The 57,671-nt window shown below is 46.1% G+C and carries 52 protein-coding genes and 1 tRNA gene (1 of these 53 running past the window's edge); 23 read left to right on the forward strand and 30 right to left on the reverse strand.

Annotated elements, in window-relative coordinates:
- Positions 1-114: 114 nt before the first annotated feature.
- Together GO755_RS31520 and GO755_RS31525 are read right to left on the reverse strand one after the other, a co-directional pair.
- Positions 115-198, reverse strand: a tRNA-Leu gene (locus GO755_RS31520).
- Between the two features lie 130 nt (positions 199-328).
- On the reverse strand, positions 329-1,567 hold the full coding sequence (locus tag GO755_RS31525) for an ABC transporter permease (RefSeq protein ID WP_157589423.1): 1,239 nt from the start codon (positions 1,565-1,567) through the stop codon (positions 329-331).
- 157 nt (positions 1,568-1,724) lie between these two features.
- On the opposite strand from GO755_RS31525, the gene GO755_RS31530 reads away from it, so the two are divergent.
- The 3 genes from GO755_RS31530 (at position 1,725) to GO755_RS31540 (ending at position 4,299) form a co-directional block, all read left to right on the forward strand.
- On the forward strand, positions 1,725-2,987 hold the full coding sequence (locus GO755_RS31530) for an asparagine synthetase B (protein ID WP_157589424.1): 1,263 nt from the start codon (positions 1,725-1,727) through the stop codon (positions 2,985-2,987).
- Between the two features lie 2 nt (positions 2,988-2,989).
- Positions 2,990-3,448 (forward strand): hypothetical protein, encoded by a 459-nt coding sequence (locus GO755_RS31535; protein WP_157589425.1) that lies wholly within the window; start codon positions 2,990-2,992, stop codon positions 3,446-3,448.
- A 71-nt stretch (positions 3,449-3,519) separates the two neighbouring features.
- On the forward strand, positions 3,520-4,299 hold the full coding sequence (locus GO755_RS31540; RefSeq protein WP_157589426.1) for a prohibitin family protein: 780 nt from the start codon (positions 3,520-3,522) through the stop codon (positions 4,297-4,299).
- A gap of 95 nt (positions 4,300-4,394) precedes the next feature.
- Here the strand turns inward: GO755_RS31540 and GO755_RS31545 are convergent, their stop codons facing one another.
- The gene (locus GO755_RS31545; protein WP_157589427.1) at positions 4,395-5,453 is read right to left on the reverse strand and encodes a DNA/RNA non-specific endonuclease; all 1,059 of its coding nucleotides are present in this window, start codon (positions 5,451-5,453) and stop codon (positions 4,395-4,397) included.
- Positions 5,454-5,601: 148 nt separating this feature from the next.
- Between GO755_RS31545 and GO755_RS31550 the strand changes: the two genes are divergently transcribed.
- Positions 5,602-6,828, forward strand: coding sequence for a BaiN/RdsA family NAD(P)/FAD-dependent oxidoreductase (locus GO755_RS31550; protein WP_157589428.1), 1,227 nt, complete (start codon positions 5,602-5,604; stop codon positions 6,826-6,828).
- Positions 6,829-6,858: 30 nt separating this feature from the next.
- Here GO755_RS31550 and GO755_RS31555 read toward each other — a convergent pair whose 3' ends face one another.
- The 9 genes from GO755_RS31555 to GO755_RS31595 all read right to left on the reverse strand — a co-directional run bounded on the left by GO755_RS31555 (position 6,859) and on the right by GO755_RS31595 (position 15,198).
- Positions 6,859-8,172 (reverse strand): hypothetical protein, encoded by a 1,314-nt coding sequence (locus GO755_RS31555; protein ID WP_227687160.1) that lies wholly within the window; start codon positions 8,170-8,172, stop codon positions 6,859-6,861.
- Positions 8,173-8,384: 212 nt separating this feature from the next.
- A complete protein-coding gene (locus GO755_RS31560) occupies positions 8,385-9,323 on the reverse strand; it encodes a bifunctional riboflavin kinase/FAD synthetase (protein WP_157589429.1) in 939 nt (312 codons plus the stop codon).
- Between the two features lie 78 nt (positions 9,324-9,401).
- Positions 9,402-10,100: a tRNA pseudouridine(55) synthase TruB gene (gene truB / locus GO755_RS31565; RefSeq protein ID WP_317165996.1), complete on the reverse strand. Its 699-nt coding sequence runs from the start codon at positions 10,098-10,100 to the stop codon at positions 9,402-9,404.
- 99 nt (positions 10,101-10,199) lie between these two features.
- Entirely contained in the window at positions 10,200-11,045 is an 846-nt protein-coding gene (locus GO755_RS31570) for an undecaprenyl-diphosphate phosphatase (protein ID WP_157589430.1), read from the reverse strand.
- 107 nt (positions 11,046-11,152) lie between these two features.
- Positions 11,153-11,485, reverse strand: coding sequence for a DUF3098 domain-containing protein (locus GO755_RS31575; RefSeq protein ID WP_157589431.1), 333 nt, complete (start codon positions 11,483-11,485; stop codon positions 11,153-11,155).
- 113 nt (positions 11,486-11,598) lie between these two features.
- Positions 11,599-12,480: a cell division protein FtsX gene (locus tag GO755_RS31580; protein ID WP_157589432.1), complete on the reverse strand. Its 882-nt coding sequence runs from the start codon at positions 12,478-12,480 to the stop codon at positions 11,599-11,601.
- Positions 12,481-12,681: 201 nt separating this feature from the next.
- Entirely contained in the window at positions 12,682-13,812 is a 1,131-nt protein-coding gene (locus GO755_RS31585; protein ID WP_157589433.1) for a hypothetical protein, read from the reverse strand.
- Between the two features lie 220 nt (positions 13,813-14,032).
- The gene (gene truA, locus GO755_RS31590) at positions 14,033-14,812 is read right to left on the reverse strand and encodes a tRNA pseudouridine(38-40) synthase TruA (protein WP_157589434.1); all 780 of its coding nucleotides are present in this window, start codon (positions 14,810-14,812) and stop codon (positions 14,033-14,035) included.
- 38 nt (positions 14,813-14,850) lie between these two features.
- Positions 14,851-15,198 (reverse strand): winged helix-turn-helix transcriptional regulator, encoded by a 348-nt coding sequence (locus tag GO755_RS31595; RefSeq protein ID WP_157589435.1) that lies wholly within the window; start codon positions 15,196-15,198, stop codon positions 14,851-14,853.
- A gap of 93 nt (positions 15,199-15,291) precedes the next feature.
- Here GO755_RS31595 and GO755_RS31600 point away from each other — a divergent pair, with 93 nt between their 5' ends.
- A complete protein-coding gene (locus GO755_RS31600) occupies positions 15,292-16,140 on the forward strand; it encodes an SDR family oxidoreductase (RefSeq protein ID WP_157589436.1) in 849 nt (282 codons plus the stop codon).
- A 72-nt stretch (positions 16,141-16,212) separates the two neighbouring features.
- On the opposite strand, the gene GO755_RS31605 is transcribed toward GO755_RS31600, so the two are convergent.
- The 3 genes from GO755_RS31605 to corA all read right to left on the reverse strand — a co-directional run bounded on the left by GO755_RS31605 (position 16,213) and on the right by corA (position 19,641).
- Positions 16,213-17,568 carry a DUF6600 domain-containing protein gene (locus GO755_RS31605; RefSeq protein ID WP_227687161.1) on the reverse strand — a complete coding sequence of 452 codons (1,356 nt, stop codon included), beginning with the start codon at positions 17,566-17,568 and terminating at the stop codon, positions 16,213-16,215.
- Positions 17,569-17,755: 187 nt separating this feature from the next.
- Positions 17,756-18,580, reverse strand: coding sequence for a mechanosensitive ion channel family protein (locus GO755_RS31610; RefSeq protein WP_157589438.1), 825 nt, complete (start codon positions 18,578-18,580; stop codon positions 17,756-17,758).
- Positions 18,581-18,690: 110 nt separating this feature from the next.
- Positions 18,691-19,641 carry a magnesium/cobalt transporter CorA gene (gene corA, locus GO755_RS31615; RefSeq protein WP_157589439.1) on the reverse strand — a complete coding sequence of 317 codons (951 nt, stop codon included), beginning with the start codon at positions 19,639-19,641 and terminating at the stop codon, positions 18,691-18,693.
- 296 nt (positions 19,642-19,937) lie between these two features.
- On the opposite strand from corA, the gene GO755_RS31620 reads away from it, so the two are divergent.
- Complete coding sequence (locus tag GO755_RS31620; RefSeq protein ID WP_157589440.1) at positions 19,938-21,278, forward strand: chorismate-binding protein; 1,341 nt, start codon at positions 19,938-19,940, stop codon at positions 21,276-21,278.
- Between the two features lie 32 nt (positions 21,279-21,310).
- Here GO755_RS31620 and GO755_RS31625 read toward each other — a convergent pair whose 3' ends face one another.
- Positions 21,311-21,490, reverse strand: a complete 180-nt coding sequence (locus tag GO755_RS31625; RefSeq protein WP_157589441.1) for a hypothetical protein — start codon at positions 21,488-21,490, stop codon at positions 21,311-21,313.
- 81 nt (positions 21,491-21,571) lie between these two features.
- Positions 21,572-21,832 (reverse strand): adhesin, encoded by a 261-nt coding sequence (locus tag GO755_RS31630; RefSeq protein WP_157589442.1) that lies wholly within the window; start codon positions 21,830-21,832, stop codon positions 21,572-21,574.
- A 217-nt stretch (positions 21,833-22,049) separates the two neighbouring features.
- On the opposite strand from GO755_RS31630, the gene GO755_RS31635 reads away from it, so the two are divergent.
- Both GO755_RS31635 and GO755_RS31640 read left to right on the forward strand, forming a co-directional pair.
- Complete coding sequence (locus GO755_RS31635) at positions 22,050-23,123, forward strand: glycoside hydrolase family 130 protein (protein WP_157589443.1); 1,074 nt, start codon at positions 22,050-22,052, stop codon at positions 23,121-23,123.
- A gap of 39 nt (positions 23,124-23,162) precedes the next feature.
- Positions 23,163-25,967: an ABC transporter permease gene (locus GO755_RS31640; RefSeq protein ID WP_157589444.1), complete on the forward strand. Its 2,805-nt coding sequence runs from the start codon at positions 23,163-23,165 to the stop codon at positions 25,965-25,967.
- A 62-nt stretch (positions 25,968-26,029) separates the two neighbouring features.
- On the opposite strand, the gene GO755_RS31645 is transcribed toward GO755_RS31640, so the two are convergent.
- Positions 26,030-26,704, reverse strand: a complete 675-nt coding sequence (locus tag GO755_RS31645) for a DUF6624 domain-containing protein (RefSeq protein WP_157589445.1) — start codon at positions 26,702-26,704, stop codon at positions 26,030-26,032.
- Positions 26,705-26,794: 90 nt separating this feature from the next.
- Between GO755_RS31645 and GO755_RS31650 the strand changes: the two genes are divergently transcribed.
- Together GO755_RS31650 and GO755_RS31655 are read left to right on the forward strand one after the other, a co-directional pair.
- Positions 26,795-29,752, forward strand: coding sequence for a S9 family peptidase (locus GO755_RS31650; RefSeq protein WP_157589446.1), 2,958 nt, complete (start codon positions 26,795-26,797; stop codon positions 29,750-29,752).
- Positions 29,753-29,796: 44 nt separating this feature from the next.
- Positions 29,797-30,186 (forward strand): pepsin/retropepsin-like aspartic protease family protein, encoded by a 390-nt coding sequence (locus GO755_RS31655; RefSeq protein WP_157589447.1) that lies wholly within the window; start codon positions 29,797-29,799, stop codon positions 30,184-30,186.
- Positions 30,187-30,296: 110 nt separating this feature from the next.
- On the opposite strand, the gene GO755_RS31660 is transcribed toward GO755_RS31655, so the two are convergent.
- Both GO755_RS31660 and GO755_RS31665 read right to left on the reverse strand, forming a co-directional pair.
- Positions 30,297-32,924: a GH116 family glycosyl-hydrolase gene (locus GO755_RS31660; protein ID WP_157589448.1), complete on the reverse strand. Its 2,628-nt coding sequence runs from the start codon at positions 32,922-32,924 to the stop codon at positions 30,297-30,299.
- Between the two features lie 183 nt (positions 32,925-33,107).
- Entirely contained in the window at positions 33,108-33,500 is a 393-nt protein-coding gene (locus GO755_RS31665; RefSeq protein WP_157589449.1) for a DUF1573 domain-containing protein, read from the reverse strand.
- Positions 33,501-33,716: 216 nt separating this feature from the next.
- On the opposite strand from GO755_RS31665, the gene GO755_RS31670 reads away from it, so the two are divergent.
- The 3 genes from GO755_RS31670 to GO755_RS31680 all read left to right on the forward strand — a co-directional run bounded on the left by GO755_RS31670 (position 33,717) and on the right by GO755_RS31680 (position 36,946).
- Positions 33,717-35,042, forward strand: coding sequence for a sensor histidine kinase (locus GO755_RS31670; protein ID WP_157589450.1), 1,326 nt, complete (start codon positions 33,717-33,719; stop codon positions 35,040-35,042).
- A complete protein-coding gene (locus GO755_RS31675; RefSeq protein WP_157589451.1) occupies positions 35,042-35,710 on the forward strand; it encodes a response regulator transcription factor in 669 nt (222 codons plus the stop codon). Before GO755_RS31670 ends, GO755_RS31675 begins: the two co-directional genes overlap by 1 nt.
- 96 nt (positions 35,711-35,806) lie before the next feature.
- Complete coding sequence (locus GO755_RS31680; protein ID WP_157589452.1) at positions 35,807-36,946, forward strand: hypothetical protein; 1,140 nt, start codon at positions 35,807-35,809, stop codon at positions 36,944-36,946.
- Here the strand turns inward: GO755_RS31680 and GO755_RS31685 are convergent.
- The gene (locus tag GO755_RS31685; protein WP_157589453.1) at positions 36,909-38,108 is read right to left on the reverse strand and encodes an alpha/beta hydrolase family protein; all 1,200 of its coding nucleotides are present in this window, start codon (positions 38,106-38,108) and stop codon (positions 36,909-36,911) included. The two genes, GO755_RS31680 and GO755_RS31685, sit on opposite strands and share 38 nt — an antisense overlap.
- Before the next feature lie 438 nt (positions 38,109-38,546).
- On the opposite strand from GO755_RS31685, the gene GO755_RS31690 reads away from it, so the two are divergent.
- The 3 genes from GO755_RS31690 (at position 38,547) to glgX (ending at position 42,319) form a co-directional block, all read left to right on the forward strand.
- A complete protein-coding gene (locus GO755_RS31690; protein WP_157589454.1) occupies positions 38,547-39,251 on the forward strand; it encodes an OmpA family protein in 705 nt (234 codons plus the stop codon).
- Positions 39,252-39,600: 349 nt separating this feature from the next.
- Positions 39,601-40,056 (forward strand): ferritin-like domain-containing protein, encoded by a 456-nt coding sequence (locus GO755_RS31695; RefSeq protein WP_157589455.1) that lies wholly within the window; start codon positions 39,601-39,603, stop codon positions 40,054-40,056.
- 133 nt (positions 40,057-40,189) lie between these two features.
- Positions 40,190-42,319 carry a glycogen debranching protein GlgX gene (glgX, locus tag GO755_RS31700; RefSeq protein ID WP_157589456.1) on the forward strand — a complete coding sequence of 710 codons (2,130 nt, stop codon included), beginning with the start codon at positions 40,190-40,192 and terminating at the stop codon, positions 42,317-42,319.
- Positions 42,320-42,407: 88 nt separating this feature from the next.
- Here glgX and GO755_RS31705 read toward each other — a convergent pair whose 3' ends face one another.
- From GO755_RS31705 to GO755_RS31725, 5 genes are all read right to left on the reverse strand, one after another.
- Positions 42,408-42,914, reverse strand: a complete 507-nt coding sequence (locus GO755_RS31705; RefSeq protein WP_157589457.1) for a pyridoxamine 5'-phosphate oxidase family protein — start codon at positions 42,912-42,914, stop codon at positions 42,408-42,410.
- 104 nt (positions 42,915-43,018) lie between these two features.
- Positions 43,019-43,435 (reverse strand): four-helix bundle copper-binding protein, encoded by a 417-nt coding sequence (locus tag GO755_RS31710; RefSeq protein ID WP_157589458.1) that lies wholly within the window; start codon positions 43,433-43,435, stop codon positions 43,019-43,021.
- A gap of 34 nt (positions 43,436-43,469) precedes the next feature.
- Positions 43,470-43,682, reverse strand: coding sequence for a DUF2188 domain-containing protein (locus tag GO755_RS31715; RefSeq protein WP_157589459.1), 213 nt, complete (start codon positions 43,680-43,682; stop codon positions 43,470-43,472).
- A gap of 299 nt (positions 43,683-43,981) precedes the next feature.
- Positions 43,982-45,454: a hybrid sensor histidine kinase/response regulator gene (locus GO755_RS31720; protein WP_157589460.1), complete on the reverse strand. Its 1,473-nt coding sequence runs from the start codon at positions 45,452-45,454 to the stop codon at positions 43,982-43,984.
- Between the two features lie 83 nt (positions 45,455-45,537).
- Positions 45,538-45,978 carry a response regulator gene (locus GO755_RS31725; RefSeq protein ID WP_227687162.1) on the reverse strand — a complete coding sequence of 147 codons (441 nt, stop codon included), beginning with the start codon at positions 45,976-45,978 and terminating at the stop codon, positions 45,538-45,540.
- Between the two features lie 617 nt (positions 45,979-46,595).
- Here GO755_RS31725 and GO755_RS31730 point away from each other — a divergent pair.
- The gene (locus GO755_RS31730) at positions 46,596-47,240 is read left to right on the forward strand and encodes a porin family protein (RefSeq protein ID WP_157589461.1); all 645 of its coding nucleotides are present in this window, start codon (positions 46,596-46,598) and stop codon (positions 47,238-47,240) included.
- An 83-nt stretch (positions 47,241-47,323) separates the two neighbouring features.
- Here GO755_RS31730 and GO755_RS31735 read toward each other — a convergent pair whose 3' ends face one another.
- Together GO755_RS31735 and GO755_RS31740 are read right to left on the reverse strand one after the other, a co-directional pair.
- Positions 47,324-48,805, reverse strand: a complete 1,482-nt coding sequence (locus tag GO755_RS31735) for a sigma-54-dependent transcriptional regulator (protein WP_157589462.1) — start codon at positions 48,803-48,805, stop codon at positions 47,324-47,326.
- 84 nt (positions 48,806-48,889) lie between these two features.
- Positions 48,890-49,291 (reverse strand): response regulator transcription factor, encoded by a 402-nt coding sequence (locus GO755_RS31740; RefSeq protein WP_157589463.1) that lies wholly within the window; start codon positions 49,289-49,291, stop codon positions 48,890-48,892.
- A 456-nt stretch (positions 49,292-49,747) separates the two neighbouring features.
- On the opposite strand from GO755_RS31740, the gene GO755_RS31745 reads away from it, so the two are divergent.
- From GO755_RS31745 to GO755_RS31760, 4 genes are all read left to right on the forward strand, one after another.
- Positions 49,748-49,915 carry a lmo0937 family membrane protein gene (locus GO755_RS31745; RefSeq protein WP_157589464.1) on the forward strand — a complete coding sequence of 56 codons (168 nt, stop codon included), beginning with the start codon at positions 49,748-49,750 and terminating at the stop codon, positions 49,913-49,915.
- 423 nt (positions 49,916-50,338) lie between these two features.
- Positions 50,339-50,590, forward strand: a complete 252-nt coding sequence (locus GO755_RS31750) for a YtxH domain-containing protein (protein ID WP_157589465.1) — start codon at positions 50,339-50,341, stop codon at positions 50,588-50,590.
- A gap of 46 nt (positions 50,591-50,636) precedes the next feature.
- Positions 50,637-51,008: a YtxH domain-containing protein gene (locus GO755_RS31755; RefSeq protein WP_157589466.1), complete on the forward strand. Its 372-nt coding sequence runs from the start codon at positions 50,637-50,639 to the stop codon at positions 51,006-51,008.
- Positions 51,009-51,208: 200 nt separating this feature from the next.
- A complete protein-coding gene (locus GO755_RS31760) occupies positions 51,209-52,444 on the forward strand; it encodes an efflux RND transporter periplasmic adaptor subunit (RefSeq protein WP_227687163.1) in 1,236 nt (411 codons plus the stop codon).
- A 52-nt stretch (positions 52,445-52,496) separates the two neighbouring features.
- Here the strand turns inward: GO755_RS31760 and GO755_RS31765 are convergent, their stop codons facing one another.
- Complete coding sequence (locus tag GO755_RS31765) at positions 52,497-56,252, reverse strand: hydantoinase B/oxoprolinase family protein (protein WP_157589467.1); 3,756 nt, start codon at positions 56,250-56,252, stop codon at positions 52,497-52,499.
- A 3-nt stretch (positions 56,253-56,255) separates the two neighbouring features.
- Positions 56,256-57,008: a DeoR/GlpR family DNA-binding transcription regulator gene (locus tag GO755_RS31770; protein ID WP_157589468.1), complete on the reverse strand. Its 753-nt coding sequence runs from the start codon at positions 57,006-57,008 to the stop codon at positions 56,256-56,258.
- Between the two features lie 54 nt (positions 57,009-57,062).
- Between GO755_RS31770 and nudK the strand changes: the two genes are divergently transcribed.
- Both nudK and GO755_RS31780 read left to right on the forward strand, forming a co-directional pair.
- A complete protein-coding gene (gene nudK / locus GO755_RS31775) occupies positions 57,063-57,644 on the forward strand; it encodes a GDP-mannose pyrophosphatase NudK (RefSeq protein WP_157589469.1) in 582 nt (193 codons plus the stop codon).
- Between the two features lies 1 nt (position 57,645).
- A protein-coding gene (locus GO755_RS31780) for a DUF4406 domain-containing protein (RefSeq protein WP_157589470.1) crosses the window boundary here: on the forward strand, positions 57,646-57,671 show its start. The gene runs 322 nt beyond the window's last position; the window shows 26 of its 348 coding nt (coding positions 1-26); its start codon is at positions 57,646-57,648; its stop codon lies beyond the right edge, outside the window.

Below are 57,671 nucleotides of genomic sequence, written 5' to 3' on the forward strand. Positions count from 1 at the left end.
CTCTATCACCAGTTGCTGAGGATAGGAAGCGCAATTGTTTCAGTAATGTTACAGTGTAAGAATCAAAAAAGGCTATAAGAGACTGATTTTCAGCAACTTATAGCCTTTATTTAGTACCGGGAGCCGGACTCGAACCGGCATGTCCTTGCAGACAATGGTGTTTGAGACCATCGCGTCTACCGATTCCGCCATCCCGGCGACAGAATCGTCCCGCCTTGGCAGGATGCGTTTGTCAAACGTGGGTGCAAAAGTAAGGATTAATGAACAACTTACAAGGATCAATGTAGAATTTTATTCCTATCCCAATCAGCCGCATCATTCATCATACCTACTCATACCGCAACGCATCAATAGGATCTAATTTGGAGGCCCGCACGGCGGGGTAAATGCCCGCAAACAGACCAACCGTAATACAAACAAGCAGGCCAAGCCCCATCCAGGCCCAGGGAACAATAAAGCTACCTTTCCCCTGACTGATAACACTTGAGATCAGATTGCCTACGCCTAAACCTAGCAACACACCGCCTATGCCCCCAAGAATGCAGATAACAATGGCTTCGATCAGAAACTGCTCGCGAATCCGTTGGGGAGTAGCTCCAAGTGATTTCCGAATACCGATTTCGCGCGTTCGCTCTGTAACCGACACAAGCATAATGTTCAGGAGCGCAATAGATGCACCGAGTAAGGTGATGAAACCAATGCCAAAGCCACCAATACGCAGATAACCCGTAATATTCCCGGTTTCTTTTGCCAACTCATCCGCCCGCTCGATCTCAAACGAATCAGGCTGGCCAAGTTGGTCTCGCCGAACCAGCCGCATTGTTCCGCGGGCTTCGTCAACGGCTTCGTCCTGATCTGAAACTGTAGGTACTGATGCCGTAATATCGAATGTTAACTGCTGACTTCCGGCCAGAGCACGAGCGTTGTCGAGCGGAATTAGGATGATCCGATCATCGCCCCCACCCGAAAAGCCACCCTTTTTGGCTAAAACGCCAATAATTTTATACTGGTTGCCCGCCACCCGAATTACCTGGTTGATTGGGTCCAGCTTTTTCTCAAATAAAGTATTTGCCACTTCACTCCCAATAATAGCCACATTGCGAGCAGCAACCAGGTCATTAGGTGTCAGGTTACGACCACTTTGAATCGTAAATCCTTTCACGCTCAGGTATGCATCGTCTCCACCCGTAAGCTGAATATTAGGGTTTGTTTTTTTCGATCCGAATTTAGCCTGGGCGGCACCTGCTACAACGGAAGAAACAGCAATGGTGGCACCATACGGAAACCGGCGCTTAAATTGTACTGCATCAAAATAGTCTATCGGGGCATCCTGACGTTGGACACGTCCACCTCGTCTAAATGCATCCTGGCGGGCCACAATACTAAATGTATTAGCCCCCAATCCGGCAAAACTGCTGTCCACCGAACTTTGAATGCCTTCAATAGCTGTTAAGATACCTACCAGCGATGTAATACCGATGGCAATAATGAGCGAGGTCAGAATAGTTCGTAGCCGATTCCCAGCAATTGAACGGAGCCCTTCGCGTATGTTTTCGAGTAGATTCATTTTTTAAAGAGTGAGAGAGCGAAAGAATGAAAGAGTGAAAGTTGGCGCAAATTTTTCGCTCTTTCACTCTTTCATTCTTTCACCTTTAATCTCGCACAATAATTGCTTATCTTTCGTTATTACAAAACTACCAAGCGCATTCTTAATAGGGAAACCAATGAAACGGCTGCTGTTACCGCTTATCCTAATTCTGACCCTGGTGGGGCAGACATGGGCCTCTAAGATCCTGATTCCTATGGATGATGCCCAGAAAAACCACCTCAAAGCCTATGGTATTGCCTATTGGGTGCTGAAAGTCCATGATACCGAAATCGACTGGCTGCTCAATTACCGGGGTGGATCATTTTTATTGCCGCAAACTCAGGCATTTATCAACGAAATGGTGATTCGGGGGGTTAGTTATGAGGTAATTTCAGATGCTCAGTCGGCGCAGATTTTAAGTGAAGTTGCGGCTGCCGATGCCAATATGGATGCGGTAAAACTGCAAAAACCACCCAAAGTTGCCGTTTATTCACCTAAAACAAAACAGCCCTGGGACGATGCCGTGACGATGGTCATGACCTACGCAGAAATCCCTTACGACGTGGTGTTCGATGAAGAAGTGATGAATGGCAAGCTGCCCGAATACGACTGGATACACTTACACCATGAGGATTTTACGGGACAATATGGTAAGTTTTTCCACTTTAAAGATCAACCCTGGTACATTGCTCAAAAGCGCGAAGCTGAAACGATTGCCAGCAAATTTGGCTTCACCAAAGTGCCTCAATTGAAGTTGGCTGTAGCGCAAAAAATCCGCGACTTTGTATTGGGCGGTGGCTACCTGTTTGCCATGTGTAATGCCACGGATACCTATGACATTGCGCTAGCTTCTCACAACACAGATATTGTCGATACATTTTACGATGGCGACCCTGCCGACCCAAATGCAAATAGCAAACTGGATTATAGTCAGACATTTGCGTTTCGGAACTTTCAGGTATATACGAACCCCTATCTGATCGAATTTTCGAACATCGACAATCAGCCCGAAGAGCGGGGACTGAGCGAGCATAACGACTACTTTACGCTCTTTCAGTTTTCAGCCAAGTACGATCCCATTCCGACCATGTTGACGCAAAATCACCTGAATGTGATTAAGGGATTCATGGGGCAGACCACCGCATTTAAGAAAAACTACATTAAACCCGAAGTGGTGATCATGGCCGAAAATCGTTCGGCTGGCGAGGCTCGTTACATTCACTCGCCCTATGGTCGAGGCTTCTTCACCTTCTATGGCGGTCACGATCCCGAAGATTATCGGCATGAAATCGGTGAAGAACCAACCGACCTGAACTTGCACCCCAATTCCGCCGGTTACCGCCTGATCTTGAATAACATACTCTTCCCAGCTGCGAAGAAGAAGAAGCAGAAAACCTAGGAATGGCAACCTTCACCGAGACGCAGCGATTTCGTCAGTGGTGGCTGTGGCTCATCCTGACCGCTGTGGCCGTCGCTACAGCCAGTCCTATGTGGGCTATTAGTACGCCAAGTGAACCTTTCGCTTGGATTGGCATTACTATCAGCCTACTCGTTATTCTCCTGTTCTATGTTTGGCGATTAGATACGCGTCTGGACTCAGACGGTATTCATTATCGAGTTTTTCCCGTTTTCTCCTGGCGAACGATTTCCTGGAGTGATATCCAATCCGTTTCAATAACTCAATACGGCTTTATTGGCTATGGCATCCGACTGGGATTCGATGGTTGGGTCTATAACATCGCAGGCAACAAAGGCTTGCGAATTGAGTGGAAAACCAAGAGAAAAATTACTATCGGTACTCAACGCCCTGATGAGCTTCAGGCTTTTTTAGACACCCATTCAACTTTAATAGCAACTTAACATCTTTTACATCAGGCTTTAATAAGCGAAGAGGTAGTTAGCGAGACAATTAAATCTGTCAATTAACTACCATGAAAAAGCTTATATTTTGTTTGCTACCAGCCTTGTTTATCCTGAGTTGCACAACCATTCGACAAGGCGAAGTTGGCGTAAAACGCCGGTTTGGGAAATTAGATCCAGAAGTAAAAGGGTCGGGGATACACAGCTACAATCCATTCACAACAACCATTATTCGGGTACCCGTTCGTACGATTAACCTGCCATTGGCCCTGGAAAATATTCCGTCGAAGGAGGGACTAAATATCAGTGCCGAGATGGCTGTTTTGTATAGAATTGTACCCGAGAAAGCCCCGCAGGTCCTCACAACGATTGGTGAGAAATACGAAAGTGTCGTTATTGTCAGCGTATTCCGTTCAGCGGCTGCGGACGTTTGCGCCCGCTTCTTCGCTAAAGATATGTATACGGGTCAACGGGAGGAGATCGAAAAGGAGATTGCCGCCGAAATGCACACTGTGCTGGAAAAACGGGGCATTGTTGTTGAAAGCGTACTTATGAAAAGTATTCAGTTACCGAAAGGTCTGGCCCAATCTATTGAACAAAAGCTTGAAGCCGAACAACAGGCGCAGCAAATGGAGTTTGTATTGATGAAAGAGCACAAAGAAGCCGACCGAAAAGTAATTGAAGCAAAAGGTATTGCCGACTCTCAGAAAATAATTTCAGAAGGGCTGAACAAGCAGATTATCGAGTATAAAACCATTGAAGCCTTCAGGCAATTGGCGACCTCGCCAAACTCGAAGATTATTATTACAGACGGCAAAACGCCGATGCTCATTAATCCGAATGGGCAATAATCTGTTTACTGTTCCAGGTTCAATGTTTCATGTTCCAGCAACATTGGCGCTCTGTGCCGGAACATGAAACATTGAACTTGAAACAGTAAACAGATTTAATTGTCAAACCATTCATCCACTACTTCTTCGCGGCTTTTACTTTCCAGCTTCCGCTCGAGATCGTCGGGAATTTTTGGGAAGAAGTCGAGGCCCGTCAATTGCTCAATGAGGTCGACTGGCACCACAAACTGCTTCAATGAGTTAGTTGATCCCTCATTATTAAGCAGAAAGCCAACCATTCTTATATCAGGCTTATTGCAGTAAAGGATTACCTTATAAAACTTCTCGGGCACACTTACTTCAGTATGTTTCCCAATCGTAGGTAAACCGGGTTTCAACACCGGCCCTGTTATCACGTAAAGTCCTTTATCACGACGCGCCCATAATCGTATCTGGTTTTCGAGATCGCCCCATATTCCTCGATTAAATTCGGGCGCTTGAGGTGTAATGTTGCTCATAAAGAATGTCTCGCGCATCATTCGCTGCGAAAACTTAAAATCGGCAGCAGGTGCCAAATGCCCCCGGTCGTAGCCCGACCGAGTGTAATCAGCAGGAAGCGCGGTTCCATTTTCAACTGAAGGGTCCGGCTTAAATTGCTCATTTTTTCGGTCGGCATCACCAGTCGTTTCATAGGCAAGCAGCGGATAAGCCACCCATTCGGCATCTTTGTATTGATCGCGGTAACTAAGCGTATAGCCTTCGTGCCGGATCAGTTCGCCACTGGCTTTGGATACAGGCAGTAAAAAATCAACCTGCTTTTCAAAGTCAAATCGCTGGTTACCCGAGGATGCCTCCGATGGTTTATCTGGATTGTTATCACTGGCTTCACTCTCCTCCGACGACGACTTCCCTCCACTCCGATTGTCTGTTGCCTCATCAGACTTAGGTTCGGGCGCTTTGTAGGGGTTGGAATCCTCTCGGTCGGATCGGGATTTCCCCAAGCCAATCATCTGCCGAAAGTCATTCCAGAAAGCCACAACGGGTTGCGTCCGGCCACCGTAGTGAAGAAAAAGTCCGATAAGGAAAAACACGAACAGCATTACCAGCGTGTTACCCCGCAGCCGGAAGCCCCGACGAGCATAATTTTTGGTTGAAAATCGAGGTTTGAAAAGCATAACCCAAAGTTAGTTTTTTGTTTTAGGTTTATTCCGTTTCAAGGTCAAGGTTTAATGTCCCGATTGTAAGCGCTCATAAAACCCAGCCCGCACCCTGATTGAAATGTTGAATAGGGAACATGAAACAGAAAACCCCTGTTAAAACCCTATGTCATCACTGAATATTGTCGTAATCGGTGGCGGAGCAGCAGGTTTTTTCGGGGCAATTACAGCCGCAGAAACATACCCAGATGCAACCGTTACCATTCTCGAAAAAAATCGTACCGTATTAAATAAAGTCCGCATTTCGGGCGGAGGGCGCTGCAACGTTACACACGCCTGTTTTGACAATCGGCAATTGGTTAAATTTTATCCGCGCGGAGAGAAACCACTACGTGCCCTGCTCAATCAATTCGATACTACAGCTACAGTAAACTGGTTCGCACAACGGGGTGTCGATCTAAAAACTGAAGCCGACGGGCGCATGTTTCCAGCTACCAATACCTCCGATACCATCGTCGATTGCTTACTAACCACAGCCCGCCGATTAGGCATTCAGGTTCGAACCAGTTGTGGAGTCGCTTCACTTCGACAAGATGCATCATCGCGCTGGCTAGTCGATTTACTCACCAACGAAACCCTCCTAGCCGATCGAGTTCTTATTGCAACGGGCGGTTATCCCCAACTAGCATCTTATGACTGGTTGCCCCAGCAAAGCGAGTCATTGATTGCCCCCGTGCCATCGTTATTTACATTCAATGTGCCTGATAGTTACTTGATACCATTGGCAGGCGTGTCGGTACCAGATGCGAAGGTGTATGTCGTAGGAACAAAACAGGAACAACGAGGCCCGATTTTAGTAACCCACTGGGGATTTAGTGGGCCGGTAATACTCCGTTTATCAGCCTGGGCTGCCCGCGAATTAGCCGACCTTAATTATCGTTTCACCCTTCGTATCAACTGGACGCCCGACCTCAACGACAATACGCTACGCAATAAATTACAGGATTTTCGTCAGCAAAATGGCCGCAAGCAGGTCGTTTCACAGAATCCATTTGGTTTACCTGCCCGGTTATGGCAAGCTTTTGCCACCGAAGCGGGAATTTCTGATCTGCAACGCTGGGCCGATCTACCCGCCAAACTCTTAAACCGATTGGCTGAACGGATAATCAACAGTCAGTTTCAAGTGTCAGGAAAAACTACCTTCAAAGATGAATTCGTGACCTGTGGAGGCATTTCGCTCGATGGGCTAAACCCTCTAACGCTCGAAAGTAAAGCCCAGTCAGGACTTTACTTTGCGGGCGAGGTATTAGATGTCGACGGCATCACAGGTGGTTTCAACTTCCAGAATGCCTGGACCACAGGCTATGTAGTGGGCCTCAACATTGGGAACTAAAGAATCCAGGGTATATAACGGTAGATTAAACTAGGCCGCCGACGACAGATCCAGTCTTGACTCAGACGGGTCGATGGGCTCCCCCCACGTCGAGTCACTCGACTCCAGGAGAGCTGCATTTAAAGCGGCCGATTTAGAGCGGTAGTCTTGCTGAAGATCAGTCAGTGCTTCCTGGCCCATCTGCCATCGACGAATCACATTAACCTCACGCACTACCTCTGGCGCTTTAGGCACGTTTGTCTGGGCAAAATATTCAGGCATCCGTTCTGTCATCTGGCTAACTAGTTCCTCAATTGACCCACTGATGAGTTCTGGCGACAGTTTTGTGATCTGAATAAGCGCACGGGCCATTGATGCAGAATAAAAAGCACAGTCAATATCCTGATGACGAACTGGTACTCCATCGTGCAGGCGCTGAAGATTAAGACCGCCATCTTCTAATCGATCCGAAGCGGCCGGACTTCCATCTGGTTGTGGAAATACCGTATCGACATAGCGCTTAAACTTATTCCACCAGGGTGGCTTACCATTCGGTTTCAATGTATCGCAGAATAACACACGGTGGGGTAATTCGGGTTGCTGAATATTCATGACTAGAAATGCCGCCCCCAGGTGACGATCATCGGCAGCATGGCGTCGCTGCACGACAAAACAGTGAAACAATTGCTGACTCTCCCCTTCTTCCCTAAATTTCTCTGTCGCCACTCTAATGGCTCGCAGCGAATCCTCCATGTAGCCTTCTGTTACGACATGAATCGGCAGTAAGGTTGAAAATAACGCTTCCCGACGAAGCTGACGGGCAATTAGGTTCAATGCCGTTTTATCCGATCGGCGAGTACCGAAATAAAAACCAATGTCCTCTCTAACTTCACCAGGAGGCATATCGGCAAAACTAATTGAGTCGCCGAAAATACCCTGTCGACTCATAGGACTGTACCGAAACGGCACTTCCAGATGTTCGCGATGGGCGGCTAAATTATAGATGCGCTTTTCGAATAGCGACAATAATGGCTCGTAAGCATCGGGCTCAAAAAAGACCTGGGCACTAGGGCGTAGCAGGTGTCTGGCGATGTCGTCCTGTTGGAGCAGGCGCTCAAGGGCATCTTCATGGTGCTTAAAAAAGCTTCGCAGGGCACCTTGCCGGATAAATTCTTCGGTGTTGTTTTCTACCTCTGGACTTCGATCCCCTCCTAACACGGTACCCTGCTCAATCCATTGACGCAGGTAGTGTTTTACGCACTCGTCAAAGGCAGAATTTGCCTGTTCCGCTTGCTCTTTGGTATACTCTGTATAAGAAATTTGAAGGCGATTCATCGACTCGGATTCGTTGAAACCGAGTGCCATAAATGAAGTCATGTTAGGGGGAATGCTGCTTTATAAATTCCTTGCTAATATATGAATTTCCGATGGATTATTTTGACTTGTAGATGGTCTTTTAAACTATAATTTGGCTTAATAACATAAAAATAATTTAGGCAGGTCAGCGGGATCGACCTGTATGTCCATCCTGCTGATCTGCCTGAGAAAATCAACCGTAAAGTGCCTAAAAATCTGAGTTAAACTTGCCCGTTTGCCAGTGTTGCTCGCGCTGTTTCCTCATCCTGTTTTAGCTGGGCAACCAATGCAGGTAATCCATCAAATTTTTGTTCTGGCCGCAAAAACTCCCGAAACTTCAGCGTCAGATGTTCGCCATAGATATCTTTGTCGAAATCGAAGATATAGGTTTCAATAGTCTGATTCGTACCAGCAACCGTAGGTCGGAAGCCAATATTGAGCATGCCCTTATGTAGTTGTCCGGCATAGTCAACCTCAACAGCATAAACGCCATTAGCAGGAATTAGCTTGGCAGGGTCATCTACCTGCATATTCGCCGTTGGAAAACCAATGGTGCGGCCAAGCTGTCGCCCTTTTACGATTGTGCCGGTCAGAGTATACGCTCTGCCCAGAAATAGATTCGCCGTGTGAACATGGCCCTCATTAAGAGCCGCCCGAATTTTAGATGAACTGACCCCAACCGCTTCCACATCCTGACGAGGTATTTCTTCTACCTCAAACCCATATTCGCTCTGATGCGCTTTTATGTACTCAAAGCCTCCTTCACGGTCGCGACCAAATCGGTGATCGTAGCCGATTACTAGTTTCTTGGTGCCAATTTTTTCAAGAAGAATCTGACGGATGTATTCCTCTGAGGTTAACTGCGAAAATGAACGCGTAAACGGAATAATCACCAAATGCTCAACTCCAGCCTGATCGAGTAGTTCAATCTTCTCATCAAGGGTTGTCAGCAGTTTTAGATTCTGACTGTCGTTGGAAACAACGGTGCGTGGATGCGGCCAATACGTTATCAGTACCGACTCTCCCCCACTCGCTTTAGCAACCTCTGTCAGGCGCGCCAAAATTGTCTGATGACCACGGTGAACTCCGTCAAAAGTACCACTTGTTACAACGGCATTGGTTAAAGGCTGTATATCGTTGAGACCTCTATAGATAATCATTCGCTAATAAGTAGAGGTCAGGGATGATCAGGTAGGTCAAGTATATGCCTGACCATTCCTAACTATCTCCTGACAAAATTAAATCGCTCGGTGCGTTTCAATAAATTGCTCAATGGTCTGCGCATCCTCAATCCGGAAATCACCAATGCGTGTCCGTCTTAGGCTGCTCATATAAGCTCCATTGTTGAGCAACAGGCCCAAATCGCGTACCAGACTACGAATATAGGTACCTTTAGTACACACGATGCGAAAATCTACTTCCGGGAAACGCTCCGCATTGACCTCAAATACCGAAACGGTTACCTGACGAGCTTTAATTCCCCCTTCAACCCGATCGGCAGTTTCACCCCGACGGGCTTTTTCATACAACCGCTCCCCATTAACCCGAATGGCAGAATAAATAGGCGGTACCTGTAGAATATCGCCCGTTAGTTGCTGGGCAGCTTCCCGAATTTGCTCAGGGGTAATACCGGTCGTATCGAACTCGGCATCGAAAGTGGTTTCAAGATCGACAGAAGGCGTAGTCTTACCAAGCACAAGCGTTCCGGTATATTCTTTTTCCTGCGCCTGATACTGGTCAATCTGTTTGGTCATTTTGCCTGTGCAAAGAATGAGCAAGCCCGTTGCCAATGGATCAAGCGTTCCGGCGTGGCCAATTTTCTTAAACTTACAGGCAAATTTTAATTTGTTTGCCACATCGAACGATGTCCAGGTAAGTGGCTTATCAATCAGAATAATCTGGCCGGGATCGGGTGTCGGCGGAGTTTGTTGTGTCACAGAGATACACGAAGAAGCACGGAGACACCCAAAGAAAAGATAACTAAGAATCTTAGTGCATCTCCTTTTTCTCTGTGTATCTCCGTGTCAAAAATTACATTAAATCACATCCAACTTCACACCGGCTGCCACTAATCCTAGCAGGAGCAAGCCAAGCGCAATGCGGTAATAGCCAAAAACTTTGAAGCCGTAACGTGTCAGAAAGCCAACAAAGCCCCGAATAGCCAAAAGACCTACAACAAACGCAATCGCATTGCCAATAAGTAACATCTGATAATCTTCGGGTTGGAGCAGTTTGTAGGTTTTAAGGAGTTTATAGCCTGATGCAGCAGCCATTGTCGGCACAGCCAGAAAGAACGAAAACTCGGCGGCCTGTGTCCGGGTCAAGCCCTGAAACATACCACCAATAATCGTTGCCGCTGATCGAGAAACGCCTGGAATCATGGCGATACACTGAAAGAAGCCAATTTTAAGCGCGTCTGCCACGCTCACATCGCCATCTTTAGGCTGTACATTGACAATACGATCAATAAATACCAATACAATACCACCCAACAATAGTGTGATAGCCACAACTACTACATTTTCGAGCAGAGAATCAATAAAGTCGTTTAGTAGAAACCCAATTACGGCCGCAGGCAGAAAGGCAATTAGGATTTTGCTGTAGAAATCCAGCATTGGCTGCCAGCGTGGGGGAAATGATTTTAAGTAGCTGGGAACAATAAACTTTTCTGTACGGGGATCGGTCAGGAAGCGACGATGATAGAGCACCAGAACCGACAGAATACAGCCGAATTGAATATCGACGGTGTAAAGTTTGGTGAATTCATTACCGGCAATGCCTGCCAGCGAAGAGTAAATAATCATGTGGCCAGTTGAGGAAACTGGCAGAAACTCGGTTAGCCCTTCAATAATGGCCAATACAATCGCGTGAAAAAGCTCCATTAAAAGTAGTTGTACGGTTATAAAACCATAAAGTTGTAAAGTTGCCAGCAGAAAACCGCAATTGCGAACTGCTTTACAACCTTACAACTTTATAATTTATAACTTCCTTACGCTTTTGGGCGGGCAAGGATTGCGAAAAATTCGAGAACAAAACCGCCCATAACAACAATTGGGCCGAGCGTAAGACCCAGAAAGCCAAAGCCAAACTCTTCTTTGTCAAGACTCATGATGAAGAATCCGGCCAGAATAATGCCGATACCCGCCAACATAAGAGTATAGTTCTGCCGACCAAATGGAAGGGCAGCTGCCGACCGCGAAGGATCACTGGTTACCGACCGGGTCGGAGCAGGTTTAGGAGCTACTACCGACGCAGCAGCCGTTTTCTTAACTGGTTCGTCGCGGGTCAGTGTTGCCGATCCAGCTTGTTTATCTTTTGCCATGTCAATAAGACGGTTATACTTTTTGTGTAACGTTTATTTCAGTTTACGGTTTTCAATTTGTAGTAGTTAATCCTGACAACCAGTTCATCCACCACAGATTGAGTCGTATCCTGTCAATACAATTCGTCCAACGTCAATCCCAGATACCGATGAACAGCCTGGAACGTACTTACAAATCCAATCAGCACGCCTAGTCCAACGATACCGGCCATCAAAAAGACAATCTTTTCGGGGTCCTGAAATGTTGATAACTCAGGCAGATTATGAATCGCAAGCTGCAAACCAGCGATTAATAAGCCAACGGCAATAATACCGGCCAGAAAACCCTGCCACATACCCCGCCCAAGAAATGGTCGGGTAATAAATCCATTTGTCGCTCCGACCAATTGCATACTTCTGATCAACATCCGCTGCGAGTGAAGCGCCAGGCGAATGGTATTGTTCATCAGTACAACAATAATAATCAGCAAAATCAAGGCAAAGGCCGACATGATCGCGTAAATCTTGGTGATATTTTGATTGATATTATCCACCAGATTTTCCTGATAAACAACTTCAAACACACCATCGATCTGCTCTAAATCCTGTTTAACCTCCTGCAATTTGGCTTCTTCGAAATACCCTTCATTAAGCTTGATCCGATAGCTGTCGTGCAGGGGATTCTCACCTAGAAACTTCGAGAAGTCCTCTTTGGTTTCAGCAATAAACTCTTTAGCAGCTTCTTCTTTCGTAACCAGGCTAACCTGCGCTTTACCATTGGCCTTCAGTACATAAGGTCTCTCAGTAATAGTTTTATACAACGTTTCCGTTTTTTTCTCACTGAGGTCTTTATCTAAAAACGCCCGGATTTCGTAGTTCTCACGGATGTAGGTGACCAGCTTCTTTGACTGGATAGCCAGCAACCCGCAAAAACCAATTAAAAACAACGCCAGCGTCAGACTAAACAAGATCATCCCGCTGGGATACGCACCTACTTTCTTTTTTGTACGAGCCATTCAGGGGTTCGTGTTATGAGACAAAAATAACGGATTCAACCGCTAAGCGGCTCAATTTAACAAAATTTAGCATTCTACTTCCCAGAATAAACGGGATTACCCTATTTCACCGTATAGTTGGCCGCAATGTGCAGCTATGCGATCTTTGCGAAAAGGGACGGTTGCTTCCACACGAGTTGAGTTAATACCCTCAATTCAGGGTTATTTTTTAATAAGACGTGACAACTCCTCGACTCTTGATTCAAGATGTTGATTGATCTTTTGCTGTTCTATTAGGTAAAGGGTCAATTCCTCCACTTTTTCTAGCAGTGTCGCATTCATCTTGACCAAATCAATGCCCTCTTTAACTATCTGTTCTGCCGAAGGAACACCAGGAAGATGACCATTTTGATTGATGTAAGTTGAAACGGAACTAAGCCCACGAAGTTTATAGCCAGGTGCAAAAACCTTGTCACTCCACTCGTTGGCGTTATGGATGCGCAGTTGATACCGGGCTTTGACTACATCTCCTTGTTCGGTGACGGTTAAGAATTGGTCGGTCGACTGGGTAGTCGGGCTGTAGGCTGTTAGGTTGGTTAATTTTAGTCCACTAGTCTCAGGAGTTTGACTAACGACTTCTAACCGAGCCGTTGGCGTTGAGGTGCCAATACCTACATTAGCGTTGTTGCCCAGAATCAGAGCGTTGCTAATGGCCACGCGGGAGCCTGCTCCGATAGCTGTGGCATTGTGCAATCCATCCCCGGCCTGGCTATTATAGCCCATTAACACATTGTCATCGCCAGTTGTAAGGGCCGTACCCGAGTTGGGACCAATAATAATGTTGTTAGAGCCGGTAGTATTATAAAAGCCAGCCTTAGTGCCAAAAAACAAGTTATTATTACCGCTGGTATTCAATGCCCCTGCCCTACTACCGACGAAGACATTTCCTGATGCCGTATTCTGAGAGCCAGAGGAGTCGCCAATCATTATGTTTCTACTGCTTGTTTGATTAGCTGCACCAGCTAAGGCGCCGATAGAAATATTAAAGCCGCCAGATTGGTTACCTGTACCTGCAAAACGGCCAATAGCAATATTATCATTCCCAGTTCGATTAGATACACCCGATATGGCTCCAATAAAGGTATTATAGGTACCAGATGTATTATTTGCACCGGCAGCAGAACCGATAAAGGTGTTATCATAACCAGACATTGATGTATTCCCTGCGTTAGGACCAACAAGGGTATTTTGGTCGCCGGGGAAGTTCTGATTTGGCGTATTAGCGACGTAATTTGACTGAGCTTGAATTACAAAAGGGGCAATACCTAGAAAGATCAGTAAAAGGAATTTCATAAAAGGGTGATTTAGGTGTTTGATTTGTTTACTTATTCTACAGCTTCTTTTTCTGAGCAAACTGCTTTAGACCTCCATAAGGTTGTCAAGGCAGTTTATCTTTTTAGGAATTGCAGGAATCTCAATAATACAGATTTAAGAGGTTGGTCTTTTCTACTAGTCAATCGTTAGAATGCTTAGTAAGGGTAAGTTGGCAGGAAAGCAGGTATAATAGGCTTCGTTACTCACCTTGCTGCCTGCCCCCTGCTCCCTGCTCAAGCACCTCTTCGGGGTATCCAACTTCAATTAAAAATAAACCATTGGCCGGTGCCGCCCGACCAGCCTTATTTCGGTCTCGCGACAGGATAATCTGCTCAAACTGATCCAGCGTCATTCGCTCCTGCCCTATTTCAATCATCGTACCCACAATGGTGCGAACCATGCCCCACAGAAACCGATTTGCCCGAATATGAAACGTCAGCGAATCATTGTTTATACGCTCCCAATACGCAAAATCAAGTCGGCAATGAAAATGCGTTACGTTAGCACGAGCCTTGCTAAAACTCTGAAAATTGGTGTGTTGCAACAGTAGTTGACAGGCCTCATTCATTAATATTTCGTTGAGCTGTGGCCGAAAGTGGTAGGTTAAACCACTCTGAAAAGCACTTTTCTGGCGACTAATGAGGTATTGATAATACCGAAAAGTGGCCGAAAAACGTGCATGGTCCTTCTCCTGAACCGGAAAAATTCGGTGAATAACAATATCCTCAGGCAGTATGCAATTGAGTGAATAAATAAATGAGTCAGTTAGTGGAAACGGCTCAGCTACGTCAAAATGGGCAAACTGTTGGCGAGCGTGAACACCGGCATCTGTCCGGCCACTGGCTACAACATATATGGGTTTGCCGAATCGTTGCGTCAGTGCGGCTTCGAGTGTAGTTTGTACACTATTTCCATTAGCCTGTGTCTGCCAGCCATGATAGGCCGTTCCCCGGTACGACAATTCAATAAAATAACGCATCTCTGGCAAAAGTACCGCTTAATCGGTTGCCCTACTATTTAGTCCTCTTTAATCATCTTTCTATGCTCCTTGCCCCAATCGATCATTGCCTGGATGATGGTCCCAAAGGTTTTGCAGTAGGGCGTTGTCTCATATTCGACAAGAACGGGCGAATCGGGATACACCTTGCGGACGATTATTTTGTTCATTTCCATCTCCTTCAATTCTTTCGAGAGCATTCGGGTCGTAATTTGGGGAATACTCCGCTGGATTTCCCTGAACCGCTTGTTACCATTGCATAAGGAGTTGATAATCGGCAATTTCCACTTGCCCCCAATCACATAGATTGTATCCTGAAGGGCCTGTATTTCCTCCGCCGGATTCCGTTTCGTTATCGTCTCAGCCATGTCGTATCGTAGTTACTTTGGTATACACTAGTATACTGATTACAAAGTTATACCAATTGGCAATACCTTTGTCAGGTCATAAAAAATAATCAGATGAGTGCAACAACTGAATCTCTTACTAGTGAGCGTCGTACTGTATTTATAACAGGAACGAGTACCGGATTAGGGCGATTGACAGCGCTCTATTTTGCCAAACAAGGCTGGCATGTAGCCGCCACGATGCGAACACCCGAAGCCGAAACAGAACTGATTCAGCATCCCAATATCCAGGTTTTCAAACTGGACGTAACCAATCTTGAGCAGGTAAAAACTGCGACAGAACAGGCGATTGCCGCTTTCGGAAAAATTGATGTCGTCGTGAATAATGCCGGGATGGGCACTTATGGGCCGCTGGAATTCGCCAACGAATCGACTATCGATTGGCAGTTTGGCGTAAATGTTCGAGGCCCGATTAATATAATTCGCGCGTTTCTACCCCATTTTAGAGCAAATGGTGGTGGTATGTTCATTAACATCAGCTCATTTATGGGCGTGACGACAGCAGTGCCCATTGGTTCGTTATATAATATGTCGAAGTTCGCGCTGGAAGGGCTAACAGAGGGATTATATTACGAATTAAAGCCCTTAAACATTGACCTACGTTTGGTCGAACAAGGCGGTTCTACGGGCAATAATTTCGGAGCCAATATTATCTGGAATACGCACGAAACCATAAAGGACTATGACGCTATCACGACAAAAGTAAAAAGTCTTATGGAGCAATCGGACCCAAGTCTGCGAAGTGATCCACAGGATATTGTCGATGTGATCTATAACCTTGCTACCGGCCAAAGTAAACAATTCAGAACGTTAGTAGGTGATATGGGCAAAGGCTTAATGGCGCTCAGGAGCTCAGTTCCTATCGAAGATTATTTAGAAAAAATAGCGGCTAATTTTCAGTAGATTGTTTGACAATATCTCAAAACTAAACGCCAAGCATCCGATACTTGGCGTTTAGTTTTGAGATCCTATTACTTAACGGGGTCCACGTTGGTGTTCACCACCTCCACCGCCAGGCCGTTGTTGAGGTTGACTTTGTGCGGGTTGTGGAGACTGCATTCCGCGCCCTCCACCTTGGGGCATCTGCATCTGATGCATTTCACCACCACTTCGTCCACCTGGCTGCGACTGCGGATTCATCTGGGGCTGTACGCGCTCAAATGAACGGTTGGGTTGTTGCATGCCCCCTGGAGAAGCATTCCCCTGTTGAACACCCCCCGGCGAGTAACTTCCTCGATTCGACTCAAAACGATTGGACTGAGACTGAGGGTTATTGGGAGCAGGCGTAGTGCCATAACTACCATTCCGGCCAGCCGGCGCATTCCCGCCGTAATTACCCCGATTGGGAACATTAGAACCTCCATCATAAGGCCGACTGGGAGTAGCATTGTTGTAATCCCGATTCGGCGTGTTGTTATAGTCCCGATTGGGAGCTCCGTTGCCATTATAGTCTCGGTTAGGTGTATTATTTCCGTTGTTATAATCCCGATTCGGTGTGTTGCCAGGGCCTCCATAATAACCTCTGTTTGAAGGCATATTTCCATTATAATTGGGTCGGCCAGGATTATCGAATCTGTCGTTACGTCCATAATCCCGTCGGTTGTCAAATCCACCACCAGGGCGATAAAAGCCTACCGAACCATTACCCACTACCGAACGGCCTGGTCGGTCCATTGGGTCAATACGATAGACCGGAACGCTACGACGCGTAATCCGCTCAATATCGCCACGGGGGGGGCCGTACACATAAGCCCGGTTATTCGACCGATAGACATTGTTGAAAATCGTTGTGCGCTGGTAGATATTCACGATTTGAGGGCGTGGTACGTAATAGCTGTACAAATTCGGGCTTGTGATATAAATCTGCGGTACGAAGATCCAGTAAGGAGCCGGAATGTTAACATTCACATTGATATCCCAACCAGGAGCTAATGGAGCCCAGCCATAATAACCACCGCCAGAACGCCAGGATACCCACGCTGGCCCCCAGTCGGAACCCGGAATCCAGATCCATCCACCATACGCCTGGTCAAAAATCCAGCGACCATAGTGAAAGGGTGCCCAACCCCAGGCATAATCTGACACCCATGTATTACCGTATTCTGTAACAACCCAATGTCCAGCGCTGGCATAGGGCTGAAAATCTGGTCCAGCGTTCGGTACCCACACATTACCATACCCAGGATACTGTATCCACTGTCCATAAGGAGCCAGTTCATTGTAAAACGACTCTACAGGTACGCTGACACCCGGTTGAGCAACCACGTTGCCTGAATAGACAAAGCTGCTCATTACCAGTGCCATTAGGGCGATATATTTTATTGGTTTCATGATATTCATGACGAGTTGCTGTTTTTACTTGTCAGAGTTATCTGCACTCTTCAGTTGTTAGATAGCCCAATGGACTAAACGTTTAACAACTCTCTAAAAAAAACGCTTATTAAATTCACAAAAAATCGCCCGACTGAATGAATCAATCGGGCGGAGTAGTATCAAAATTTACTTGGATAAAAACAGGCTACTCTTCGTTGGTAATAAACATCTTCGGCTTGGGGGCTTCAATGTTATCCTTGCCAAACTGCCGGGCAATGCTTTCCAGCATATAATAGTACGTTTCCCAATAGGTATCACTCTTTGTCCAGACCCGCACATCATAATCGCGCGAGTTCGCATTCAGTTTTGCAATTAGCACATCATGCTCACGGTCTTTAAGTGCATAAGGACAACTATCAATCGCTTTCTGAATAGATGCTTTAGTAGCATCTAGATCATTCTGACTACCAACCGTATAGACCTGATCGACACGAATAACTCCTTTGGTACTGATATTGGTAATAGCCGATGTCGACAAAGGGCCATTGGGCAGAATAATCGTTTTGTTGTCTAAGGTTACCAGCGTGGTATCAAAGATGCGAATGGCTTCAACATTTCCGGTAAAACCCTGTGCCGTAATCAGGTCACCCACGCGAAAAGGCTTGAAAATCAGGATCAACACACCACCCGCAAAGTTGGCCAGGCTTCCTTGAAGAGCTAAACCAACGGCCAAACCAGCGGCCCCGATAATAGCGACAAATGAAGTCGTTTGAACCCCAAGCGTACTGGCAATGCTTAGCAGCAACAACACCCGCAGCAATCCATTGACAAGTGATATTAAGAACGGTTGTACATCACGGTCAACGTGTCGTTTTGCCATCGAAGATGACAATAATCTAATGATCCAGCCAATTATCCAAAGGCCAACAATAAGCGTTAAGATAGCCAGTAGCACGCGGCCACCATAAACTGTGACAAAGGTTATTAACTCTGTGTAAAAGAGTTCGAGTTTGGTTTGCGCCTGTTCCATACGGTAGTTATTTAGATGGGAAGTTTAGTTTGAAACTAGGACGCTAATATGACTAAAAGTAACTCCCAGAAAGCGAACTAACCGTATTATAATTTCAAGCAAATGAGCGCCTATAGCCAATTTTTGCGACGAAATATCCAGACTGTTAAAGCCGACGACAAAATCATCATCGCCAATGCAAAAACATACCCATATTTCCAGTGCACTTCTGGCATCTCATCGAAGTTCATACCCCATATACTCGCCAGTAGCGTAGGTGGTAGGAAAACGAGTGAAACAACCGTAAATATTTTTACGACCCTATTCTGCTCCAGGTCAATTAAACCGAGATAGGTGTTTTGAAGGAACTCGAGCCGCTCAAAAATGAAATTGGTATGATCGATCAGCGAGTTAATGTCTTTAATAAGGGTTCGAAGTCGCTGTTGTTCGAGCTCATTGAACCAGCCATCGGAGCGAATCATAGCGGAGATAACGCGCTGTTTATCAACTACGTTTTCACGAATCGACATCGTTAATTCCTGATAGTCGTTGATATTCAGCAGCATCTCCCGATCAAGATTAGCATCCAGATCAAGTATTCGGTTGATTGCCTTAATCTCCCCTGACACCAGCTCAATTAAATCAGCATCATAATCAATCCGCGACTCGAAAATGGAGATCAATATCTGCGCTCCATCGCTGAATACCGCCCGGCGCGACTTGATACGCTTGACTGTATCGGCAAACGATTTAATATCGGCATTGCGATAAGTAAACAGCGTATCATCTTTAAGCAGAAAACTCACGGGTACAGTTACATAACGCTGTTTCTGGTCAGGCACCAGAAAATTGGAATTGGCGATCATAAACTCGTCCTCTTCAATGTAGCGCGAACTGCTTTCAATTTCCAGCTGCTCCTGCTGGCTCAAAAAATCTACATCGAACTTCTCTTCTACGCTCTTAATTTCGGCGGCTGTAGGATTTTGCAGATCCACCCAGAGTGTTCGTTCGGTATCGGAAAACGAGTCAATATCACGAATTTTACGAACGGCGGTTTCGTCTTGCTGAAAGATGCGAATCATAATAGCTGAGTGGCAAATGGCACGCCCGCAAAGTTCGCAGAAAGAACCAGAATGCCACCTACCATTACCTTATTTCCGAGGCTATCGGCCAATGGTTATTTTTCGAAGCTGGCAAGCTAATTAATCGGGCAACCCATTGGTTCCGGAGATGCGATCTATTCGGCAGAGATAGGCAGCTACTAATGGCTCACTCAGGCATTCGGTGATCTAAGAAAGAGTTTCTGCCCCACTACGCACAAATTCACAGCAAATTCTGTTATCAAAACAGCCAACCCTAACCCGGTCGGTTGTTGATTATGCAATCTGATTATAGAATCAATACTTCATCAATAATACAACTAGCTGAATCACAACGAACTGGACAACCCGACACCAGCGATCTTTGGGAAACAGCCCTCTTGCTTGGATTCCCGGCTGCTCTTTGGCGATTACCTAATCAACAGGATAAACACCTAATTGTCTCGTTCGAAGAGGTTTTGCCCCGCGTTTCAGCCGATTTAGATGAATTACCAGCGGGTTTCCTGATTAGTCCATTTGATAATCTCGCTAAAAATGCCCCCGTAGAGGCCCAGCTCTCTGAACACCTGGATCAGACTGGCATTGTTCCTCAAACTCTTTTTTTACGAGCAGATATCCAGGCTACTTTTCTGGAACCTGGGGCGCATACAGCGAAACAGATCGAAATTAAAAACACAGCGGGTACAACAGCCGACCGGTTTTGGGATACCGTAGACGTACGTTCTAAAACCAAACGTAGCCAACCCATTACCTCTGAATCACCCACACCTATCCTTGACCCAGGTGCGCAGGCCTTATATGAAGAGAACGTAGTCAAAGCTATTGAGGCTATTCAGCGCGGAGAATTACGAAAAGTCGTCCTGTCACGAACGAAACAAATGCAGTTTGTCGATGTGCCAAACGCGGTCAAGTTATTCGATAAACTTTGCCAAAAATATCCAAGTGCTTTCGTATCAGCCGTTTCTATACCAGAACGGGGCCAAATCTGGATAAGTGCGACTCCAGAACGCCTGGTAAGTATGAACGCTAACGGAGTTTTTCAAACGACCTCACTGGCCGGAACTCAGTCTGCATTTCATGCCGATGGTACGGCCAAACACCCGGCACAGGCAATGTGGTCGCAGAAAGAAATTGAGGAGCAGGCTTTAGTAAGTCGCTACATTATTGAATGCTTCAAGAAAATTCGATTGCGTGAATACGTTGAGGAAGGCCCAAAAAGCATTATCGCAGGTAATCTGATGCACCTCGGCACCTCTTTTACTGTCGATACGCAGGCCGTACGTTACCCTCAGCTCGGCACAGTTATGTTGCGGCTATTACACCCGACCTCGGCTGTTTGTGGCACTCCCCGCGACGCAGCCTTCAATTTTATTCGCCAGCACGAACGTCATGACCGTGAATTATACAGCGGTTTCCTGGGGCCTGTCAATATTGATGCTAACAATGAGGGACCAACGAGCAGTATTTTCGTACACATTCGTTGTATGAAGCTGGAAGGGCGGCTGGCAACCCTATATGCGGGGGCAGGAATAACTGAAAATTCGGAACCTGAACGTGAATGGCAGGAAACCGAAATGAAGTGCCAGACACTTCTTAAAGTAATGATGAATGATGAATGATTACTGTTTTATCATTCATCATTCATCATTAGTTACGCACCTTCGGCAGGATCATTGGGAGCTCGCGAGCCTTCTTCTGACGTGCGATCACCAGCTTCACTAGCCGCCGATGATTGTGTATCGGCATCAGGAGCGGTGCCTCCATTATCGGCATTTGCCGTAGTTACTAAAGGTTCTTCAGCCGGGTCCGGCGTCTGTTGTTCATGTGTCATAACGTTAGTAAATAAAAGGGTTGAGAGATAGGCTGACCTTAGTATATCGTTTGGAAAAACGACCTGTGGTCAGCCATTTTTTTACTCCATGCTGTCGTCATCCAGATCGTCGTCGATACTGTCGTCGTCTAAGTCTTCGTCGAGATCTTCCGGATTGAAGTCTTCTTCAATATCGTCCAGATCATCTGCTCCATAGCCGCTACCGGCTCCAGAGCCAAGTTCATCGAATTCGGCATCGTCTTCATCGAAGTCGTCATCATCGTCGTCAAATGCAGCTGATTCTGGATCAGGGTTCAACATCAGCACGTCTTCATCCTGATCAAACGTTGGCTGGTAAATCATGGTTAATAGAGAATAAAAGTTAGTTTAATTTTCATAACGCGGCTCTTTCCCTGAAGGTTTAAGCCGCTCCCAAACTTATTCAATAAATGATTCAAAACTACAAGGTCAGTATAAAGTTTATTTGTCAGAGCATTCGAATGAGCGCTTAAATTAGTCATATGGCCTATCCGTCTGCTTTATACTAATTTCTTTACAACAATTTCCGAATCCGTATCCTATGAAAAATTATCAACTCCGTCGCTTATCCGAACAACCTATTCTGCAAACGAGTGATGTAACACCCAGTATCGACGGCTTTGAAGTTCTGGGAGCGTTTAACCCGGCAGCTTGTCTTTTCAACGATGAAGTTCTCCTTCTATTACGTGTGGCCGAAGCACCAAAGGCCGAAGCAGGTTCCATTGTTATACCCTTAATTGAGGAACAGGATGGTGTTCCATCATTGGTAATCCGAAATTTCCCTGAACCAACCGAACCTTATGACCCAAGGGTAATTTCCCTGAACGGAAAAGTTTATCTGACGTCACTCAGCCACTTGCGTCTGGCCCGCAGTCAGGATGGTATTCACTTCAAAATTGACAAAAAGCCATTCTTATTTCCGGCGCGTATGGATGAATCCTATGGTATCGAAGACGCCCGGATTACGTTTCTGGACGGGAAATACTGGATTACTTACACCGCCGTATCCGAGCATGGACCTGGCGTCGGACTCGCCGTTACAACCGATTTTGTCAATGTTGAGCGGGTGGGGATGATTTTACCTCCTCCCAACAAAGACGTGGCCCTGTTCCCCCAAAAAATTAATGGGAAATATATGCTCCTGCATCGACCCATGGTGTCAGACATTGGCAAGCCATCGATCTGGCTCGCCGAATCGGACGATAGTGTACACTGGGGAAATCACCGCTTTTTGTTTGGGGGCCGAGGCCATGCCAGCCTAGACCCATTGGCCAATCCATTTGGCTGGGAAGGTGGTAAAATTGGGGCCGGTCCAGAACCGATATTAACGGATGAAGGCTGGCTAGTATGTTACCACGGAGCCGATCCCACGCACTCATACTCACTGGCGCTGGCGCTCCTGGATAAAGACGATCCTGCGCACGTTTTAGATCGTTCTAGTCTACCCTTACTATCACCCGAACTTTCGTGGGAGCGCGAAGGCTTTTTTCCAAATGTCGTGTTTTCGAACGGCTGGGTACAATGGCCCGATTATAGCGATAAAGCAGGCCAAATCTGGGTATATTATGGTGCAGCCGATTCGGGTGTGGGGCTGGCGGAGTTAGTAAGAGTATAGGTACGTATTACTTCCTAATCTCTCGTATCTTGGGGCACTATGAGACTAATTCTGACGATTGCCCGGTTCGAACTGTTTTATCACTTACGTCAACCTGCATTTTACCTGTTTGCGGTTCTTGTATTCGGGCAGGGAATCTGGTACTCAACCCAATTAACGGCGCTGTATTCGTATAGCGATCCTACGCTTACGGCTTATCTGATTTTAGCCTCACTGGGTGTGATGCTGGCAGTCGTAGCCGTTTTACTGGCCGGGCAATCACTGACAAAAGATCTGGATTACAAAACGACCGCCTATTTGTTTACGTTACCGATCACTAGCCGAATGCATTTCGCAGGACGGTTCCTTGGTACATATGGCACGGTATTGTTGATCGCGCTCTTCTATCCACTTGGGATGCTATTCTTCTCATCGGTTTTTACCAATTCTCCTCCATCAGGGATAGCTTTAGCCGATGGCTTTGTCCGATTAATTGCCCAAAATGTCTTTATAGCTGTTAGCCTGACGTTTTCGCTGACTGTATTTCTACGTAGTATTCGGGGCGCTTACATTAGCTTGTTTCTGGTCGTGCTCTATTTTCTCCTAACCGAGTCGAGCCTGAACCTTGTTGCCGATTCCGACCTATGGAAGCTACTGGACCCGTTTGGCGTAGGCATGGCGCGGGATTCTGTTGCAGATATGCCTTTTAGCGATGATCCTGATGGCTGGTTCGTCTACTCCGACATGTTTTTCATCAATCGGCTCTTATGGCTTGGGCTATCTTTGGGCCTGTTGGCCTATGCTGAACAGCACTTTTCATTCGACTCTTTTGCCAGTAAGAAATCAGAAAAATTGCTCGTTCCAGGCGCATCGATACAAACGCGACCAGTCTCACTAAATCTACCTTCAGTACAATCTCGCTTTGGCGGCTGGTTCGCCTGGAAAACTACCTGGCGATTGACAAAATTAGAATTTCTAAATCTGGTTCGTCAGCCTGTTTTTCCGATTTCGGTAGGGTTGCTGGTGCTACTGGCCATACTATTAGCAACAGTATTAAACATAAATCCTGATTTCCCCGAATTGCCTGTCACCTCACGAATGACCGCCCTTCGCATACCAGTAGGGTTATTTATTGGCCTGTTTTTACTGGTCATGACCAGCGAGCTGATTTTCAATGAGCGGACTGTCGGTTTCTGGCCTATTTTCGATGCGCTTCCACAGCCCAATTCCGTTTTATTATCAGCCAAATTATTGGCTATGGTCGGGGTTGCTGCTTTATTGACTTTTGCTCTTTTCCTGGCCGGAATTGTCGTGCAGTCAGGCAGTGGTTTCAGTGACATTGATTGGTATCGCTACGCTGATGATTTGCTGATAGATGGTTTTCTGAGGTATTGTCAACTCATAGCTCTTGGTGCCTTAGTAGCCGCATTAACGAACAACAGACTCATCAGCCATGTCGTTAATCTGCTCGTTTTTGCGGTATTGGCATTCCTTTATCAAGTTAACACAAATGAGCAGGCACTTTTTCTCTACAGTTTCCTACCAGGCTCAGTAACGTATTCTGACTTAACCGGTTTTGGCATACATACTTCCCTTCGGCCGCTTATTCAATGTATATGGTGGGGAGTTGCGGGGGTTTTTCTGTCCTCATTCTTTCTAACCTGGAATCGGGGCGTAGTGAATAATTTAGCTGAACGCGTTGGGCACTGGAGAAATCAATTTCGCTGGTCTTATCAGTTGGCCTTTCTGTTCTTTGGTATGCTACTAGGCTTATCAATCTGGCAAACCAGGCAACATCTTCTGACGTTACCAACTACCCAAACCATCCAGTACAAATCCCAAGACTTAGCAATCCGATCATTATCTGGCAAGCCAATTACGATTCATGTGCTACACCATCATCCCTATCAGGTTCAACACATGCTTCGTGCAGCAACAGTTGCTTTACACAAAGGCGAGCAATTATTTGGGCCCTACCCTTATGCTGATTTACACATTAAGGAAACACCAGTTGGCACAGTCGATGTATCGTCAAAACCTGGTCAAATTCTTATCTCCGAAAAACAAGGCTGGATCGCAGATAATCAGAAACCCGACAAACTTGATTACATCGATTACCTCATTGGACGGGAAGTATTTAAGCAGTGGCTGGTTCACCAACTAAAGCCCATTGAAAAGCCCGGAGATGGCTTTATCAAACAAGGTTTGGCAGAATATCTGGCCTTGCAGGGAGTTGCCAGACAATATGGTCCAGAGCGACTCCAACAACGACTTGAGCAACGGGCAACCTGGTATGCCCAAAGTCGACAACGTACGGATAAACCCGAACTACCTTTGCTTGAGTCGAGCGGCAACGATGCGGTCGAACGCGGGCGAGCCGCTCTTGCCCTAACTAGTATCGAGCAGGTTTGGGGTGATAAACCGCTTAGTTTTACGATCAGTCAGTTTTACCAAAAAGCCATTCAACAACCAACGTCTGCTACAGCAACGGCTTTTGCCGATGAGCTTTCCCGCGAGTTGCCCGATTCGTTAGATTACTTAAAAACCTACCTGAGTGAACAACTGTGGTTCGACTTTAAAATAGGGCGAGTCGCAAACTTGTCGAACGGATTAACAGTCGAGATCATTACGTCAAAGTGGCGCGTGACCAAAAATGGCCAGCGGCAAACAGTGCCTATTAATGATTATGTTCCACTTGCCGTTCTTGACCAGGACGGTCACAGAATCTACAGCCAACTGGTTCATCCAAACCCAGATGAGCGGTTTGTATCGCTTCCTACTTTGCCAAACGCCCGAAAAGTAATCGTAGATCCGTTAGGCGCCTGGCCCGAACCAAACAAACGCGACAACTACAAAATTTTCTAATTTTCCGACAGGATTTCTGGAGTCAAAAATCCTGTCTTATCCTGTTAATCCTGTCGGAAAATTTATAGCTCCAGAATATACAATTTCTTCGCGCTCTCCATGGTCAGTGAAGGATCGTAGGATGCATTCACCCGAACGGCATTCTCTGCGACAGTGAGCGGCAAACCGGCCTGTTTTCGACGTTGATTAACGCTTCGGTAATCTTCGATGGGCCACACAAAACAACGGGAAGCTAATGACGACCGGAGCTTCCGACAAGCAACCTGAGTACCATATATTTGCGGTTTCTGGGCATACATCAACGATCGGTCGAGCATCAAGGCATACTGATGAAACGGCAATTCACCTTCTTCAGCTGCTTTTTTAACGGCTGGCAAATAGTTATCCACCGTATGCGCGTGCTGAATGATGTAAAAAACGACCTGATTAGTTGGAACACCGACACTGGTCTTACCCGGATAGCCGTGTTGCTTCAGAATAAGGTCTGCTCGCTTCAGATTACTGGAATCAATTTTTATCTGCTCAGCCCAAAGTACACCGGCTAATTTAGTCCGATTAACCTTGTAGATGGTGGTCAAACTATCTGTTAATGGCTGATTATTACCCAGCTTAGTCAACCATATCCGGTTGCGCTGATCCAGCACATACATACTGTCTAACTCGTGTTTAAGCGAATTTATCGACTGTGCAAATGCCCCAATGGGTAGCAAACTAAATGCGAATAGTAGGAATCTCATGATTAATTGTAAGTAACAGACAAATTAACTAAGATCAGAATAAGGCTGTTTTATTTTCAGTAATTTAGTAGGTCTCAACTTTCCCCTTTTATGACTCGCTTCACTCAACTCTTACTCTGTTTTCTGTTCTCTTCCCCCATCTTTGCCCAGATCCAGAAACGTGCGCTCACGAGTGCCGATTATGATCGTTGGCAAAGTGTACGTACGGAAAAAATCTCAAACGATGGCCGCTGGATTGCCTACCAGATTGACCCCCAGGATGGCGACGGACGCCTGGAAGTATCTGCCAGTGGTGCGCCTACACACTACGTTTTTCCCCGTGGGTACATGGCCCAATTTACGCCTGACAGCAAATTTCTGGTGTTGCGCCTGAAAGTTCCGGTTATCGACGTTCGTAAGGCTAAACTCAAAAAAAGAAAGCCCGACGAGATGCCGAAAGATAGTCTCTTAGTGCTGAATTTATCGACTGGAAAGTCAACCAAATTACCGAATGTCAAATCGTTTTCGTTTGGGAAAGAGGCTGGTTCGTGGCTGGCTGTGGTTCAGGAGCGAAAAGACGATAAAGAAAGACCAGCTTCCAGACCAGTAGCGCAGGCGCAGAAAGATACGCTCAATCCGGCACCACCTATTTCTACAACAACTGTAGCTACCCGAAAAGGCCCGGCGAAAAAGCCTAAAGGTGACGATCTGACGCTGCTAAACATGGCTGATGGCTCCCGTAAAACAGTCCATTATGTGTCAAATGCGGTCGTATCTGATAACGGTCAGGCCGTATTTTACAGTAAAGAGTCGGCCAATGACTCATTGAAAACGGGCGAATCAAGCATTCCGGGCGTGTTTCTGTTCAGTACAACTGATGGTAAAACGATGCTTGTGGATACGAGTTCAAAACGAAAAATTTATAAAGGATTAGCGGTCGACAAAGTTGGTCAACAACTGGCCTGGATGGCGTCGGCCGATAGCGCAGGAGCAGACGTAAAAGTGTTTTCGCTCTACTACAAAAATCTGGCGCCAGCCATCGTAGCAAAAGGGAAAAAGGCTAAAACACCTGTAGCCGAAACTCCATTTACCGTAATTGCCGATACAACCGTCAAAGCGCTTCCCAAAGGCTGGTCGGTAAACGAGTACCGCGAACCGAAATTCGCTGATGATGGCAAACGGCTTTACTTCTCAACCTCGCCTATTCCGCCCAAGCCAACAAAGGACACGCTCACTCCCGACGACGAAAAAGTACGCATGGACATCTGGACCTGGACCGACACTCGCCTGCAACCCATGCAGCAACGACGGCTCAAGGAAGAAAAGGAACGCGGTTTCCTGACTGTCTATGACCTGGCGTCCGGCAAGATTATCCCCTTAGCCAACCGGGAAATTCCAACGGTAGCTTTCGACCCTAAAGTCAATACACGTTATGTATTGGGGTTGAGTGATTTGCCTTATCAGGTACAGGCATCGTGGGACCCTGGCCACACAGACTTGTATCTAATCGATACGCAAACGGGCGAGAAAAAGCGAATCGCTAATGATATTATGGCATCGCAACCGAAACTATCGCCCGAAGGAAAATATGCTTACTGGTTCGATGAGCGTGATTCGCTCTGGCGGGCATGGTCGGTGATGGATGGCAAACGCATTGATCTGACCCGTGGGCTACCCAGCAAATTTTTCGATGAAGAGCACGATACCCCAAACCTTCCCGGTGCCTATGGGGCGGCTGGCTGGACAACCGGCGACCGGTATGTGTGGCTTTATGACCGTTACGATATCTGGCAGGTTGATCCTACTGGACGCGAGAAACCGCTCAATCTGACCGCAGGCTGGGGGCGAAAAAACAACGTCCGGCTCCGCCGTGCTGAATTGGACAATGAAGATGATGACGCCCCTGGTCGACGGGGTGGTTCGATCGAAAAAGGAATCGATCCCAAAACCGAATTATTCCTGACCGGCATCTGGGAAAGCGACAAATCGACCGGAATTCTGAAAAGCAAGAATGGGCTTTCGGCGATGGACCCGGCAACCCTGAATCGTAGTAATCATCGCTACTTCGGGTTGAACAAGGCGAAAAACGCGTCGACCATGACGTTTTACAAGGGCAATTATCAGGAGCCGATCAACCTCTTTGTAACCGATACAACCTTGGCTGCGCCGAAGCAGTTGACCCGTGCGAATCCGCAACAGGACAGCATTCGTTGGGGAAGCGTGGAAATCGTAAACTGGATTGGTACCAATGGCATCAAACTCGAAGGGTTACTCTTCAAACCCGAAGGCTTTGATCCGAAGAAGAAGTACCCAATGCTGACGTATTTCTACGAGCGCAATGCCGAAACCTTAAACGATTATCGGGCTCCATCACCCAGCCGATCAACAATAAACGTACCCTATTGTGTTTCCAACGGCTATCTCGTCTTCATTCCAGATATTGTTTATACGACAGGTCAGCCTGGCCCAAATGCCTATGACTGTATCGTGCCGGGTGTATTAAGTTTACTGGACAAAGGGTTCGTCGATCGCGACCGATTGGGCATTCAGGGGCAAAGCTGGGGAGGTTACCAAACGGCGTATATCATTACTCGTACAAATCTGTTCCGGGCTGCCGAAGCGGGCGCTCCTGTTGCTAACATGACGTCGGCCTATGGTGGAATTCGCTGGGAAACGGGTATTAGCCGGGCGTTCCAGTACGAAAAAACGCAAAGCCGAATTGGGGGTACACTCTGGGACAAACCCATGAATTACATCGAGAATTCACCACTTTTCTTTGCGAACCGAATTCAGACGCCCCTCATGATGACGCATAATGACGCCGACGGAGCCGTTCCCTGGTATCAGGGCATTGAGCTGTTTTCAGCACTTCGTCGCCTGAACAAACCTGTTTGGATGCTGGTCTACAATGGTGAAGGCCATAACCTGACGCAACGACACAATGCGAAAGATTTGAGCGTTCGGCTGTACCAATTCTTTGATTACTACCTCAAAGACGCACCTATGCCGATCTGGATGAAAGAAGGGCGATCTGCGGTCGAGAAAGACCGGGGCGAAATGAAGTATTGATTTGCGTAGGGCTTTATGTAACTTTACTCAAACAATCCGCCGACATGTTCATAAGTAAGCTGCTACTGTACGTAGGCTCTCAGGGAGAGAAACATTTATATACGCTATTTGATAGTGGGCGGTGCGCCGTTGCGACTAATTTGTCCTGCATCAACCCAGAGCACGTACCAGATTTAGCTCATTTGGAAAGTTTAGGCCGTATACGGCGTGTAGCTACCGCTGCGGTAGGGCATTATATTGAAATCAGACATGTCGTCCGGTTAGATTTTTATCTACAGGATGTTCTGCTCTCTGATGAATTCCTAGTCGTACCCGATTTAAGTGAAGAAGCTATTATCGGCGCTGCCACGATGCAGAAATGGCGAATAAAGCTTGATTTTGAGCATGATACGGTTCACGTTGACCCCAAAGTGGCAAAAATGCAATTGATTTAGAGATTAGATTGTACCCATGGGCTTCAGCCCGTGTTTTATCTGGATTATAAAACACGGGCTGAAGCCCATGGGTACAACATAACCACTTAATACAATCAGTTATTAAGTGGTTATCGATTTGAACTCTGTTCGTTTATAGTGAAGTTGACCGTTTTTCCTTCTGCCAGTTCCTGTCGTTTCGGGAATGTGTAGTTTCCGCCAGCCTGAACTGTAAATGTACGAAGCCCTATTTTTCCGTTCAGTACAGTTAATGCAACGTTCGTTTTCGTTCCTGTCCGGCTTACAGAACAAGTTCCCCAAGCCGAGCCATTTGACCAGAAATAAGTGCCTGGCTTTGAGGTGATGGTCATGCTTTCCGTTACGCCTGAATAATGAAACTGACTCCAGGCTAATATAGTATTCCAACTGGTCATTGAACGGGCGTAATGATAACCACATTCAGGTTCGTTGAATGGGTTCCGCTTGCGACCATCGAACCGATCCCGAATAGCCGAAACGCATTTGAGTGCATTCTCTGTTTGGCCTTCATACAACATCCCCACCGCAGCGCAATATTCAAAACCCGTCATCGACTCGGCAAAATAGGGGAACGGTACTTTCAGGCGTCCTTTGGGCCAACTCGCCATGAGCAGTCCAGCTTCATCGCCCATCACGTACGAACGCATGTTATTAAAATGATCAGAGAAGTTGTCGAGGTAATTGTACTTCATAATGCTTTGCAGCGTAGTCTGGATGTGATCCCGATCGGCCAGATAGCCCAGTCCCACCATGTGCGCCATCATCTGACCAACAAGCTGATCAACCAAACAGCCTTTTCCTAATTGATAATCCGGTACGGCAACGGTTGAATCGTGCTCCCAGTTGAGAAAATCAAACGTCTTAGGGTCCGTAATTTTATGTTCGTAGTATTCGCCATTAAATAAATTCTGATCTATCCAGGTGCTCCCTTTCTTCGCTAAAGCATCACACTTTTGAGCCAATTCAGAATCATTCATAGCGATGGCCATTTCGCGACCCGCTTTCAGCGCACCCAGGTACCAGAAACTCATTTGGGGATTGGGACCGAAATAATCGACATCCATGGTGTTGTGCTGTCGCCCTTCCATCACGCCATCCTGATTGCCATCCCAACCTCCTTTTATCCAGGTGTAGCTCAGTACTTTTTTCACCTGCGGCCAATTCTTTTTCAGGAATTCCTGATTGCCGGATAACTGCCAATCGCGGTAAAATTTCAGAATTGTACCCATTTGCCCATCAGCTGCGGCATTCTTCCATTCCTGCGCTTTTTCCAGTGGAAGCATGACCCGAAAGCTCATCTTACCGGTTTCATTGGTCGCGTAATTGAATTCGATATCCCGCATGGACTGTGACAAATCAGAAAACAAAAAAGCCGTTGCCTGCTCATAATTCCAGACATGTGTACAAGAGCCGAAACAGGAGCCAAATTCATCGAAAACACCCTCCCACCCCATCAGGTGCCCGCTGGGAATTCGAAAAACCGTTTGAGAACGTAACGTGGCCAGGTTAAATAAGGCCGCTTCCTTAATCACATCTGGATAATCGCTTTGTAGAAATGCATTGACGAACTGGAGCGTTTTCTGTTCCAGAACCGGTAACCGAGGTAACGTTTTTACAATCACATCCCAGGCATCAGCATATTGCTTTGAATAATAATTGCCCACAGCCGGTTGATCCGCTTTCGTTGAAAACGAGGCCCAGGCCGCCCGATTCGGGAAATTCCAGGTAATGAAAAATGTAAATGTCTGCGTCTGACCAGGAGCAATGGTTTTCTGCACAGCCAACGAGGCCAGCGGATCATCATCGACTAGTTTGCTCTTTTCTGTCAAGGTACCATCAGCACTAAAATCGTCCCAGAAATCAAGCATGGCATTTTCCCAATCGTTAGAACGAGAACTGGTTCGGTAGCTCACGCCTGTCGTGCTATTCGTTGTGAGAGCCATTGTTCCCCAGGCCGCATCCTGGCGGTTTACGCTATCCGAATACATGAAAATACCCTGCACATCACCTTGTCGTTTGTAGTTATTGATGTTTTTCTTAGCCCCAATAGGAACATAGTCACCTTTCCAGTCTTTGAGGTATTTACTCCCATCCTTTCCAATGAAATTCCGCATTAATCCACATACCGAGACAACCAGTGGCTCCTGACCCGTATTGCTTACCTCGTAAGCCAGTACGGCAATGGGAATCCCGCTATTATCGGCATCGCCCGGAATAAATGGATTGAAGCCTTTCACTTTTACCGTAACAGGCATTCGCTTATCCGACAAATTAACTTGTCCAAAAGGGTAGGCCGCGTCGAACGAAGCATCGGTGAAGCGAGGAAAACCGTGCTGATTCACCGGGCGTCCTTCGTAGTGCTGAAATTCGGACGGGTCTAGTGGTCCGAGCAAAGCCTTTGTCATGGCTTTACCTTGAGCAGGCCGCACATTGATTGCAAAAAAGGGAGCGTTGTTCCCAACGGTAACCGTGCTGAATCCTTTAGCCGGTTTGTTCATTATCTCCCAATCACGCAGTTCACCCCGCCCACCCAGCGAAACAGTCCCCGTACCGATTCCACCTAAAGGAAGGGCGATGTGTACCAAATGATCTTTATCATAATGCTTCAGGGTTGGCCAGGCACTGGGTTTCCATTGCGCAAAACAGGCTTGTGTTATCAGAAACAGGAAGCAAAGCAAATAGAGGATTGATAGGCGAAATTGGCAGGTAATATTGTTCATAAAGGGCTTCGTTTTTAGTAGGCGGCATTGTCATAGATCGGTACGACCCCGATGGGGTCAAATGTTTATAGAATCGATTTTGACTATAAACGTTTGACCCCATCGGGGTCGTACCAATCTATCAACGAGTTCAATGCTACTTACTAAAAGCGAAGCCCCAGTCAATAATTACTCCTTCTTTCTCTATTGAGCTGCCACGCCTTCTTTCACTACTTCACCTTTAAAATACAACATCTGAGTACCTCCTTCGGCATTCGATTCAACCGTTACCGATTTATTGAACGCCCCTAACGCTGCGGCATTAAAGGTAGCCTTGATCACACCCGACTGGCCAGGCATAACGGGAGTTTTTGGGTACTCAACACCAGTACATCCGCAGGAGCCTTTGGCCTGATTGATCACAAGTGGTAACTCTCCTTTGTTGATAAATGAAAACTCCGCAGTAACGGGCTTATTCTGAATAACGCGGCCAAAATCATGGGTGGCGCTACGCCAGTTGAATATAGCAGCAGGTACGGTCATGGCCATCGAGGCCGTCAGCAACACCAACGAGCTAAAGAACAGAATGCGTTTCATAGAAAAAATGGTTTGAGATGGTTTATCCTATTGCCCACTCGGGCGACGATACAAACCTACTTCGCCCACTACGATAGCCTTGTTAAGCGCTTCCTAACGTTTGTTAATGAGTTGTTAACGAGGAGTAGATAAGCGAAAGAGTGGTTGAGTGATTGAACGAATAACACGTACTTTACAGTCATTCAATTGCTCATTCACTCTTTCGCTCATTAAGAAATGTCCCGTTTGCGCCTGTTGGTTGTTCTCTCGGTGCTGTCCATTATCGGTATCCTGGCTGTGCAGGCGGTTTGGGTTCGGAATGCCTATGCGCTACGTGAACGACAATTTCGGCAGTCGGCGTTTATTGCCCTGCAGGATGTGGCTGATGACGTTGCGAAACTCAATAACTTCACGCTCAATCGGTATGCTGTTACGCAACTCTCCGCCGATTATTTCATCGTCAATACCGACGCTCCTATTGATCCGGCTACGCTCGAACTGTTCATTCAACGATCACTACAGCAGCACAACCTCATCACCGACTATGAATATGGTATTTACAACTGCGAAACCGACCGCATGGTCTATGGCGCGTATGTGAGCACAAGCAATTCGGCGCTGGCAAAAACCAAACTCCAGGCGGGAAAGAACCTGCCTAAATTCCCACGATATACCTATTATTTCGGTATTCGATTTCCGAATCAAACGGCATTTGTAGCGGGGCAATTAAGTGGCTGGCTGTGGTCTACGGTGGCCGTACTTTTGGTGGTCAGTTTTTTTGGCTACACACTGAGTGTTGTCCTGAAACAGCGTCGGTTAACTGAGGTGCAGCGCGACTTTATCAATAATATCACTCACGAGCTACAAACACCCGTTTCAACCATCCGCATTGCCGCCGATGTGCTTCAATCTGAGACTATTACCCAACAACCCGATCGGCAGAAACAATATGCCCGTGTTTTAGGCGAAGAAAGCCAGCGATTGCAAAAGCAGATCAACAGTATTCTGCAACTAGCCCGCTCCGAACGTACCGGATTTGTTCTTGAATTAACCGACGTGGATCTACACGAGGTTATGCATGCCTCTGCCAGTGCCTTTGCTCCTATCATTACACTCGACCTGACTGCAACGAATGCCCACCTACAGGCCGATCGCTACCAGCTCGAAACGGCTCTGAACAATTTGATTGATAATGCCATCAAATACTGTGTTCAATCGCCTTGTGTAGTGCTTCACACACGAACGGAAAACAACCGATTGATCTGGTCGGTAAGCGATAACGGAATTGGCATTGCCCCTAAAGACCAAAAGGCTGTTTTTCGGCAGTTTTTCCGGGTAACGTCGGGACATACGCACAACGTTAAGGGCTTTGGACTTGGCCTATATTATGTTCGGCAGGTAATTCGTGCCCATGGCTGGCAGTTGACGCTTACCAGTGAGGCAGGCAAAGGCAGCACATTTGCGATAAAGAGTGAACGATTGCAAGAGCGAAAGAGCGTTCTAACTAGTAATTCACTCTGGTCGTCGGTTCATTCACTCATCCATTCACTCATTCACCTTTAATGTCTGCTCACATTCTTTTTGTTGAGGACGATGTTAACCTTGGGTTCGTAATTCGGGATACGCTCGAAAACGTTCCTTTTCAAGTTACTCATTGCACCAATGGGCCTGATGCCTGGGCTACGTTTCAGGCGAAGTCGTTCGATCTATGTTTGCTGGATGTGATGTTGCCCCAAAGCGACGGTTTTACATTGGCGCGGCAAATTCGTTCTGTCAATACCCAGGTCCCTATTTTATTTCTGAGTGCCCTAGCGAATAGGGACGACCGCTTGCAGGGCCTACGCCTGGGAGCCGACGATTACCTGACAAAACCCTTCAGTATTGAAGAATTGATTTTAAAAATCAATGTTTTTCTCCGCCGAACGACTCCCGCTACCAACCGTCAGCAAATCAGTCATACGGTTCTCAATCGTCAGAATCTCACCCTCACGGTAAATGGAGAAACGCAGACCCTCACCCATCGCGAAGCCGACGTAATCGCTTATTTCCTCGACCGACCCAACACACTCGTTCGACGCGAGGAACTACTGCGCGCTGTCTGGGGCGACGATGATTATTTTATGGGACGTAGTCTCGATGTATTCATTTCCCGGCTCCGAAAACGAATTGCCCAGGACCCAACCATCCGAATAGAAAATGTTCACGGCGTAGGGTTCGTTTTGCGGCAGTAATCTGCGAAGTTTGTGGGTTCAAAACCGCAGGATAAATGGTCTGGTGTGCAGGACCATCTATATCGTTTATTTTGCGCCCAACTCCGACAAGCGAACATGATTTTCAGATATTGTACCATTGCGTTAACTGCGCTATTCCTCACTTTTGGCTGCAAAACGGCTAAACTTCCAGCCAATACAACCAGTATACCTACGGCGACAATTACTGAGGAGGGTTTTCTGAACTGCTTCGCAGCCGGAACTTCATTGAATGGGCAAGCTGTCTGGTGCGAAGCTTCAGCCGTGGTATTCGATGGTAAAAATCTGATCTTCGCCAACGATAAGGACATGCCTGCAGGCCAGAGTCCGGTATTTATGAAAACGCTCGCAACGCTGGCCGATTCGACCCAATCACCGACGTATCTGACACAACCTACGTTTTCAGCTACTCGAAAATACGAAGACTTTGCCCAGACTCCAGATCGGAAATTCATCCTGCTAACCACCGCCTTCGACCGCGTAAAACCCGGTAGCCACGATTGGGATAGCTACAATACCATTCTTTACTGGCGAAGTGGTGATGAACAACATCCGCGTGTGCTGGCTCCTGATGATACCAGTCGCAATTCAATGGCCTATCGTCATCAAATTGCACGGGTGTTGGCTACGAGTGAATTCCCCGGCGAAATCCCTTATTTCAAGATCGAAGGACTGGCTGCCACCGATCGCCAGCTCTTATTTGGTATTCGGGAGGCAGGCAAATCGTACGAGAGCTTTACCTATCAGGCAAAAATTATTGGTGTGTCATATCGTATTGAAAAAAACGGCGATACCGAGCGAATTCGGTTACTAGACGACTGGAAACTCATCAACGATTTCGACATTGCTAAAGCCGATTCCACCTTACCGAAACCACTCGCTCTGTCGAGCCTGGAATATGATCCATTTCAGAAACGGTTCTGGATGCTTACTTCTCAGGAAGCCAACGGGAAACTGGATGCTTACCTCTGGACAGCCACATCAGATGAGTTATATGCCAACAAACCGTTCACACTCATTCGCGATACCAAGGGCCAGCCGGTACATACGCCCGGCCATAAAGCCGAAGATCTGACGCCGTTGGACGCTAATCGGCTCCTGCTTATCTCCGACGACGACCGCGCCCGCACAACCATTGGTTCACAAACACGGCAACCTAATCAGGCGGCCTATACGATCCTTACTGTATCGAGCCAAAGAAATCGTATGTCCCAGTAATGAAGCCGATGATTCCTGTCTCGTGCGTAGCCCCTTTGATTGGAATCAGGGTTACGTTCGCGGCTCCCCGTTTTTGCATCGCGTCGTAGGCATTCTGAGAATTCAGGAATGACACGATCTCATCGGCATCTCCATGATAAAGCCGGGTTGGCGTAACGGGTTTCCAGTCATGAATATCATTGTCCTGAACAGCAACCAGAAAAGCTTTATCGGTGCCGTCGTTGATGCCTTGCTTGAAGCTATCCGAAAAGGCTTGATTGAGGCTTACGTTAATAGAAGCACCTAGGCCCTGCGTCGTAAGTTGAGTAGTATAGGGCTCTTTGAAGTAGGCAGACGCGGGTCGATTCAGCTTATAAATCCGATCGTAGGTTTGTAATACCCAGATATAAAGCCGATTGATATAATCGACGCCACTCGTTTTTTCGTTGATGATTTGCTTCATGAAAGCCGGTTTATCGTAAGCACCAGCCCCGCAACTCGACGCTACCAGATTAAATTCATTGCTGGTTTCTTCCTCTATTTTCTTCTGTAGCGATAAGGTCGCATATCCCCCTTCTGAATAACCAGCAATGAACAGGCGTTTGTCCCAATTGGTACCCTGGTCGCTCAGAAAATCGCGGGTGGCGCGTAGCATATCGAGCGAAGCTGTAGCTAAGCCATTGCGTTGCTCATAGGTATGCGGCAGGTCTTTTGAGGCCCCATAGCCAATATAGTCCGGAGCGGCAATGATATAACCCTGGGAGGCAAACACGGACCCAAACGAATAGGCCTCGCTGCCCGTACCGAAATTCGATGGCGCATCATTCTCACTCGTAATGGTTCCGTGCTGCATACTCAACAGGGGTACCGCCGTTGTAACAGTTGGAATAATGAGCGCACCAGACGCCTTAATTGAAGTACCATCCGTATTCGTCGTGGTGTATTCTAACCGATACGCTTTAATACCGTAACGGATAAACAACTGAAGTGCTGTATTCGCACCACTAAACCGACTACGGAGTTGATCTGTCGTATACTCCCCAATCAGCGTACTCTTGACTAAAGTCCGGGGCACAACAGGGACAACAGAATCGCCATTCCCCGATGTTTTACAACCCACCGGTGCAACAAGCAGCATGCCTCCGATAAGCAGTAGCGCAACGAATGATTTGATTGTTAACATGTAATTCGATAAGACAATGGATAAGTTACCATTCTAACGTTTATAAAGACATTTTCGTTTGTCTACCGTCTTCAACATAAGGGAAATATACTCTAATTAATCAACTGGATATAAGCCACTTATACACAATCTCAACTACACTTCTTAGTAGTGATACGTTAAAATGATAACCGGATAAGTGTCATTAGATTTCCCCAATCAATGAAGTTTCCCATTTCTGTAGAACCCATTCCACAACAATAGGCATCTTGCTTCCCGATTACTCTATCAAATTAGTTGTCTTAAAAATTATTTACATTAATTCCTGACAATCCTTTCATTATTTAATCAACTAACTATCAAATAGTTAATCTAACAATAAGGCCATCATTTTATATACTCACTTAAACTGGTACAGGGTTTGGGTATCTATAGGCAATACCAAATATTCACAACGCTATGAATTATCAATGGAAATCAGTCGGAACGAAGTCGCTTGCGCTTCTGATGACTGTTAGCCTTTTGACAGGTAATCTGTCAATTGCTCAGAAAAAGAATTTGAACAAAACCCAAAAGGGAGCTATAGTTGGTGCCAGTGGTGGAGCCGTATTAGGCGCAATGCTTGGTAAAACAAAAGGCAATACAGCACTGGGAGCTATTTTGGGCGCAACAGTTGGTGGAGCAGCCGGCGCTGTAATCGGTCGGCGAATGGACAAACGGGCTGAAGAAATTAAACGCCAAATGCCCGATGCTCAGGTAGAACGAGTTGGAGAAGGTATTAAAGTTAGTCTGGGTTCTGACATCCTGTTCGACACAGACTCTTATGCCTTGAAATCGTCCACTCGGCAACAGCTGATCAACTTCTCACAAACCCTAAATAAAGAAGAAGATACCGACATTCTTGTCGAGGGACACGCAGATGCTACAGGTTCGGCAGAACATAATCTAGCTTTATCTAAGCAACGTGCCGATGCCGTTGCCAGCTTCCTGGAACGTCAGGGTGTGAAAACGTCTCGTGTTGATGAGAAAGGCTACGGTGAAGCACAGCCAATTGCCGATAATGCTACAGCAGCTGGCCGTCAAAAAAACCGTAGAGTCGATATAGCCGTATTTGCTAATAAACAAATGCAAAAGGATGCTAAAAATGGCAAACTAGGGGAGTAAAGACCGTTCAGTTGGTTAAGCAAACTATGCTTAACCAACTGATTTCTTCCTCTTCACCCCATTACCTAATTATATACCATGAATAGTCCCACAAACGGCAACGAATTGAGTTGGTTAAGTTGGGGCTACAAGGGCAGAGCTGAAGGTAGGATCGTCGAAGTTCACCAAGAAGATAATGAACTGTTCAAGGTACTATCGTCAACGCCCAGGCTCTGCCGATGATTACATGCTTATGAAAGGGCATGATCTTACCAAAAAGCAATTACTGATTACTATACTTTCTGATTTGCTCAACTCGAAACGTTATGAACTTTTCCATCCTAATTAACACAACAAATCCAACAACGTTATGAATGTAAAAGTAACCCGAGGTGAAATCCTCGATCAACTAAGCCAACTGTTGACCCTCAGCCATGATGCCGAAAAAGGCTATCAGGAAGCGTCTGAGAATGTAGACGATAAGGAATTAAAAACACTGCTCCTGGCGCAGTCACGCCAGCGGGCTGAGTTTGCACAGGAATTGGATCGTGAGATACGGACACTGGGTGGAGAACCCGATAATGGCACCAGCATAGCCGCTGATTTACACCGTGCCTGGATTAACATCAAATCAACGTTTTCCACCAATGATGATAAAGCTGTTGTACAGGAATGCCATAGGGGAGATCAGGAAGCCCTGAATACCTATAACTCCGTACTTCAGGAAACAGACTTAGCAGCCAGTACGCGCGAGTTGCTGCTTCGCCAGAAGCAGAGTATCGACTCGGCCAATTCAACAATGGCTCGTCTGGCCTTGGTAGTGTAGTGAATGGTGGGATTGGAAAGCCTGCTCCCATTGGGGGTAGGCTTTTTTGTGTCCTTTCCTCATTAAAACATTCGTATCCTACAGGGTGTTAATTTACCAAAGTGAACCTACGTATTCCTACACAAAACACGTTATGAGTAAACAGTCTAATGCAAATTCGTTTTCTGAATCAATCCAATCCAAACCAGGTAAACCTTATCCACTGGGTGCCACGTATGATGGCCAGGGTGTTAACTTCACCCTGTTCAGCGAAAACGCCACCGCCGTTTATCTATGTCTTTACGACTCCGCTGATCCCAGTCACGAAACCGCTCGAATCCCGCTTGCAGAGCGCACAGACTTAGTCTGGCATATTTATCTCGATGGGTTGCAGCCCGGTCAACTCTATGGTTTTCGGGTTGATGGTTCTTATGAACCACAGGCAGGTCATTTTTTTAATCCGAACAAGCTCCTGCTTGATCCCTATGCCAAGGCCATCAATGCACCGGTTAACCACCAGGATTCCTGGCTGGCCTACGATTATAAAAAACCAACATCGAGTGAAGACGGTTCTGACGAGTATTTAGTGATGAGTCAGGAAGATAGTGGCCCTACCATGCCCAAAAGCGTGGTTGTCGATACCGCTTTCGATTGGGAAGATGATACCGCTCCAGCAATCCCATTACATCGTTCCATTATTTACGAAATGCATGTAAAGGGGTTAACGCATCTCCATCCAACCATCGATGAAGCCATTCGGGGTACGTATGCTGGATTAGGTACACCAGAAGTAACGGATTATCTCAAGAAACTAGGTGTTACAGCCGTAGAGCTTTTGCCCGTTCATCAATTTACAGACGAAAGTTACTGGGGCTATAATAGCATCGGTTTCTTCGCTCCCCAAAACACCTATTCATCATCCGGGATGGCGGGCCAACAGGTTGTTGAATTCAAGCAGATGGTCAAGAACCTGCACAAGGCAGGTATTGAGGTGATTCTGGATGTTGTCTATAACCACACTGCCGAAGGCAACCAATTAGGGCCTTTACTCTCGTTTAAGGGCATTGACAATCGAATTTATTATCATCAGGTTGGCGATAGTCCTGAATATTACATGGACTATACCGGCACGGGTAATACGTTTAACCTGAGTCATCCGCGCGTATTGCAGTTGGTTATGGATAGCCTGCGCTATTGGGTAACGGACATGCACGTCGATGGTTTCCGGTTCGATTTAGCCTCGGCCTTGATTCGTACCGACGAAGAGTTTGGCAGCGTCTCGTCATTCCTGGATACAGTAGCGCAAGACCCGATTCTGGCGCAGGTAAAACTTATTGCCGAACCCTGGGATATACAATCGTATCATGTGGGTGGTTTTCCCGTACGCTGGTCTGAGTGGAATGGAAAGTATCGGGATACGCTTCGGGGCTTCTGGAAAGGCGACGATGGCAAGGCCGCTGAAACAGCTACTCGTTTACTAGGCAGCCCTGATTTATATGCCGCTGATGGTCGATCGCCAGGCAATAGCGTCAATCTGATCACGGCTCACGATGGTTTCACACTCAATGACCTGGTCAGTTATAACGACAAACACAATGAAGCTAATGGCGAAGATAACCGCGATGGCTCCAACGATAATATGAGTTGGAACTGTGGAGCCGAAGGCCCAACCGATGATCCGGCCATTAATGACCTTCGCGAGCGTCAGAAACGTAATTTTCTGGCAACAATGCTACTCAGCCAGGGGACGCCCATGATCGTGATGGGCGATGAGTGTGGTCGAACCCAGCATGGCAACAATAATGGCTACAATCAGGATAGTGAGATTAGCTGGATGGATTGGCACTGGAACGAGAAGCAACAAGCCTTGTTTGAGTTTACAAGCCAACTTACAGCCCTCCGTCAGGCGATTCCCCTTTTGAGTCGACGCCGTTTTTTTGGTAGCGAACAAGTAGCCTATCTGCTTGCAGATGGGGGGGAAATGACGGCTGATGACCTTAACAACCCCAATACACACTGTCTGGCTCTTTTCATTGATGGCCTCCGCGTATCGGAACAAACCGAAGACGGTCAGGATATTGGCGATGAACAGCTAATCTGGATTTTGAATGCCTACTGGGAAGATATTCCGTTTATGCTCCCGAAAATTGGCCGGAAAAGCTCATCCTGGGAAGTTGTCGTCGATACGTTTGCCGGGCAAGTCAATCCTAACAGTACGCCAACGCAAGGAGGTAAGCCCTTCACGGTACCGGCTCGTTCATCGATACTCCTGCGACTGAAATAATCATAATGCGTGAATGTGCAAATGAGTGACTGAATGAATAGGTTTTGCGACAGCTATTCACTCAATCACTCATTTGCACATTCACGCATTAATTATTGTAAACTTTTTCGTTCTCGCCCATTTTTGGTGGATTACCGGTAATAACAGCCGTTGCCTGCTGAATTAGTCGAATCATCCGGCTATCGCTGGCACTCCAGTATTCGGCCATATCGATATGGACTCTCAACAATGTTAACTCCGGATCATCTTTTCCATCTGGAAACCAGGCTTTTGCCTGAGGATTCCAGAGTTCGTTTATTCTAATTTTATCGGCAAATTCCTGTGCGTGGCCCGATACCGACACATAATCTGCATTGCTAACAGACGCAAACGCCAGATTCACACGATGGTCATTATGATCGATTTGGTCCACCTTAGGGGATGATCGCTTCGTAAAAAACCAGATTGTCCCATCTCCATCTACCTCCAGAGCAGCCATCGGTCGACTGACTAAATTACCCTGCTCATCAACGGTAGTCATCATCGCGATACGAATGTCTTCGATCATCTCGCGAACTTTTTCTAAGGGTTTGTTAACCTGTTCTTTAGTTTCCATAACGTTGAAATATAAAAGTAATAAATGAGTAAGTGGTAAGTAATAAGTGAGTTTATTCCCATCTTACTGCTTACCACTTACCTGCTTAATTAGCTGATTCTTACTTAATTATAAAGTGTTTCGCGCAGATCAATACCATAAAACAAAGAAGCTGGTGTAACCGCCGGGTTTTGAGCTTCTCTATCGGTCTGATGGCCCATATCGATGATAGTAACACAGCTGCAAATCGTTTGCTGGCATATAGCATAAATCTGGCGACTGCGATCTGTATCAAACTGACTTACTTCCTGCGAACATTTTTCACACACTTCGATACATGCTTTTGCCAGTAATCGTGCGTTTTCGGAACCACGAACGTATAGCATGGCTAGATTACGGCACATATCGGCACAATCCAGATTGAGGAAAATACTGCGATAGCGAGCTTCGATGTCTTCTGCATTGGAACATTCTGTGGCAAACTCATTACAAAGAGTTGCACAACTTGTTAACGAATCGTAAATATTTTTCTTCCAGATCATAGCAAATGGCAGCTTTAAGTTATATGAAACGTAGTTAGGCGTAAGGTTGCATAGTTTTACTGGACCACTCCCGATTGGCGCCTTCATAGCGTGCCCATCGGCGGGCCTCCTCAACACTCATCATGATAATGTGTTGCTTATCTAACTGCCCTTGTTCAATCAGTTGATTCGCAATCTCAATTGCCTTTGCCCGAGTACTCGGGTTTAATGACCGCATGGCCGCCGGAAAATGAGTTATAGACCACATAGAGTTAGTTAGTAGGTTATCTAGTAGATAGCTTATATTGTGCCATTTCTATAATTGGTCGATGTAACCGTCCATTCTTATTCTTTTATCAATTCATTATCAATCAATTAAAGATTAATTCATAGAAAGTTCAGTTGGCTTTACCTGTTGATTTCCTACCAGATCTGTAGAATTTATCAGAGGTGGTGTGTATGTTTTTACCCACTCAATTCCACAAAAAAACCAGCTCTGTGTAAAAGCTGGTTAACTATTAAGTTTATGCTTACTGAAATTTGAGTACGTCGGATGCGCCTAGTCGCTTATTTCGGAAACAACAATCGGAATGTGGTCCCCTCTCCCACCTTGCTTTCTACTTCAATTGACCCTTTATGGCTATTAATAATATTCTGAGTTGCTGTTAATCCCAATCCCATACCACCCGACTTGCCTGTAAAGAAAGGATCAAAGAGTCGTTGTCTATCTGATTCACTAATGCCACCGCCATTATCACTTACCTCTACACATACTCGATTGTTATCGGTGCAATTCGTTCGCACAGACAGTACACCTTTACCCTCTTCCATTGCTTCGACGGCATTGACCAGAATATTGAGCAACGCCGTCTTCACCTGATCGCGGTCAAGTAACGCCTGGCAATCGTCGTTTGTGAAATGCGTTTCAAGTCGCATTCGTTTCAGCTTAATCCGATCACTAACCAGTTGTAGCGTCTCTTTGACAACTCCATTGAAATCCTGTTTTTTCCGATCCAGATCGCGGGGTTTCGAAGAGTTGAGCATTTCTGTGATGAGTTGCCCAATACGGTCTACATTGCGACCAATAATGTCGGTAAACATGCCAACATACTCACTATCGGTATCCAGTTCGTCTTTGAGTTGTTCCAGAGCCAGACTAAGGTTGGTAAGCGGATTACGCACCTCGTGAGCAATGCTACGGGCAATTTTGCCTGTCATTGTTAGCTTCTCGGCCAAAATCAGATCTTGCTGAGCTCGTTTCTGATCGGTAATGTCACGTACGATTCCCTGATACCACTCTGGATGGCCAATCATATCCTCAACAGACCAAACTGAAATCATACAAATCCGTTTACGTCCATTACGATGAATAAGTGTTGTTTCGAAGTCCTTAATCTGACCGTGCTCACGAACATTAAATCGTAGATTACGTAAATGATTCAGATCGGCAAAAAGTCGCGCTGGATTCAGGTGTCGGAGTTCATCCCGGCTGTAGCCTAACAATCGCTCAACAGATGAGTTGGCGTCCTGAAAACGAAGTTCGTCATTGGCCACAAAAATGGCGTCGATTGAGCGCTCAAACAGAGTTCGGTATTTATTTTCTTTTTGGGCAACTTCGGCCAGCACGCTGGCCTGCCGAAGCGCATAGCGAATACTACGGCCGAGAAGTTGCGCGTCGATACGCCCTTTCACTAAATAATCGGCAGCTCCCAGCTCAAGAGCCGATTGATCGACGGTTAGGTCGTCCTGCCCTGTAAGCAGGATCATAGGGGCGCGACAACCCATTCGGAAAGCCTCCTGAATCAGATCAATACCCGTATAAGGACCCAGGCGATAATCAACCAGATACACATCGTAATTACCAGTGTCAATGGCTGCCAGTCCACGGTCATAGCTATCTACCCAATCAAGTTTGATCGAGGCATTTTCCCTAACTGAAACTAAGGCTTTGGTAAGCAGATAATCATCTTCGTCATCTTCAATGAGAAGGATGCGAATCGTTTCCTTTTTTTCAATAACATCGAGAGCAGCAGGTATCATAAACCGTGAGTAGTTGGCAGTGAAATTGACAGTATGCAGTAATTAGCGATAGTGTTTACCTATAAGGGCTCACTGTATCCTGTTTATGGTAATTTAACGGTATCTATCCAGTATGTTTTCAAAGCACTCACCATTTCAACCAACCGATTAAAATTAAATGGCTTTGTTACAAATGAATTAACGCCGAGATTATAGGTTTTCAGTACATCTTCATCGGCAGATGAGGTAGTCATAACCACCACTGGTAACCGGCGAAGTTTAGGATCATCTTTAATTTCATTAAGCGCCTGAAAGCCATTTTTCCGGGGCATATTCAGGTCCAAAATCAATAAATTAGGCCAGGGAGCATTCTGATCGTTATAACGGCCCTCCTGGCGTAGATATTCCATCAACTCTTCACCATCTTCAACAAATTGAATATTCTGTGTATAACCACTCTGACGAAGTGCCTTATCCATAAACAGGCGATCATCTGTATCATCATCAGCAATCAGAATGGTCATGGATGTAAGTCTACGGTGCATACGGGTCAATAAAAGTTACGGCGACTAAGTGCTAATCAAATTTCTACGTTTAGGTAATCGGTAAACCACCCTTACGTTCCTATCCGGTTAGCGATTCTGACTCTATTTGTACTGATTTTATAAATTTCTCTCTCCTCCAAAATTACTCAAAAACATCAATTTATTAACGTATAATTTACTAGTACATAGGATACAGGGCTCTATCTTGATACAAGTCATGTTCATACCTACCTAAATGCGCAGTAACTACTTTTTCTTCACTCTAGGCTCATCAATGACCTATCATCTAGCTATCAATTAGTTACAAATAAATTAATGTAAAGCATTGGGCCTTTCGAGATAGTTTTTCTATGGGCAGATTAGCGTGCAATTCTGTTTATCAAATGACCTTCTTCGGTTACTGAAATTGAATGATGGCTTCTACAATTTGGGGAATTTCTTACTCGCCCTTTCTAGGAAATTCAGGTAATCCATCAGCTTTCAGGTGTCTCATAAATCTAAGTAAATCAGGCACAAAAGGCCATTTCAGGCAGATTGGTTGACTTTGGCACGAATTTAACACAGTACTTAGCCAGGATAGGTATAATTTATAGCCTGCTCGTAAATCAAAAAACGTTATGAACCATTCAACAAAAATCTTATTTGCAGTCGCTATGCTTACGGCAGGCGCCCTAATTTTTAATTCGACAGATGCTAGCGCACAGGGAAAAACGCGGGTCGGATTAAAAGGTGGTTTAAATGCAAGTTCACTCTTCTATGACAGCCAGGGAGCTACTAACAAAAACGAACGTATTGGCTTTCACCTAGGTGTATTCTCGCAAATACCGGTCAGTGAGTTTTTTGCCATTCAGCCAGAGTTGCTCTATATGACCAAAGGCGCGTCGGCAACGTATAACGTTATTGGGTTTACGGGCAAAAATACGTTCAAACTCAATTATGCTGAATTACCTGTTTTGGCTACGTTTAAGTTAGGACAGGCAGTTGAATTGCAGGCGGGTCCGTATGTGTCTTATCTGTTGAATTCAAACATCAACTCAAATGGCGATTTTGGTAACGGATCAAGTGCACTCAACCGGGATAATTTCAATAAGGTTGACTATGGGATTGCGGGGGGACTGAACCTTTACTTTGGCAAAGCATTTATCGGTGCTCGCTATGAGCAGGGATTACAAAACATTGCCAACAGCGGTGCGGCCAACACAATACTGGGAAATGCTAAAAATGGCGTCGGCCTGCTTTCGGTTGGATTTAGCGTGAACTAAAGAAGTGGTAAGTGGCTGGCGCTAGATATACTAATTATGCGCCAGCCACTTACCACTTCTTAACTTACTACTTACCACTTCCTTTACAAATGAATATCGTACGCTTTCAACTTGTTGTAAAGCGTTTTACGGTCGATGTTGAGGACTTCGGCAGCTTTGGTTTTATTGTAGCCTGTTTTCTCCAGTACTTTCAAAATAGCGGCCCGTTCAGCATTTTCAGATACCGACTTCAAATTAGCTGCCGATTGGCTAAAGACCGGTACACCGGGCCGTGCCGGGTCGTAATTGATCTGAATATTACCACTGTTTGTATCTTCGGGCGTAAGATACTGGGGAGAAATAATTTCATGAGGCAATACATCGGCTTCAATATAGTCGCCCTGAGTAAGTAATACGGCCCTTTTCACCACATTCTGCAACTCGCGCAGATTACCATGCCAGTAGTATTCCTTTAGTTTCTCTTTCGCTTCTTCCTCAAAACCCTGAATATCCTTCTCTAGTTGCTGATTGGCCAGTTCCAGAAAGTGTTCAGCAAAAATCATAATATCGGATTTACGCTCGCGTAAAGGCGATAAGTGCATTTCAAATTCAGCAATTCTGTGATAGATATCTTCCCGGAATTTTCCTTGCCGAACAGCCTCGCGCAGGTCTTCATTGGTAGCAACAATAATCCGTACATCGACTGGAATATCCTGGTTACTACCAATACGACGGATTTTGCGTTCCTGTAGTACCCGTAGCAATTTAATCTGGTTGTCGTACGACAGATTTCCAATTTCATCCAGAAAGATGGTGCCCCCATTGGCAAATTCAAAGCTACCGGCCTTATCAGACATGGCGCCCGTGAATGACCCTTTCACATGGCCAAACAATTCACTACCGGCTAATTCTTTTCCAAGGGCACCACAATCAATTGCGACAAATGGTTTATCAGCACGTTTGCTTTTCAAATGAATAGCATTGGCGACAAACTCCTTACCTGTACCGGTTTCGCCGGTTATAATAACCGACATGTCGGTAGGCGCAATCAGATCAATATGTTTCTGGAGTTGCTCAGCGGCACGGCTTCTTCCAAAAATAAACCGTTTACCATCGGGCGTTAAGGGGACTTTAACGGGCGCTTGTTTTACGGCACCTACTTTCGCTGTATTCGCTGTAGCCGTAGCCGTTGTTGGTGAACTTTTCGCTTGATTTAACGACTGCAAACGCCGTTCGAGAGCTGCTTTTATCGTATACAGTATTTCGTCAGGATAAAGCGGTTTTGTTACGTAATCATAAGCCCCATGTTTCACCGTCTGCACAGCCATCCGAACATCAGAATAGCCCGTGATGATAATGACAGCAGTAGTAGGGTGCATAACCTTGATACGACGGAGCATTTCGAGACCGTCAATATCAGGAAGTTTAAAATCGCAAATGACTAACTCAAAAGCTTCTTTCCGTAACAGAACCAGCCCATCATCTCCCCGCTGTACCGACGCCGTTTTATAGCCTTGCTTGCCCAGAAAACGCTCCAGAAGCAGGCATATATCATTGTTATCGTCAATAATCAGAATTTTTTCCATGAAGCGGCATTGAACTTGTTCAGACAGACCATGTCCAGTAATGAACAACGAAAAAATCTACCTTAGCTGTATGAACAAAGTTACTCAAACCTGAATGGTTTGCAAAGCCATCTCTACCGAACGGCGCGTGAACGGTTTACCAATAAAATAATCGGCTCCCTGCTCAGTAGCCCGACGACGTTCGGCCTGTCCATCGAACGCACTGATCATAATAATCTTAGCTTCAGTTTGGTCTTCTTTAATAGTAGGCAGAAGATCAAAACCTAATCCATCTGGCAGATTTAGATCCAGGAAAATAGCATCGAATTTCTGTGTATGCAGGCATTGACGACCTTCTTCAATAAAATGGGCGCAGGTAGGCTGGTAGCCCAGGCGACGTAACAAACCCGATAGCAACAGACAGATATCAGCCTCATCATCTACAATCAATACACGTTTGGCGAGCAGCGCTGTATTGACGGGAATCGGCCTATATTGTTGTCCCATACTAACCCCTGTTATTGTATTTACCACGGCTCATTTCGTTTTCTTTTGTGTTCTTACTACACTACTATGTATAAAATATGTGCCGAAAGTGTTTGGGCTGACTAAGTTTCGGGTAGTAACATCTATTAATACCCATTAGATTAACTAATTGCGCTTATAATTTCCTTAATTAATGTCAACGATACACGAATCCATTAGACAGCGCGCAACAATTAATCGAGTCATTTTTCTACGCTTATTCTACATGTGTAGAATTTAATCCACAGTTTTTGTTTTTAGAACTTACTTTCATTGCTAGCTCTTTTTTAAGAATATAACTCATTTAAATGCTCATTTACAAGCGTATAAGGGGATGTATTGAAACCAATTGCATGTTTTCACCAATATTGGCACAACTTTTTCTAATCAAACTATCAATTGCGAGATAGTTTGTTCTGATTTACTCAATAATACGTCATGGGAAACCTTCTTTACACTATTGCTGTCATTTTGATTATTATCTGGCTCCTGGGCTTCTTAGGAGTTTTAGGTACGGGGATCGGCAGCAGTAGTTTAATCCATATCCTGCTGGTAATTGCAGTGATAGCGATTATTCTACGTTTGATACAGGGTCGTGGAGTGTGAAGAAGGAAGTACACCAGTTATGAAATTATCACCAGTGATATAGATCATTTCTAACCATTTTGTTGCGTTAGGCGCGGTTAATCCGCAGAAAATCATTTTAGGTTAAGTACAAGTTACGGTGGGTACGGAATCCCTGCGCCAAGTTGAGCGCGGGGATTTTTTTTGTCCATGTAATGCACAACACAAGTAGCCTGTCACAAGTATTAAGGGCGCTAAAGAATTGGGGATACTATGACTATAAACTGGGACTATTGCGTAAAACGTGGACGCCCTTGTAGAAAAAAATCCTCAACAGTGCAAACCAATACTTTAACACAATTGACTTATTTACAACCACTTATCTTATTTTTCAAGTAGTGGTACAGTATTTTCTAGTAGATTAGCGATATTGGAACCATAAGTCATTCACCAAAGTTAGAAATCATGAAATCACTACCAGGAGTTTTAGTAGGATTAGCGGTCGGCGCGGTTATTGGTATTCTGCTGGCTCCCGAAAGCGGCAAAAAAACTCGTAAACGCATCTCGTCTGAATCAGATTCGTTTTTCAAAGACTTGCAGGATCAACTACAATCAGGTCTGGACAGCATCAAGAACCAGTATAATGATTATGTCGATTCAGCGGCCGGAAAAACGCAGGATCTGGTTAATCAGGCGAAAAAGAAGGCCAAGCAATAGCCCGCTAATCACCTGAAATAAACACTCACCTAAAACACAGTAAACAATGAGAAGCACACGAGATTTTCTGGCCGGCATTATTACCGGCGTTGTTATTGGTCTTTTAACGGCTCCACGTAGCGGCAAAGAAACACGCGAAAAACTAACGGAAGAAGCCAACAAGCGAACCGGCGATTTAAAAGACCAGTGGGAAAAGGGAGTATCGCAAGTGAAAGAAGGATACGATCAGGCTGTTAGCCAGGTAAATCAATATACTGACAAAGCCAAAGAGCAATACAATCAGTATAAAGATCAGGCACAGGCCGCTTTTAATAAAGGTAAATCGCAGGCTAAGGATGACTATAATGACAAAGTTGAAGAACTGGCTGATAATGCTAAATCAGGCATCGATTCGGCAGAATCTTCTTTAAAAGCATAAGTAATAGTACCCGATTTACTCAACGTATTTGAAAATGCAGTGCCTGTCGCATTATCCCCGACAGGCACTGCTGCGTTAGGGGTTTAATAACCTTTTAATTTGGGTTTAAGAAGCCTTTAATTAGGAAAGTAGACTTTTGTAATGGCTCCTTTTACTTGCCAGCCAGGTAAAATCTATATTGTTTCAGGCGCCATAACATTATGAAAAAATACCCATTTGCGTTCGTTTATTCCCTACTCCGCAATCGACTTGGGCTTATAAACGATAACCTACTAACAAACGACCAGAAGTCGTCAGTTAGGCTGGTTGTTTGCCCGAATCCACTCCCGACAATTCATCCTACACGCCGTTGGCCATTAATCGCTGTGATTGGGCTGTTATCATTGAATAGCTTAAGTAGTTGTGACAGTACAGCTCAGAAATCGGAGGAGACAGCTACCTCTACAGAACGGCAGGAAACGAATCTATTGGCTACAGCAGCCTTCGATACCGCTAAATACGAGAACGCCAGCAATGAATTAAATTTAACGGGTAAGATCACGTTCAACCAGGACCAGGTTGTAAAGGTATTTCCGCTGGTAGGTGGTCACATAGAGACGCTTAAAGCTGATTTAGGTGATTACGTCAAAAAAGGTCAAACGCTGGCAGTAATCCGATCGGGAGATTTGGCCGACCTGGAGCAGCAAAGTGTAGAAGCAAAAGGTCAACTATCTGTAGCCCAGAAAAATCTGCAGGTTGCCGAGGATATGACCAAAGCCGGTCTGAGCTCTCAACGAGAACTGGTAGCTAGTCAGGAACAATTGCTGGCCGCCAAAGGTGAAGTAAACCGCGTAAATGAACGGCGTCGGATTGTGGGTGGAAATGGAGCCGTTTATATTGTAAAGGCCCCGGTAAGTGGCTTCATTGTCGAAAAGTCAGCGTCACAAGGTATGGAACTTCGCTCCGACGATCCAGAAAATTTATTCACCATCTCGAACCTCGACCATGTCTGGGTATTGGCAAACGTCTACGAATCAGACTTGTCGAATGTGAAAGAAGGCGATCAGGCAACAATTACGACCCTTTCCTACCCAGATAAAATCTTTCGTGGTCGGATTGACAAAATCTTTAACGTACTCGATCCCGACAGCAAAACACTTAAAGTCCGTGTTACACTTGATAATGCCGATTACAGACTCAAACCCGAAATGTTTGCCAATGTGAGCGTTACCTACGCAGGGCACGACAAACGGGTAGCTATTCCGGCAAAGGCTGTTGTATTTGATAAAAATCGAAACTTCGTGGTCATGGTCAACAATAAGAATCAACCTCTTGTACGCGAAGTAGACATCTACAAGTCGATTGGTTCTAAAACGTATTTATCGGGTGGCTTAACTCCCGGCGACCGTGTCGTTACGAACAACCAGTTGCTAATCTATAACGCATTGGGGAACTAAATGAATTTAGTAAACGCGGAGCGGCCCGCCCCGTGTTTACTAAATAGGATCTCTACTCTGTCTGCAATCCAGCCCCTCCGCCCCCTGGTGTTTCAATTCGAATGCGTTCCCCAGGCTGCATCACTCTTGTGAAAATACCCGGTAAGCTTTCTTCCTGGCTGTTAGTAAAAATCAGCGTTTGACGACCCGTTTCTCCTGGTTTGCCGCCGTTTATTCCATAGGGAGCTACTACTCGATGTTGGCTCAATAGGGTTGCCTGTACTTGTTCCAGAAATTCAATTTCGCGAATAATACCATCGCCCCCACTCCACTGCCCCGCTCCCCCAGAACCTGTACGAATAGCAAACTGATGCAAACGCACAGGATAACGTCGTTCCAGTTCTTCAGGATCAGTGAGTTTAGTATTTGTCATGTGCTGATGTACCGCTGAGCGCCCATCTGCATACGTAGTAGCCCCTGTTCCGCCACCAATGGTTTCGTAATAGCCAAATTGATCCGGGGTCGCGCTCGACTTACCGAATAGAAAATTATTCATGGTTCCCTGACTGCAAGCGGCTAAGCCGAGAGCCTTTAGTAACGTATCGACCAACCGTTGACTAACTTCGGTATTTCCGCCTACTACAGCCGGACACAAGGCAGGATCGTCGGGAAAAACTGGATTGAGAAACGATGACTCAGGCAGCAATAAGTCGACCGGAGCCATTAAGCCTTCATTCAACGGAATATCTCGCCCACACCATAGCCGGAGTACATATAAGACCGCGCTGTACAAAATGGAAATGTTAGCGTTAAGATTGTGTGGATGTACACCAGATGTTCCCGAAAAATCGAACTGAATTCGTTGCCTGGAGGAATCGTCAGCCACGCGAATTTCCAAACGAATCTGATGCCCATCATCCAATGCTTCTTCGGCTCTGTATATGTTCCCGGCTAATGGCTTCAGAACAGCCGAAATGGCATCAGTTGCCGATTGCTGCAAGCGTTTCATATAGTGCCGCACCGTTGGCAGACTATATTGACTAACAAGCTGACAAAGTGCTGTTTCTCCTGCTTTCAACGATGCCAGTGCGGCTTCTATGTCCGCTCGGTTCTCGGCTAAAGCACGGCTCGGATAAGGAGCTTTTGTAAACCGTTCGGCGAGTTCGTTTTCCCACAAAAACTGCCCGTTCTTTACGACGTACATTGGCTCTAACACGACGCCTTCTTCTATCAATGATACGGCGTCGGGAGGCATTGATCCAGGAACTTTACCACCAATTTCAGCATGGTGCGCCCGGTTAATTACATAGCCAATCAACTCATTCGCATCGGTAAAAACACCACTCAGCAACGTCACATCGGGAAGATGAGAGCCGCCATATTTCGGATGGTTCGTAATGACAACATCGCCCGGTTCAAGTGTAGGCATGGCCGCCAGAACCAGACGAGCACACACACCCAAACTCCCTAAATGAACCGGAATATGCGGGGCATTGGCGACCAGTTCGGCATTGGCATCGAGCAGGGCGCATGAAAAATCGAGCCGCTCCTTTACGTTGACCGAGAAGGCGGTACGCTGCAATTGGGCGCCCATTTCTTCGGCAATCGCCCGGAAACGCTGTGTAAAAAGTTCAAGTTGAATAACCTCATTTGATTCGATAATTGATTCTTCTTCGTCATCAGCAATGTAGTCAACAAGGGCATTCTTGTTTGCCTGAACAATTAGTCGCCAGCCGGACTCAATGAAGGCAGAGGAAGTTGTATTAAGCAATAGCGCTGGCCCGCGAAATGTATCTCCTTCACTTAGTTGCGTCCAGTCGTAGGCTGGGTAGACATCTGTCTGGAAGGCTGGCGCAGCATGATGATGACTTACTGATGAGCTACTTACCGGATTTTCGCTGCTTACTGTGCTAACAATAACTCGTATACTCTCTAACTCAATAGGCTTATCTGCAGGAAAGTGGCCATAGAGGTGCTGGTATTTTTCCCGAAAGTCGTCTTCCAGATTGTCACTAATTGGAATGTCAATAGCTGATTCCTGCCCTAACAAACGCAGGAACAGCGAAATGGCTTTCGTTTCAATAGATGCGTTAGCCCCAACATCTTCCCGCAAGGCCCTTGTAGCCGTTTGGATCAAGTCGTCAGCCAGTGCTGGTAGTTCCGCATCAACAACAGATAAAGGTTGTAAGACCGACCGTGTGGCCATTCGCTCAATTTGCGCCTGCCCAATTCCGTAGGCACTCAGTAATCCACCATCGAACGGTAGAATCATCTGCTCCATACCCAGCAGTAGGGCAATCGCGCAGCCGTGGAGCCCACCTGCCCCCCCAAAAACTAATAAACCATACTCTTTGGGGTCGAAGCCTCGTGCTACTGAAATCTTACGAATGGCTCCGGCCATCGTCTCATTGGCAATCCGCTCAAAACCACGCAGTACCGTCAATGGCTTAGGCTGATTACCAGTTTTTACTTCGATTTGCCGGATGACTTCTGACAACGCATCCTGTGCTTTTTGGGGAAATACAGGAATACCAAACTGTTTTGGGTGAAGTTTACCCAGCAGCAGGTTTACGTCTGTAATAGTCAGTAAAAGAGGCTGGCCTGTTGCAGTGGCCCCATAACAGGCTGGGCCAGGGTTAGCTCCTGCGCTCTGTGGTCCAACTCGCAATTGGGAGCCGTCGAACCAGCACACCGATCCACCGCCAGCGGCCACGGTTTCAATAGCTAGCGAAGGCAACTGTAAATCGAAAGGGCCGATTTTGGTCGTAAACCGATAATCAACTCCACCTTGAATTCGGGCAACATCGGTACTTGTACCGCCCATATCGAGGATTAACACGGGCTGATTGGCAGCTATAGCAGCGGCTCCAATGACACCTCCAGCCGGACCACTCAGCAAACTATCTTTGGGTTGGAACAAATCAGCCCGAACCAACCCTCCCGAACTGGTCATAATCCGAACGTTACCACCACCCAGTTGCAGTTGCACATTGTCCAGATAAGATCGCATAACCGGCGTCAGATAGGCATCCACAACGGTTGTTTGTGTGCGAGATACGTACTGAGGAGTTACCGAAACCTGGCTTGAACGAGTTATATAAGTAAAACCAGCCTGCGTCAGAGCCTCATGGAGTTGACGTTCATGTACTGGATTTCGATACGCATTCAGGAAGGATATGGCTATAGCATCTGGTTGCGCTTCCCGAATTTGTTCAACTAATTCTGCACTAGTTTGAGTCGATAAGGGGGTCAGAATTTGCCCGCTGGCAGCTATGCGTTCGTCTACTTCCAGTACTGTATCATAGAGTACTTCGGCAGGGGGAATGGCTAGTTGGAACAGATCTGGGCGTTGCTGCGTCCCGATTTTAAGTAAATCTTTAAACCCTTTTGTCACAAGCAAGGCTACACGACCACCTTTGCGTTCGAGTAGGGCATTAGTGCCTTTGGTTGTTCCTAGCCGCATTTCCAGAGGTGGAAATGGTCGGTTAACGGGTGTTTGGGTTAAGAGTCGAGCCGCTAAGACGGGAGCTTCTTCGCCCGTAAAAAGTTCGACAGTGTGTAATGTGTACATCTTGTCGGCATTACGAAGCTCCAATACTCCATCAACCGTCAGCGATTCTATCGTAAAGACCTCATCTGTCTCAATAACCCGCAGTTGATACCCGTCAAAAATAGGTGCCGTTAGCCAGGGAGCCACAAGTTTGCCCGCTATCAACTGTCCTCGCAGGCGACTACTGCTCAGCACTTTGGTTCGGCGCAAATTTCCATTTGGGTCAAGAGCGAGGCCGTCTGTAAAGGTGCCGCCCGTATCAATCCAGATTTGGTACATAGGTCAATTAATCAGCGTAATACCTGCCTGTCGATAGGCTGCTACAATAGCAGCGTTCGCTTCCCTGTCTGTAATCAACACATGGAACAGGCTTAATGGCGCAAAATAGAGGTATTTGTTGGTTTCTAATTTCGATGAATCGCAGAGCAGGTAAACTTTTTCGGTTTGTCGGGCCATTGTTGTCGCTGTACTGGCTTCCTTCTCGCTGTTAGCACTCAGACCATGCTCCAGCGAGATTCCATCGACACCAATAAATGCCCGATTAGCCCGATAACGGGCCATATGTTCTTCTGCTATCAGCCCATGAACCGCCTGTCGCTCTTTATCAACTTCGCCACCTACCAAATTGACTGTCACTTCTGACACCATCAACTCAGCCACAACGGGTAGCGAGTTTGTGATCACAGTAATACGCTTATTTCGGATGAAAGGGCAGAGCCTAAACACGGTGCTGCCACAATCCATGAAGATCACATCACCTTCCTGAATTTCCTGTGCCGCCAATTGGCAGATATAGTCTTTTCGTTCAGCATTAACAGCAGTCTTGTTGGCAAATCGGTGTTTGTCGGTAGCTAAGCTCACTTTCATGGCTCCCCCCCGTGTTCGGTAAAGCAGGCCTGAAGCTGCCAATTGAACCAAATCACGGCGAACGGTCATCTCCGACGTTTGTAGTAATTCAGCCAATTCGCTCACATCAACTGATCCTTGCTCTTCTACCGTTTGTACAATAAGTTGTTTCCGCTGTTGGAAATTCATACCCGATTTAGTTCTTTTGCTCAAAAATAAACAAAATCAAACAATTTTAAACAAATGACTAGTGAACGAGTACAAATAACAGAGGAGAAATTACTTTCTGATAACTGGTACATCCTAAAACGATTCACATTCAATTATCTGGGTAAAAATGGGCAGTGGACTACTCAACAGCGTGAGGCTTATGACCGGGGTAACGGAGCCACCATTCTGCTCTATAATCCAGAGGCTGATACGGTAATTCTGACTCGTCAGTTCCGCTTACCAACCTTCGTGAATGGCAACTCATCCGGAATGCTCATTGAGTCTTGCGCTGGTCTACTCGACGATGAGCACCCCGACGACGCCATTCGGCGGGAAACGGAAGAAGAAACTGGCTATCGAATTCAGTCGGTAGAGAAAATTATGGAAGCTTATATGAGTCCAGGCTCAGTGACGGAAAAGTTGTTTTTTTACCTCGCTCACTACACCGCCGATACGGAACGGAACGCTGGGGGTGGCATTGACGAAGAAGAAATTGACATTCTGGAGCTGCCCGTTAGTCAGGCTATGGCCATGATTAAAAATGGCGACATTATGGATGGGAAGACGATTATGTTACTCCAGTATTTGCGGTTACAACAGTTAAATCAAAACTAACATGCTCATTCTCATAGCTGGACCATA

Origin of the sequence: Spirosoma arboris (genome assembly GCF_009754945.1) — a bacterium.
Taxonomy (GTDB): domain Bacteria; phylum Bacteroidota; class Bacteroidia; order Cytophagales; family Spirosomataceae; genus Spirosoma; species Spirosoma arboris.

Bases quoted from the DNA above. Each gene is read 5' to 3' on its own strand.
- GO755_RS31605 (WP_227687161.1), bottom strand. From the start codon at position 17,568: ATGAAACCAATAAAATATATCGCCCTAATGGCACTGGTAATGAGCAGC.
- GO755_RS31725 (WP_227687162.1), bottom strand. From the start codon at position 45,978: ATGCACCGTAGACTTACATCCATGACCATTCTGATTGCTGATGATGAT.
- GO755_RS31730 (WP_157589461.1), top strand. From the start codon at position 46,596: ATGAACCATTCAACAAAAATCTTATTTGCAGTCGCTATGCTTACGGCA.
- GO755_RS31735 (WP_157589462.1), bottom strand. From the start codon at position 48,805: ATGGAAAAAATTCTGATTATTGACGATAACAATGATATATGCCTGCTT.
- GO755_RS31685 (WP_157589453.1), bottom strand. From the start codon at position 38,108: ATGTTAACAATCAAATCATTCGTTGCGCTACTGCTTATCGGAGGCATG.
- GO755_RS31570 (WP_157589430.1), bottom strand. From the start codon at position 11,045: ATGGAGCTTTTTCACGCGATTGTATTGGCCATTATTGAAGGGCTAACC.
- GO755_RS31525 (WP_157589423.1), bottom strand. From the start codon at position 1,567: ATGAATCTACTCGAAAACATACGCGAAGGGCTCCGTTCAATTGCTGGG.
- GO755_RS31765 (WP_157589467.1), bottom strand. From the start codon at position 56,252: ATGTACCAAATCTGGATTGATACGGGCGGCACCTTTACAGACGGCCTC.
- GO755_RS31535 (WP_157589425.1), top strand. From the start codon at position 2,990: ATGGCAACCTTCACCGAGACGCAGCGATTTCGTCAGTGGTGGCTGTGG.
- GO755_RS31710 (WP_157589458.1), bottom strand. From the start codon at position 43,435: ATGATCTGGAAGAAAAATATTTACGATTCGTTAACAAGTTGTGCAACT.
- GO755_RS31750 (WP_157589465.1), top strand. From the start codon at position 50,339: ATGAAATCACTACCAGGAGTTTTAGTAGGATTAGCGGTCGGCGCGGTT.
- GO755_RS31650 (WP_157589446.1), top strand. From the start codon at position 26,795: ATGACTCGCTTCACTCAACTCTTACTCTGTTTTCTGTTCTCTTCCCCC.
- GO755_RS31610 (WP_157589438.1), bottom strand. From the start codon at position 18,580: ATGGAACAGGCGCAAACCAAACTCGAACTCTTTTACACAGAGTTAATA.
- GO755_RS31630 (WP_157589442.1), bottom strand. From the start codon at position 21,832: ATGATTTACCAGCCAACGTTTGATCAGGATGAAGACGTGCTGATGTTG.
- GO755_RS31580 (WP_157589432.1), bottom strand. From the start codon at position 12,480: ATGGCTCGTACAAAAAAGAAAGTAGGTGCGTATCCCAGCGGGATGATC.
- GO755_RS31645 (WP_157589445.1), bottom strand. From the start codon at position 26,704: ATGAGATTCCTACTATTCGCATTTAGTTTGCTACCCATTGGGGCATTT.
- GO755_RS31770 (WP_157589468.1), bottom strand. From the start codon at position 57,008: ATGAATTTCCAACAGCGGAAACAACTTATTGTACAAACGGTAGAAGAG.
- GO755_RS31660 (WP_157589448.1), bottom strand. From the start codon at position 32,924: ATGAACAATATTACCTGCCAATTTCGCCTATCAATCCTCTATTTGCTT.
- GO755_RS31550 (WP_157589428.1), top strand. From the start codon at position 5,602: ATGTCATCACTGAATATTGTCGTAATCGGTGGCGGAGCAGCAGGTTTT.
- GO755_RS31640 (WP_157589444.1), top strand. From the start codon at position 23,163: ATGAGACTAATTCTGACGATTGCCCGGTTCGAACTGTTTTATCACTTA.
- GO755_RS31585 (WP_157589433.1), bottom strand. From the start codon at position 13,812: ATGAAATTCCTTTTACTGATCTTTCTAGGTATTGCCCCTTTTGTAATT.
- GO755_RS31540 (WP_157589426.1), top strand. From the start codon at position 3,520: ATGAAAAAGCTTATATTTTGTTTGCTACCAGCCTTGTTTATCCTGAGT.
- GO755_RS31720 (WP_157589460.1), bottom strand. From the start codon at position 45,454: ATGATACCTGCTGCTCTCGATGTTATTGAAAAAAAGGAAACGATTCGC.
- GO755_RS31625 (WP_157589441.1), bottom strand. From the start codon at position 21,490: ATGACACATGAACAACAGACGCCGGACCCGGCTGAAGAACCTTTAGTA.
- GO755_RS31555 (WP_227687160.1), bottom strand. From the start codon at position 8,172: ATGGCACTCGGTTTCAACGAATCCGAGTCGATGAATCGCCTTCAAATT.
- GO755_RS31675 (WP_157589451.1), top strand. From the start codon at position 35,042: ATGTCTGCTCACATTCTTTTTGTTGAGGACGATGTTAACCTTGGGTTC.
- nudK (WP_157589469.1), top strand. From the start codon at position 57,063: ATGACTAGTGAACGAGTACAAATAACAGAGGAGAAATTACTTTCTGAT.
- GO755_RS31695 (WP_157589455.1), top strand. From the start codon at position 39,601: ATGAATGTAAAAGTAACCCGAGGTGAAATCCTCGATCAACTAAGCCAA.
- GO755_RS31745 (WP_157589464.1), top strand. From the start codon at position 49,748: ATGGGAAACCTTCTTTACACTATTGCTGTCATTTTGATTATTATCTGG.
- GO755_RS31680 (WP_157589452.1), top strand. From the start codon at position 35,807: ATGATTTTCAGATATTGTACCATTGCGTTAACTGCGCTATTCCTCACT.
- GO755_RS31715 (WP_157589459.1), bottom strand. From the start codon at position 43,682: ATGTGGTCTATAACTCATTTTCCGGCGGCCATGCGGTCATTAAACCCG.
- GO755_RS31665 (WP_157589449.1), bottom strand. From the start codon at position 33,500: ATGAAACGCATTCTGTTCTTTAGCTCGTTGGTGTTGCTGACGGCCTCG.
- GO755_RS31600 (WP_157589436.1), top strand. From the start codon at position 15,292: ATGAGTGCAACAACTGAATCTCTTACTAGTGAGCGTCGTACTGTATTT.
- GO755_RS31530 (WP_157589424.1), top strand. From the start codon at position 1,725: ATGAAACGGCTGCTGTTACCGCTTATCCTAATTCTGACCCTGGTGGGG.
- GO755_RS31670 (WP_157589450.1), top strand. From the start codon at position 33,717: ATGTCCCGTTTGCGCCTGTTGGTTGTTCTCTCGGTGCTGTCCATTATC.
- GO755_RS31755 (WP_157589466.1), top strand. From the start codon at position 50,637: ATGAGAAGCACACGAGATTTTCTGGCCGGCATTATTACCGGCGTTGTT.
- GO755_RS31705 (WP_157589457.1), bottom strand. From the start codon at position 42,914: ATGGAAACTAAAGAACAGGTTAACAAACCCTTAGAAAAAGTTCGCGAG.
- GO755_RS31690 (WP_157589454.1), top strand. From the start codon at position 38,547: ATGAATTATCAATGGAAATCAGTCGGAACGAAGTCGCTTGCGCTTCTG.
- GO755_RS31635 (WP_157589443.1), top strand. From the start codon at position 22,050: ATGAAAAATTATCAACTCCGTCGCTTATCCGAACAACCTATTCTGCAA.
- corA (WP_157589439.1), bottom strand. From the start codon at position 19,641: ATGATTCGCATCTTTCAGCAAGACGAAACCGCCGTTCGTAAAATTCGT.
- GO755_RS31620 (WP_157589440.1), top strand. From the start codon at position 19,938: ATGCAATCTGATTATAGAATCAATACTTCATCAATAATACAACTAGCT.
- glgX (WP_157589456.1), top strand. From the start codon at position 40,190: ATGAGTAAACAGTCTAATGCAAATTCGTTTTCTGAATCAATCCAATCC.
- GO755_RS31595 (WP_157589435.1), bottom strand. From the start codon at position 15,198: ATGGCTGAGACGATAACGAAACGGAATCCGGCGGAGGAAATACAGGCC.
- GO755_RS31575 (WP_157589431.1), bottom strand. From the start codon at position 11,485: ATGGCAAAAGATAAACAAGCTGGATCGGCAACACTGACCCGCGACGAA.
- GO755_RS31545 (WP_157589427.1), bottom strand. From the start codon at position 5,453: ATGCTTTTCAAACCTCGATTTTCAACCAAAAATTATGCTCGTCGGGGC.
- truA (WP_157589434.1), bottom strand. From the start codon at position 14,812: ATGCGTTATTTTATTGAATTGTCGTACCGGGGAACGGCCTATCATGGC.
- GO755_RS31740 (WP_157589463.1), bottom strand. From the start codon at position 49,291: ATGGGACAACAATATAGGCCGATTCCCGTCAATACAGCGCTGCTCGCC.
- GO755_RS31560 (WP_157589429.1), bottom strand. From the start codon at position 9,323: ATGATTATCTATAGAGGTCTCAACGATATACAGCCTTTAACCAATGCC.
- GO755_RS31655 (WP_157589447.1), top strand. From the start codon at position 29,797: ATGTTCATAAGTAAGCTGCTACTGTACGTAGGCTCTCAGGGAGAGAAA.
- GO755_RS31760 (WP_227687163.1), top strand. From the start codon at position 51,209: ATGAAAAAATACCCATTTGCGTTCGTTTATTCCCTACTCCGCAATCGA.